Source organism: Methylobacterium sp. AC832 (assembly GCF_979256025.1).
On sequence record NZ_CEEDMV010000006.1, the window covers coordinates 1 to 55096 of the forward strand.

Annotated in this window: 56 protein-coding genes, 3 tRNA genes, 1 pseudogene and 1 riboswitch; of the genes and pseudogenes, 22 read left to right on the forward strand and 38 right to left on the reverse strand. The window is 65.6% G+C overall.

Translation table 11 applies throughout. The features are described from left to right. From AC0IXR_RS18980 to AC0IXR_RS18995, 4 genes are all read right to left on the reverse strand, one after another. A partial coding sequence (locus AC0IXR_RS18980; RefSeq protein WP_471761899.1) for an ArsB/NhaD family transporter occupies positions 1–89 on the reverse strand: 89 nt, incomplete at its 3' end. A gap of 36 nt (positions 90–125) precedes the next feature. Next, entirely contained in the window at positions 126–551 is a 426-nt protein-coding gene (gene arsC / locus AC0IXR_RS18985; RefSeq protein WP_018044313.1) for an arsenate reductase (glutaredoxin), read from the reverse strand. Then, complete coding sequence (locus tag AC0IXR_RS18990) at positions 551–1078, reverse strand: arsenate reductase ArsC (RefSeq protein ID WP_018044314.1); 528 nt, start codon at positions 1076–1078, stop codon at positions 551–553. Before AC0IXR_RS18990 ends, arsC begins: the two co-directional genes overlap by 1 nt. Beyond that, a complete protein-coding gene (locus AC0IXR_RS18995; RefSeq protein WP_026176011.1) occupies positions 1071–1430 on the reverse strand; it encodes an ArsR/SmtB family transcription factor in 360 nt (119 codons plus the stop codon). Before AC0IXR_RS18995 ends, AC0IXR_RS18990 begins: the two co-directional genes overlap by 8 nt. 50 nt (positions 1431–1480) lie before the next feature. On the opposite strand from AC0IXR_RS18995, the gene arsH reads away from it, so the two are divergent. Then, entirely contained in the window at positions 1481–2227 is a 747-nt protein-coding gene (gene arsH / locus AC0IXR_RS19000; RefSeq protein ID WP_018044316.1) for an arsenical resistance protein ArsH, read from the forward strand. A gap of 137 nt (positions 2228–2364) precedes the next feature. On the opposite strand, the pseudogene AC0IXR_RS19005 reads toward arsH, so the two are convergent. Beyond that, a pseudogene (locus tag AC0IXR_RS19005) lies at positions 2365–2721 on the reverse strand (hypothetical protein); the annotation flags it as partial. 354 nt (positions 2722–3075) lie between these two features. Here AC0IXR_RS19005 and AC0IXR_RS19010 point away from each other — a divergent pair. The 7 genes from AC0IXR_RS19010 to AC0IXR_RS19040 all read left to right on the forward strand — a co-directional run bounded on the left by AC0IXR_RS19010 (position 3076) and on the right by AC0IXR_RS19040 (position 10781). After that, on the forward strand, positions 3076–3654 hold the full coding sequence (locus tag AC0IXR_RS19010) for a toll/interleukin-1 receptor domain-containing protein (RefSeq protein ID WP_018044318.1): 579 nt from the start codon (positions 3076–3078) through the stop codon (positions 3652–3654). Positions 3655–3695: 41 nt separating this feature from the next. Then, positions 3696–5300 (forward strand): DUF2235 domain-containing protein, encoded by a 1605-nt coding sequence (locus AC0IXR_RS19015; RefSeq protein ID WP_026176012.1) that lies wholly within the window; start codon positions 3696–3698, stop codon positions 5298–5300. Between the two features lie 57 nt (positions 5301–5357). Then, on the forward strand, positions 5358–7361 hold the full coding sequence (locus AC0IXR_RS19020) for an AAA family ATPase (protein WP_018044320.1): 2004 nt from the start codon (positions 5358–5360) through the stop codon (positions 7359–7361). 193 nt (positions 7362–7554) lie between these two features. Further along, entirely contained in the window at positions 7555–7983 is a 429-nt protein-coding gene (locus tag AC0IXR_RS19025; RefSeq protein ID WP_018044321.1) for a LexA family protein, read from the forward strand. Then, complete coding sequence (locus tag AC0IXR_RS19030; protein WP_018044322.1) at positions 7980–9269, forward strand: Y-family DNA polymerase; 1290 nt, start codon at positions 7980–7982, stop codon at positions 9267–9269. The genes AC0IXR_RS19025 and AC0IXR_RS19030 overlap by 4 nt, the downstream gene beginning before the upstream one ends. A 154-nt stretch (positions 9270–9423) precedes the next feature. Then, complete coding sequence (locus AC0IXR_RS19035) at positions 9424–9966, forward strand: metallophosphoesterase (RefSeq protein WP_018044323.1); 543 nt, start codon at positions 9424–9426, stop codon at positions 9964–9966. Next, positions 9963–10781: a metallophosphoesterase gene (locus AC0IXR_RS19040; RefSeq protein WP_018044324.1), complete on the forward strand. Its 819-nt coding sequence runs from the start codon at positions 9963–9965 to the stop codon at positions 10779–10781. The genes AC0IXR_RS19035 and AC0IXR_RS19040 overlap by 4 nt, the downstream gene beginning before the upstream one ends. Positions 10782–11096: 315 nt before the next feature. Here AC0IXR_RS19040 and AC0IXR_RS19045 read toward each other — a convergent pair whose 3' ends face one another. From AC0IXR_RS19045 to AC0IXR_RS19080, 8 genes are all read right to left on the reverse strand, one after another. Beyond that, on the reverse strand, positions 11097–11387 hold the full coding sequence (locus AC0IXR_RS19045; RefSeq protein ID WP_018044325.1) for a hypothetical protein: 291 nt from the start codon (positions 11385–11387) through the stop codon (positions 11097–11099). Next, positions 11345–11704, reverse strand: a complete 360-nt coding sequence (locus AC0IXR_RS19050; RefSeq protein WP_051439878.1) for a hypothetical protein — start codon at positions 11702–11704, stop codon at positions 11345–11347. Before AC0IXR_RS19050 ends, AC0IXR_RS19045 begins: the two co-directional genes overlap by 43 nt. Next, positions 11701–11937, reverse strand: coding sequence for a hypothetical protein (locus tag AC0IXR_RS19055; RefSeq protein ID WP_238206018.1), 237 nt, complete (start codon positions 11935–11937; stop codon positions 11701–11703). Before AC0IXR_RS19055 ends, AC0IXR_RS19050 begins: the two co-directional genes overlap by 4 nt. Positions 11938–11948: 11 nt before the next feature. Further along, positions 11949–13511, reverse strand: coding sequence for an AAA family ATPase (locus tag AC0IXR_RS19060; protein WP_019904521.1), 1563 nt, complete (start codon positions 13509–13511; stop codon positions 11949–11951). Between the two features lie 66 nt (positions 13512–13577). Next, the gene (locus AC0IXR_RS19065; RefSeq protein WP_018044328.1) at positions 13578–14174 is read right to left on the reverse strand and encodes a hypothetical protein; all 597 of its coding nucleotides are present in this window, start codon (positions 14172–14174) and stop codon (positions 13578–13580) included. A 133-nt stretch (positions 14175–14307) separates the two neighbouring features. Further along, on the reverse strand, positions 14308–14706 hold the full coding sequence (locus AC0IXR_RS19070) for a hypothetical protein (protein ID WP_018044330.1): 399 nt from the start codon (positions 14704–14706) through the stop codon (positions 14308–14310). A gap of 98 nt (positions 14707–14804) precedes the next feature. After that, complete coding sequence (locus tag AC0IXR_RS19075) at positions 14805–15329, reverse strand: hypothetical protein (RefSeq protein ID WP_018044331.1); 525 nt, start codon at positions 15327–15329, stop codon at positions 14805–14807. After that, positions 15326–15865, reverse strand: a complete 540-nt coding sequence (locus AC0IXR_RS19080; protein WP_018044332.1) for a hypothetical protein — start codon at positions 15863–15865, stop codon at positions 15326–15328. The genes AC0IXR_RS19075 and AC0IXR_RS19080 overlap by 4 nt, the downstream gene beginning before the upstream one ends. A gap of 269 nt (positions 15866–16134) precedes the next feature. On the opposite strand from AC0IXR_RS19080, the gene AC0IXR_RS19085 reads away from it, so the two are divergent. The 5 genes from AC0IXR_RS19085 (at position 16135) to AC0IXR_RS19105 (ending at position 18037) form a co-directional block, all read left to right on the forward strand. After that, entirely contained in the window at positions 16135–16602 is a 468-nt protein-coding gene (locus AC0IXR_RS19085) for a hypothetical protein (protein WP_018044333.1), read from the forward strand. Between the two features lie 187 nt (positions 16603–16789). Beyond that, positions 16790–17044, forward strand: a complete 255-nt coding sequence (locus AC0IXR_RS19090) for a hypothetical protein (RefSeq protein WP_018044335.1) — start codon at positions 16790–16792, stop codon at positions 17042–17044. After that, complete coding sequence (locus AC0IXR_RS19095) at positions 17041–17559, forward strand: hypothetical protein (RefSeq protein ID WP_238206015.1); 519 nt, start codon at positions 17041–17043, stop codon at positions 17557–17559. The genes AC0IXR_RS19090 and AC0IXR_RS19095 overlap by 4 nt, the downstream gene beginning before the upstream one ends. Beyond that, positions 17556–17846 carry a hypothetical protein gene (locus tag AC0IXR_RS19100; protein ID WP_018044337.1) on the forward strand — a complete coding sequence of 97 codons (291 nt, stop codon included), beginning with the start codon at positions 17556–17558 and terminating at the stop codon, positions 17844–17846. The genes AC0IXR_RS19095 and AC0IXR_RS19100 overlap by 4 nt, the downstream gene beginning before the upstream one ends. Beyond that, complete coding sequence (locus AC0IXR_RS19105) at positions 17843–18037, forward strand: hypothetical protein (RefSeq protein ID WP_018044338.1); 195 nt, start codon at positions 17843–17845, stop codon at positions 18035–18037. The genes AC0IXR_RS19100 and AC0IXR_RS19105 overlap by 4 nt, the downstream gene beginning before the upstream one ends. A gap of 99 nt (positions 18038–18136) precedes the next feature. On the opposite strand, the gene AC0IXR_RS19110 is transcribed toward AC0IXR_RS19105, so the two are convergent. The 12 genes from AC0IXR_RS19110 to AC0IXR_RS19165 all read right to left on the reverse strand — a co-directional run bounded on the left by AC0IXR_RS19110 (position 18137) and on the right by AC0IXR_RS19165 (position 28530). Further along, positions 18137–18376 (reverse strand): hypothetical protein, encoded by a 240-nt coding sequence (locus AC0IXR_RS19110; protein ID WP_018044339.1) that lies wholly within the window; start codon positions 18374–18376, stop codon positions 18137–18139. 182 nt (positions 18377–18558) lie between these two features. Next, positions 18559–18632 (reverse strand) — tRNA-Gly (locus AC0IXR_RS19115). An 82-nt stretch (positions 18633–18714) separates the two neighbouring features. Beyond that, positions 18715–18798, reverse strand: a tRNA-Tyr gene (locus AC0IXR_RS19120). 88 nt (positions 18799–18886) lie between these two features. Continuing rightward, the gene (gene recJ, locus AC0IXR_RS19125; RefSeq protein ID WP_471761900.1) at positions 18887–20626 is read right to left on the reverse strand and encodes a single-stranded-DNA-specific exonuclease RecJ; all 1740 of its coding nucleotides are present in this window, start codon (positions 20624–20626) and stop codon (positions 18887–18889) included. Between the two features lie 229 nt (positions 20627–20855). Then, a complete protein-coding gene (locus AC0IXR_RS19130) occupies positions 20856–22256 on the reverse strand; it encodes an NAD(P)(+) transhydrogenase (Re/Si-specific) subunit beta (protein WP_056429217.1) in 1401 nt (466 codons plus the stop codon). 4 nt (positions 22257–22260) lie between these two features. Further along, the gene (locus AC0IXR_RS19135) at positions 22261–22701 is read right to left on the reverse strand and encodes a proton-translocating transhydrogenase family protein (protein WP_056429213.1); all 441 of its coding nucleotides are present in this window, start codon (positions 22699–22701) and stop codon (positions 22261–22263) included. Between the two features lie 17 nt (positions 22702–22718). Further along, positions 22719–23861 carry a Re/Si-specific NAD(P)(+) transhydrogenase subunit alpha gene (locus AC0IXR_RS19140; RefSeq protein WP_471761822.1) on the reverse strand — a complete coding sequence of 381 codons (1143 nt, stop codon included), beginning with the start codon at positions 23859–23861 and terminating at the stop codon, positions 22719–22721. Between the two features lie 94 nt (positions 23862–23955). After that, on the reverse strand, positions 23956–24249 hold the full coding sequence (locus AC0IXR_RS19145; protein WP_056429210.1) for an aa3-type cytochrome c oxidase subunit IV: 294 nt from the start codon (positions 24247–24249) through the stop codon (positions 23956–23958). Positions 24250–24549: 300 nt separating this feature from the next. After that, a complete protein-coding gene (locus AC0IXR_RS19150; RefSeq protein WP_471761823.1) occupies positions 24550–25914 on the reverse strand; it encodes an ABC1 kinase family protein in 1365 nt (454 codons plus the stop codon). 107 nt (positions 25915–26021) lie between these two features. Beyond that, entirely contained in the window at positions 26022–26408 is a 387-nt protein-coding gene (locus AC0IXR_RS19155; protein WP_471761824.1) for a type II toxin-antitoxin system death-on-curing family toxin, read from the reverse strand. Beyond that, the gene (locus AC0IXR_RS19160; protein WP_471761825.1) at positions 26405–26629 is read right to left on the reverse strand and encodes an AbrB/MazE/SpoVT family DNA-binding domain-containing protein; all 225 of its coding nucleotides are present in this window, start codon (positions 26627–26629) and stop codon (positions 26405–26407) included. The genes AC0IXR_RS19155 and AC0IXR_RS19160 overlap by 4 nt, the downstream gene beginning before the upstream one ends. A 59-nt stretch (positions 26630–26688) precedes the next feature. Next, complete coding sequence (locus AC0IXR_RS19165; protein ID WP_471761901.1) at positions 26689–28530, reverse strand: M3 family oligoendopeptidase; 1842 nt, start codon at positions 28528–28530, stop codon at positions 26689–26691. Between the two features lie 340 nt (positions 28531–28870). Between AC0IXR_RS19165 and AC0IXR_RS19170 the strand changes: the two genes are divergently transcribed. The 4 genes from AC0IXR_RS19170 (at position 28871) to AC0IXR_RS19185 (ending at position 35969) form a co-directional block, all read left to right on the forward strand. Next, on the forward strand, positions 28871–30364 hold the full coding sequence (locus AC0IXR_RS19170; RefSeq protein WP_056429202.1) for a sigma-54-dependent transcriptional regulator: 1494 nt from the start codon (positions 28871–28873) through the stop codon (positions 30362–30364). 181 nt (positions 30365–30545) lie between these two features. Beyond that, positions 30546–32654, forward strand: a complete 2109-nt coding sequence (locus tag AC0IXR_RS19175; protein WP_471761826.1) for a L,D-transpeptidase family protein — start codon at positions 30546–30548, stop codon at positions 32652–32654. Between the two features lie 188 nt (positions 32655–32842). Further along, positions 32843–34411, forward strand: coding sequence for a peptidoglycan L,D-endopeptidase MepK (locus AC0IXR_RS19180; RefSeq protein WP_419952746.1), 1569 nt, complete (start codon positions 32843–32845; stop codon positions 34409–34411). Between the two features lie 122 nt (positions 34412–34533). Continuing rightward, positions 34534–34604, forward strand: a riboswitch (Fluoride riboswitch). Positions 34605–34628: 24 nt separating this feature from the next. Continuing rightward, complete coding sequence (locus tag AC0IXR_RS19185; protein WP_471761827.1) at positions 34629–35969, forward strand: voltage-gated chloride channel family protein; 1341 nt, start codon at positions 34629–34631, stop codon at positions 35967–35969. A gap of 227 nt (positions 35970–36196) precedes the next feature. Here AC0IXR_RS19185 and AC0IXR_RS19190 read toward each other — a convergent pair whose 3' ends face one another. Both AC0IXR_RS19190 and AC0IXR_RS19195 read right to left on the reverse strand, forming a co-directional pair. Next, positions 36197–36463, reverse strand: coding sequence for a DUF2312 domain-containing protein (locus AC0IXR_RS19190; protein WP_018044356.1), 267 nt, complete (start codon positions 36461–36463; stop codon positions 36197–36199). Between the two features lie 82 nt (positions 36464–36545). Continuing rightward, on the reverse strand, positions 36546–36854 hold the full coding sequence (locus tag AC0IXR_RS19195; RefSeq protein ID WP_056429233.1) for a DUF1244 domain-containing protein: 309 nt from the start codon (positions 36852–36854) through the stop codon (positions 36546–36548). Between the two features lie 352 nt (positions 36855–37206). Here AC0IXR_RS19195 and AC0IXR_RS19200 point away from each other — a divergent pair, with 352 nt between their 5' ends. Next, complete coding sequence (locus AC0IXR_RS19200; RefSeq protein ID WP_471761828.1) at positions 37207–37479, forward strand: hypothetical protein; 273 nt, start codon at positions 37207–37209, stop codon at positions 37477–37479. Positions 37480–37563: 84 nt separating this feature from the next. On the opposite strand, the gene AC0IXR_RS19205 is transcribed toward AC0IXR_RS19200, so the two are convergent. Next, positions 37564–38310: an N-formylglutamate amidohydrolase gene (locus AC0IXR_RS19205; protein WP_471761829.1), complete on the reverse strand. Its 747-nt coding sequence runs from the start codon at positions 38308–38310 to the stop codon at positions 37564–37566. A 205-nt stretch (positions 38311–38515) separates the two neighbouring features. Here AC0IXR_RS19205 and AC0IXR_RS19210 point away from each other — a divergent pair, with 205 nt between their 5' ends. Continuing rightward, on the forward strand, positions 38516–39844 hold the full coding sequence (locus AC0IXR_RS19210; RefSeq protein WP_471761830.1) for a glycerate kinase type-2 family protein: 1329 nt from the start codon (positions 38516–38518) through the stop codon (positions 39842–39844). Beyond that, positions 39816–40310, forward strand: a complete 495-nt coding sequence (locus AC0IXR_RS19215; protein ID WP_471761831.1) for a DUF1036 domain-containing protein — start codon at positions 39816–39818, stop codon at positions 40308–40310. Before AC0IXR_RS19210 ends, AC0IXR_RS19215 begins: the two co-directional genes overlap by 29 nt. On the opposite strand, the gene AC0IXR_RS19220 is transcribed toward AC0IXR_RS19215, so the two are convergent. Together AC0IXR_RS19220 and AC0IXR_RS19225 are read right to left on the reverse strand one after the other, a co-directional pair. Beyond that, the gene (locus AC0IXR_RS19220; RefSeq protein ID WP_311274656.1) at positions 40273–41772 is read right to left on the reverse strand and encodes a glycosyltransferase family 61 protein; all 1500 of its coding nucleotides are present in this window, start codon (positions 41770–41772) and stop codon (positions 40273–40275) included. The genes AC0IXR_RS19215 and AC0IXR_RS19220 overlap by 38 nt on opposite strands. Positions 41773–42616: 844 nt before the next feature. Then, positions 42617–43621, reverse strand: a complete 1005-nt coding sequence (locus AC0IXR_RS19225; RefSeq protein WP_471761832.1) for a polysaccharide pyruvyl transferase family protein — start codon at positions 43619–43621, stop codon at positions 42617–42619. Between the two features lie 223 nt (positions 43622–43844). Between AC0IXR_RS19225 and pyk the strand changes: the two genes are divergently transcribed. Then, on the forward strand, positions 43845–45281 hold the full coding sequence (gene pyk / locus AC0IXR_RS19230) for a pyruvate kinase (protein WP_056429184.1): 1437 nt from the start codon (positions 43845–43847) through the stop codon (positions 45279–45281). 7 nt (positions 45282–45288) lie between these two features. On the opposite strand, the gene AC0IXR_RS19235 is transcribed toward pyk, so the two are convergent. The 5 genes from AC0IXR_RS19235 to AC0IXR_RS19255 all read right to left on the reverse strand — a co-directional run bounded on the left by AC0IXR_RS19235 (position 45289) and on the right by AC0IXR_RS19255 (position 50421). Next, entirely contained in the window at positions 45289–46302 is a 1014-nt protein-coding gene (locus AC0IXR_RS19235) for an alpha/beta fold hydrolase (protein ID WP_471761833.1), read from the reverse strand. Positions 46303–46308: 6 nt separating this feature from the next. Further along, positions 46309–46953: a tetratricopeptide repeat protein gene (locus AC0IXR_RS19240; RefSeq protein WP_311274659.1), complete on the reverse strand. Its 645-nt coding sequence runs from the start codon at positions 46951–46953 to the stop codon at positions 46309–46311. A gap of 84 nt (positions 46954–47037) precedes the next feature. Then, positions 47038–47163: a type B 50S ribosomal protein L36 gene (ykgO, locus tag AC0IXR_RS19245; RefSeq protein ID WP_003601867.1), complete on the reverse strand. Its 126-nt coding sequence runs from the start codon at positions 47161–47163 to the stop codon at positions 47038–47040. A gap of 232 nt (positions 47164–47395) precedes the next feature. Continuing rightward, entirely contained in the window at positions 47396–48739 is a 1344-nt protein-coding gene (locus AC0IXR_RS19250; RefSeq protein WP_471761834.1) for an HlyD family type I secretion periplasmic adaptor subunit, read from the reverse strand. Continuing rightward, the gene (locus AC0IXR_RS19255; protein WP_246747927.1) at positions 48739–50421 is read right to left on the reverse strand and encodes a type I secretion system permease/ATPase; all 1683 of its coding nucleotides are present in this window, start codon (positions 50419–50421) and stop codon (positions 48739–48741) included. Before AC0IXR_RS19255 ends, AC0IXR_RS19250 begins: the two co-directional genes overlap by 1 nt. Before the next feature lie 624 nt (positions 50422–51045). On the opposite strand from AC0IXR_RS19255, the gene AC0IXR_RS19260 reads away from it, so the two are divergent. Then, on the forward strand, positions 51046–51345 hold the full coding sequence (locus tag AC0IXR_RS19260; protein ID WP_471761835.1) for a hypothetical protein: 300 nt from the start codon (positions 51046–51048) through the stop codon (positions 51343–51345). 37 nt (positions 51346–51382) lie between these two features. Here AC0IXR_RS19260 and AC0IXR_RS19265 read toward each other — a convergent pair whose 3' ends face one another. From AC0IXR_RS19265 to AC0IXR_RS19275, 3 genes are all read right to left on the reverse strand, one after another. Then, positions 51383–52618 carry a DUF1501 domain-containing protein gene (locus AC0IXR_RS19265; RefSeq protein WP_311274662.1) on the reverse strand — a complete coding sequence of 412 codons (1236 nt, stop codon included), beginning with the start codon at positions 52616–52618 and terminating at the stop codon, positions 51383–51385. 22 nt (positions 52619–52640) lie between these two features. Continuing rightward, positions 52641–54077: a DUF1800 domain-containing protein gene (locus tag AC0IXR_RS19270; RefSeq protein ID WP_471761836.1), complete on the reverse strand. Its 1437-nt coding sequence runs from the start codon at positions 54075–54077 to the stop codon at positions 52641–52643. 295 nt (positions 54078–54372) lie between these two features. Beyond that, positions 54373–54447 (reverse strand) — tRNA-Val (locus AC0IXR_RS19275). Between the last annotated feature and the right edge of the window lie 649 nt (positions 54448–55096).

Here is a 55096-nt window from a genome sequence, read left to right on the forward strand (position 1 = left end):
CCGATGAGGGCGCTCCACCCGATGCCGAACCCCTTCGGCTGCCAGATGACGAAGACGAGGGTGACCACGAAGATGGCAAGGGCGAGCATCGGGACCGTTTCTTGTTCTTGTGTACGTGGAGCGGATCAGGCGGTGGCGACGCGGCGCCCGTGCTCGTCGACGACGCGCTCGCCGTCTTCCTTCACGAACTCGCCCTGCTGGGCCGGGAGGAGGTCGAGGACCGCCTCGGAGGGCCGGCACAGGGCAACGCCCTTCGGGCTCACCACCAGGGGGCGGTTCAGCAGGATCGGGTGCTCGGCGATGGCGTCGAGAAGCTGGTCGTCCGTCAGGCTCGGGTCCGAGAGCCCGAGTTCGGCGTAGGGCGTGACCTTCTCGCGGAGCAGAGCGCGGACGGTGACGCCAGCCCTGTCGGCGAGTTGGCGCACCAGGATCCGGTTCGGTGGCGTCTTGAGGTACTCGACCACATGCGGCTCGATGCCGGCGTTGCGGATCAGGGCCAGGGTGTTGCGGGACGTGCCGCAATCCGGGTTGTGGTAGATGACGACGTCCATCACGCGACCTCCGGGCGGGGCGAGGTGGCGCCGGCCCGCTGGCCGATCTCGCGCACCTTGGACGAGAGCGCCACGCCACTAAGGCTGTCGAGCGGCAGAGCGACGAAGGCTCCGATCCGGTTCTTCAGGTAGCGTTGGGCGGTGATGAACGCCGCCTTGCGCTGCATGTCGCTGCCTTCGACGGCTGCAGGGTCCTCGATGCCCCAGTGCGCCGTCACCGGCTGGCCGGGCCAGTAGGGGCAAGCCTCGCCGGCGGCGTTGTCACAGACCGTGAAGACGAAATCCATGACCGGCGCGTCGGGGCCGGCGAACGCGTCCCACGACTTCGAGCGCAGCCCCTCGGTCGGGTACTCCGTCTCGCGCAGAACCTGAACGGCGAGCGGGTTCACGTCCGCCTTCGGCTGGCTGCCGGCGGAAAAGGCCCGGAAACGACCCTGGCCCTCCTTGTTGAGCATGGCCTCCGCCAGGATCGAGCGAGCGGAGTTACCGGTGCAGAGGAACAGGACGTTGTAGACGCGGTCAGGCATGAGCGGTGTCTCCGGTGGGCAGGCAGCAGGCGGCGAGCGCGGCGACGGCGGGGGCGCAGACCTCGGGTCGCCCTTGGCAGCAATCGCGCATCAGAAATTGGATGAGCTCGGACAGGTCCGGGTAGGCGGCGCTGTAGATGATCGAGCGTCCCTCGCGCCGCGAGGTGACCAGCCCGGCATGGCTGAGCTCCTTCAGGTGAAATGACAGGTTGGTGCCCGAGACGCCGACCGCCTCGGCCAGCATGCCGGCCGCCATGCCTTCAGGGCCGGCGGTGACGAGCTGGCGCACGATGCGTAGGCGATGCTCCTGCCCAAGGGCCGCGAAGGCGGCGACGGCTTGCCGTTCGTCCATCATGATGTCAATATCTCAACCATCGTTGAAACGTAAAGGAACGAAGCGTCTTGGACAAGCCCCAACAGCCTTTCGCCGATGGATTGCCCAACCTCAGCGAGGAGCACTTCGTGGTCCCGGCGGCGACCGACCTTCAGGTGCAGGCACCGTTCACCCACGCCCCACGCTTCCTGATCCTGTACGGCTCGCTCCGGGAGCGTTCCTTCAGCCGCTTCCTGGCCTACGAGGCCGCGCGTCTCCTGGAGGCGATGGGAGGCGAGGTGCGGATCTACGACGCGCACGGCCTGCCGCTGCCCGACGACGCCACGGCCGATCACCCCAAGGTCGAGGAACTCCGGAACCTCTCGATCTGGTCCGAGGGCCACGTCTGGGTCAGCCCCGAGCGCCACGGCGCCATGACCGGGGTGATCAAGAGCCAGATCGACTGGCTCCCCCTGTCGGAAGGGTCGGTGCGCCCGACGCAGGGCCGGACCCTGGCCGTGATGCAGGTCTCGGGCGGCTCGCAGTCCTTCAACGCGGTCAACGGCCTGCGTGTGCTCGGGCGCTGGATGCGGATGATCACCATCCCGAACCAGTCTTCGGTCCCGATGGCCTATAAGGAATTTGACGAGGCCGGCCGGATGAGGCCTGGGCCGCTCTACGATCGGGTGGTCGACGTCTGCGAGGAATTGGTCAGGTTCACGCTCCTGACCCGCGAGCGCTCCTCCTATCTCGTTGACCGCTACTCCGAACGGAAAGAGCGAGAGCCTGAGCGCCTCAAGGCCGTCGCCGTCGACATCGGGTTCGTCAAGCGCTGAACCACTGCCCGTGGGGTGTTGGATCAAAGCCGAGTGGCCGCGAGTTGCGTTAGACAGCCCTTCGACGTCACAGCGATATTCGGTTCAGGATGGCATCCGAAGGCAAGATCGGCGGATGATCTCGCTGCCTCCGGCCGTCACATCCCCGGTTGGGGTGTGTCGTCCTCATCATCGGTCAGGTCGAGATCGACGGCCAGCCTGAGACGCGGCTCCATTCTGTCGGGCAGCACTCGGAGGATGACGACCTCAGCGTGCCCATGCCCGTCCCCCTGCACCCGATAGTACAGGACATGGGACGGCCCTCCCTTCCGTCCGGTCGCGAGTGCAACGTGGAGGGAACGCGTTTCGGGACCGAGGTTGGGCCTGGCTTTCGACGAAGGTGTATCTGATGCGTCGGCGACCATGCCAATCGCCCGGTCTATGTAGCCCACGTTAGCTTCGAGTTGGCGGGTACCGAACTCCTGGTGGGTTTCGACGAGTATGCGTTCGATATCGCTTTTCGCGGCGCTCCAGGGGTCAGAGTCGAGGGTGGCGGTCCCTGATTTTCATCGTGTGAGCGCTTCTTGAGGCGGCGGTGATCGCATCGCGGGCCCAAATCCCGCAAGCTCGGAGCGGGAGAGATCCACAGCGCAGGATGAGCGCAGGACGACTGGAACAAAACGTGTTCAGACGACATTATTCCTGAACTTGGCCGCCGCCTGGGGGGCTCATTGCGCACGAAATCCGGGCCAGGGGCCAGGAAGGCTACACCACCCAAGACGAAAGGGGCGGCGGTCGCGTGCGCCTCCAGTCCGCCAAAGCCGAGCGCACCAAAGGCGAAGACGAAGAAGCCAACGGTTCGGATCTTCGTGTCCTACAGCCACGCGAACTCAGCACAGCAGGCAAAGCTGCAGGTCCACCTGGCGCAACTGAAGCGCGACGAGGTCGAGACCTGGTTCGATGGCGACATGGAAGCCGGTGACGCACTGAACAGCAAGATCTCCCGTAAGCTTCGGGAGGCCCACGTCTTCGTGGCGTTGATGAGCCCCGAGTACATCCACAGCCACTGGTGCCAACTGGAGTACCGCCGTGCGATGGGCCGCCGGGCCAGGGGCGCAATGCGTGTGGTGGTCGTCGTGCTCCGCCATTGCGACTGGAAGGATACCGGCGCTTCGGCGCTAAAGGTGTTGCCGCGAGACGGCCGGGTGGTGAGCAACTGGCGAACCGCGGACGAGGCTTTTCACGACGTGACCCAGGGCATCCGCGGGGCGGTCAGGACGGTGCGCGCCTCGCTGGCCGAGGATGCCAAAGCGAGGCCTGCCAGGGCGGCCAGGAGCAAGGCATCCACAGGGAACGCCAAGACCGCCGGCGCTCGACGGATGAAGGGGGCCACGGGCCCGAAGCGGACCAAGGACGGTCCGCCGACGCGAAGTCGGGTTTCCGGTTGAACCATATAATTCGGGGGGCGGCCCGTGGGGTCGGAATGGGCATGCCGAAGAACATTGTCGTCTTTTCGGACGGGACCGGCCAGGAGGGCGGGCTGCGCGAGGAGCAGCGCCTCAGCAACGTCTACAAACTCTATCGCGTCTGCCGGGTTGGCCCGGACAGCGGCATCGACCCGAAGGATCAGGTGGCGTTCTACGACCCCGGGTTGGGGACCGACGGCTCAGCCACCGGGTTGCTGAGCGCCTACCGAAGGCTGCAGAAGCTCCTGTCCTCGGTGACGGGCCTCGGCATCACGAAGAACATCGCCGACTGCTACGCCTTCATCATCGACCACTACGAGCCGGGCGACCGTATCTTCCTCGTGGGCTTCAGCCGAGGAGCCTACACGGCCCGTTGCGTGGCAAACGTGCTCTTCCTGTGTGGCGTCCCGACGATTGCGCCCGGGGGCGAGTGCAAGGCCCCAAGCCTTTGGGCGGCGGTTGGCCAATGGATGAAGGAGAAGCTTCCAGGCCGGAAGCACGCGCTCCCGCCGCCGGCCGAGGCACTACCCCCCGGCAGTTACCTTCCACGGTTTCGGAAGACGACCCGCGACATCGCCAACGAGGCGGTGATGGGAGTCTACGAGTATGGCGCCGGGTCCCCTCGGGGCGACTACGACCGGGAGCGCCAGGAGCTGGCGCGTCGGTTCCGGCACCGATACGGGTCAGGCGACGACCTGAGGTCGAATGTGGCTCCTCATTTCGTAGGCGTGTTCGACACCGTCGCATCCCTCGGATCGGTCGGCGTACGGCGTTGGGGCCTCGCGGCAGGGCTGTTCGCGCTGGCCGCCGTGCTCGCCGCCGGGCCGTCGGTCGTGCTCGACCTTGCATTCCATACGGGGTTCTGGAAGCCGTTCGCGGTCGTCGCGATCCTCGGCGCGGCTTTCGTCCTGTGGCGCTGGCTTCCTACCACCATCAAGTTCATCGTGAACTCCCCCGTCAACGGCAAGACGCGCTTCAACCTCGCGCAATGGCGGTCCGGGAACTACGACAGGTTCCTCAGCGGCCACGTCGGCTACGGTCGGCACGCCCTGGCAATCGACGAGACCCGCGCCGACTTCCCCCGTGTCGAATGGGCGAAGAAGGACGCCATTCGCCAAAGGGTCGGCGACGAGCCCGATCCGCTGATCCAGATGTGGTTCGCAGGCAACCATTCCGACGTGGGCGGGAGTTATCCCGAGGTCGAAAGCCGGCTCTCCGACATCGCGCTGGACTGGATGGTCGAGGAGGCCACGACCATTCCGTATCCGCTCCTGGTCGACGGGATGGAACCGGGCAAGACGGGTACCGGGCGATTGCACCTGCACCCGGCCTTCGACGGCATGCAGCACTGCGAGGTCGCCGGGATGCGCGACACCATCGCGGGCATCGTCCCCGGCTGGCTCCTGCCATTGGCCGGCAGGCTGGGCTGGGCGGTGAAGCCACGCTACGTGCCGCCCGGGGCGCCTGTCCATGAGACCGTCTACCGGCGCTTCCGGTTGGCCGAGGTGACGCAATGCACCGGCAGGGGCCCCTACCGACCGGAGGCGCTGGCCACCCACGGGGATTTCAACGACGGATCTCCGGCCGCCCCTGCACCCGCGCAGGCTTCGGCTCCGGGCACGCCCTAACCATCATCCTTTCACATGCAGGCCTCCGCCGAGGCCGACCGGACAACGAGGTCTCGGATGAAGCTCGACAGTTTCAGGGTCACGAATTTTCGCAGCGTCGAGGATTCCGGCGAGATCACCCTCGGCGACATGGCCTGCCTCGTCGGCAAGAACGAGGCAGGCAAGACGGCACTGCTTCACGCGCTCGCCGGCCTGAAACCTCATGCGTCGACGCCTATCACGTTCGACCGTGAGCGGGACTACCCGCGGCGTTACCTGAACGAATACGAGAGGCGTCACGCGGACGACGACGCCATGGTCATCGCGACCCGGTGGACCTTGTCCGACGCCGAGATGAACGACCTCGCCGCATCTTTCGGGCCCGGCTGCCTCGCGTCGTCCCAGGTGACCCTCAGCCGGCGCTACGGTGGCGGGATCGGAGTGACCGTGCACCTCGACGAGGCCGCCTGCATGGCCTTCCTCACCGACAGGCATGGGCTAACCGAGGATGAGCGACGCGCCTTTGCGGCCTCCGGTTCGGCGGCAGCGGTCCGGAAGGCCCTGGAGGGCCTGGAGGAAATATCCGCAGCCCAACAGGCGCTACTGGATGCCCTGGAAGCCTTGCCAGGCAAATCGGTGCTCAACGCTATTGCGAGCCACGTTCGCTCGGCCTGCCCAAGCTTCATGTACTTCTCGCACTACGACCGCATGGCCGGCCAGATCCGCGTCGACGACATCGAGAGGGACGAGGATGGCGGCGTCCATCGATTTGGTCGCCGCCCGCATAGGTCGAGCGAGCCTCTCGAAGTCCCCGAGCTGGTTTTCCTCGATTTCCTGGAGTTCGCCGGGACCTCGGTCGAGGAGATCCGCGAGTCGAAGACCTACGAGTCGCTGAACGCGAAATGCGAATCCGCGTCGAACGCGATCACCGACCAACTGCGGGAATACTGGACCCAGAACCCGTTCCTGGAGATCGAGGTCAGGGTCACAAAGGCGGAGCCGAACGACCCCGCGCCGTTTGACGAGGGCGTGATCGCGCGCGCCCGCGTCAAAAACATCCTGCATCGCGTCTCGGTCCCCTTCTCGGAGCGGAGCGCCGGTTTCATCTGGTTCTTCTCGTTCCTGGTGAAGTTCGCCCAGGTCAGCAAGCAGGGCGGCAGCCTGGTGCTCCTGCTCGACGAGCCAGGGCTGACCCTTCACGGAAAGGCCCAGGCCGACCTGTTGAGGTACTTCGGCGACAAGCTGGTGCCCCACCACCAGGTGGTGTTCTCGACCCATTCGCCGTTCATGGTTCCACCCGACGACCTGACGCTCTCGCGCATCGTCGAGGACCAGATCGAACAGCGGCCGAACGGCTTCCCGACGACGAAGGGCACCAAGGTGCGCGATGACGTCCTGGCGACCGATCCGGACACGCTGTTCCCGCTCCAGGCGGCGCTGGGCTACGACGTGACCCAGGCCCTGTTTATCGGCAAGCACACCTTGCTGGTCGAGGGGCCCGGCGACCTCGTCTTCCTCAATGCGCTCTCGGCCCAGTTGAAGCGCCGCAAGCGTATCGCGCTCGATCCGCGCTGGACGATCTGCCCGGCCGGCGGCCTCGACAAGATCCAGTCGTTCGTCTCGCTGTTCAAGGGCGCGAAGCTGCACATCGCGGTGATGTCCGACAGGGCTCAGGGCGACAAGCGCAAGCTGGAGCAACTCCGGGCCGCAGGTGCGATCCCCGAGAACCGCATCATGAACTACCCCGACGTGCTCGGCCTGCCAGAGGGGGATGTCGAGGACATCTTCGACCCGGAAGTCTACCTCGCCATTGTCAACGGAGCCTACGGCCTGAAGGGCCGCGGTGTGCTGACGACCGCCAAGCTCGACAAGGAGGCGGGGGGTATTGTGCGACTGGTCAAGCGGGTGGAGGCGGCCTTCAAGCTGCTGCCTCCCGACACGCCAGAGTTCGATCACTTCACGCCGGCGGACTGGCTTATTCGCAATCCCGCCGTTCTGGACGAAAAGACCCCCGCCATCGAGGCCACCCTGGACAATGCGGAGAAGGTGATCCGGGCGATCAACGGCGCCCTGCCTACGTAGTCCACCCCTACCGTCCGTGGCATCCCTTCGCGGACGGCGGGTGCATGAACCGCCTCTATCGCGGGAGACGGGTTTTCCCCACTCCACCATCGGCGGGACCTCATCGAATTGTGGCTTCGCACCCAAGCGTAGCCGCTATACCGAACCGGCCAAACGTGTTCTGCTTTTGTTCCTGGACTCTTGGAGGAGCACCATGCAGATCACTGGCATAAACATCGGCTTTTCCATGCCGGTGTCCCTTCTCGCCAAGCCTGTCCAGGCCGGCTTCCCGAGTCCGGCCGACGACTTCATCGAGGAAGAGATCGACCTCCAGCGCCTACTGATCGTCAACCGCCCGGCCACCTTCCTGGTCCGGGTCGCCGGCGACAGCATGATCCTAGCCCGCCTGTTCGACGGCGACCTCGCCGTCGTCGACCGCTCGCTCACCCCGCGCAACGGCGACATCGTCGTTGTCGACATCGACGGCGAGCGATCCTTCAAGGTCTGGAAGCGCCAAGGGCCGCGCATCTCGCTGCACTTCGCCAACCCTCGCTTCCCCGAGTTCCAACTCTCCCCCGACGCTGTCATTGAGGTCTGGGGCGTCGTCTCCGGGTCCGTCTGTGCGAAGCGCCGCTGCGAATGAGCGCCCGGGCCTACGCGCTCTCCGACGGCAACTCGTTCTACTGCTCGTGCGAGCGGGTCTTCGATGCTCGGCTGGCGAAGGTGCCGGTGATCGTGCTGTCCAACAACGATGGCTGCGCGATTGCCCGGACCAACGAGGCCAAGGCGCTCGGCATCCGGATGGGCGAGCCCTGGTTCAAGATCCGGGACATGTGCCGGCAGCAGGGTGTCCAAGTCTACTCCTCGAACTACGCCCTTTATGGAGACATGTCGGCCCGGGTGAACGCGGTCTACCGGGACTTCTCGCCCCGCATCGAGATTTACTCCATCGACGAGAGTTTTCTCGACATCTCCGACGTGCGCAACCAGGACCGGGCGTCCTTATGCAGGGACATGCGGGCGACCGTACGGGCCTGGACGGGCATCCCCACCTGCGTCGGCATCGGGTCGACCAAGACGTTGGCCAAGCTCGCCAACCACATCGCCAAGAAGGTACCCGAGCTCGAAGGGGTCTGCGACCTGACCGACCCGGAGCAGTACGACCACTGGATCATCCGCATCCCGGTGGGCGACATCTGGGGTGTGGGGCCGGCAAACGCCCGGCGCCTGGAAGCCCTGGGATGCGACAGCGCCGCCGATGTCCGCGACTTCGACCCACGCGTCGCCCGCAAGGCCATGACAGTCGTGGGCGAGCGCCTCGTCCACGAGCTGCGGGGTATGGCCTGCCTAGACCTGGAGACGGTAGCCGCCACCCGTAAGGGATGCGCCGTCACCCGGTCGTTCTCCGAGCGCGTCGAGGATCGCGCCACCATGGAGCAGGCCGTCGCCACCCATGCCTCCAGACTCGGCGAGAAGCTCCGCCGCGAGGGGTTGGCGACCAACCACGTGACGGTCTTCTTCCACACCTCGGAGCATGACCGCGACCGGCCTCAACGCTCGGTCTCGACCGTCGTGACGCTCCCCGAGGCGACCAGCGACACTCTCGCCCTGGTGAAGGCCGCCACCCACGGCGTCCGGAAGACCAGGCGGGACGGGTTCCGCTATTCCAAGGCCGGGGTGGTCACCACCGACCTGATGCCGCTGGCCGCATCGCAGCGTGCGATGCCGGGCTTGGGCCAACTCGACCGCGAGATGGGAGCCGCCCTGATGGAGGCGCTCGACGCCTGCAATCGCCGCTTCGGACGAGGCGCCGTCGTCCCGGGCGCCGCCGGGTTCGCCCCGAACCGCGAATGGTCGACCAAGTTCAAGATGCGGTCGCCCCGTTACACGACCCGCCTCGACGAGATTCCGATAGTCGCCGCGGCCTGACAAGCTTCTCACGCCCCTTGCGTTCGGGGACCGGCCAGGCGATCACGCGGAAGCTTCAAGGATAGTAACGATGAAACGCATGGCGCCGCCCCCGACCGACTAATCCCGGAGAGCGATGCCGCGCGCGAAGCCTCCGCAATTGCGAGAGGCTAAAATGCCAAAGGTACATTTTACGGCCGACAGCCACGTTGGCCATCAAGCTCTCATCCTCAGCCCGAGGATGCAGACCCAGCGACCGTTCGCTTCGCTTCACGAGCACGACGAGACCCTGGTCGAACGTTGGAACGCCGTCGTCCACCCGGATGACACGGTCTGGCACCTGGGCGACTTCGCATACCGGTGCACCGAGACTTATGCGCTCGCGATTTTCCTACGCCTTAACGGTCGCAAGCTCCTGATCCGTGGCAACCACGAGCGGATCGGTGAACGCCTCCCCTGGGCCGAGCCCGTCCGGGACGTGGCGATGATCGCCCTGCCGGACCCGGCGGGCGTGATGCGCTCCATATGGCTGAGCCATTACCCTCATGTGAGCTACCCTCGCTCCCACCGGGGTGGCCTTCACCTGCATGGGCATTCCCATGGTTCGGTCCCGGGCACGGCGACGCGTGCCGATGTCGGCGTGGATTGCTGGGACTGGGCCCCGGTGACGTTGGACCGGATCCTGGCGCGCTTGGCGACGAACGGAGCGGGGTCATGACTGCCCCTGGCCTTCGCCTATGGGTGTTCTCGGACCTGCATCAGGACTGGAAGGAGAATGCTTGGGACCCTGCCGCGCATGCGCCGGCGGGTGGTTTCGACGTGGCCGTCGTGGCCGGTGACGTGCACATGCCCCTGGTTCGGGCGCTGGACTGGCTCGGCGACCACTTGTCCGGCGTGCCGGTGGTCTACGTGCCAGGCAATCACGATTTTTGGTGGGACCGGGGTGAGGAACGCTACACGATTCACGACCAGTTGACCCGGGGGCGTGAGCGGGCGGACGCGCTCGGCATCCATCTCCTGCTCGACGACGCGGTCATCATCGACGGCGTTCGGTTCGCCGGCGGTACCCTATGGACGGACTTCCGCCTGGGGTCGTTCAACCTGAACCACGGTATCCGGACCGCCCAGGGGCGTGGTGGGATGGTCGATTACCGCCGGATCCGCACGGGTCCGAGGTCGCGCAATCGCATCAAGCCCGAGGAGGTGCTTGCGATGCACCGGGTCACCCGTGGCTTTATCGAGAACACCCTGGCCGTCAGCCACCCCGGTCCCACGGTGGTGGTGACCCATCACGCCCCGCACCCGGCGAGCCTTCCACGGAGCGACGCGGACCTACGGTGGTGCGATGCTTCCGACCTGACTGACGTCATCCTGGACCAAGGACCGGACGTCTGGGTCCACGGTCATGTCCATTATGCCTCCGATTACCGGGTGGGCCGGACGCGGGTGGTCTGCAACGCAAGGGGGCATTCAGATGAGCGAACCAGGTTCAGACATGGGCTCGTTGTTGAGGTCGCCCATTACATTCCTTGACCAGCCCCCTCGACGGATCCCAGGACAGGCCACAGTAGCCTCTCAGTCGGCTCGGTCCAAAATAACGGTCAGGTCACGGCATTCCGGACCTAAAAAATTCCCGAACGGGATACGGGCCTTGCGTTAACCGGGAGGCGCGGGGGGGGCTGTATCAAGGTGACCCAAACGGCCTGTCGACCCGGGGGCGCCCAGGCATTTTGCCGCCAGCGACCCTCGGAATAGGTAATTTGCCGTCCGCCCAGGCGTTTTGCCGCCCGCCCGCCTCCCGACAGGCGTTTTGCCACCACCGCCCCGGCCGGGCCGTTAACGCTTGGGCTACATAAGGTCCACGTTCGCGCATCCCTCCGGGTCCTGGCACCGGCCGAGGCGGACCAGCCCAGTCGAGTAGCAGTACGCCCATCCCGCCGCCGCATCGAAAGCCTGGACGGTCGACGTCGTTAGGCCCGTCCCGTCGGGGAACTTGTCATGCCCGTAGACCGTCCCGGTGAGCACGGTGCCATCCGCGGACCGGTTGTCGGGCTGTATGATCCAGTCGTGAAACAGGGGACGGTCGCCGAGCTCAGTCAGGTCGAAGCGGCTGCCTGGGTACCGGTTTCGCTGTGCCATGCCCTGCCGTCCTCGTCGAAGAAAATTGAGGCGGCCGCCACGACGGGCCGACCGCATTCGTCAGTGAAATGACCGGCAAGGAACGGCCGGTAATAGAATCTGACGGCCCTCGCGGGGACGCCTGCATGCGGGACGAGGGTGCCCTTGATCCACGCGTGAACCTCGCGATTGCCGGTGGGGATAACCCGGGCCCGCGACCCTGGCCGGACGACCATCACGGCGTCGGCCAGGGTTACGGTTTGGGCGTGGGCGACGACGCGGCCGCGTTCACGGACGGACCAGCAGCCGCGGGTCAGATTCCGGTAGACGTCTGTCATCGCGCTTCAAGGCGATCCTCAGGGATCGGGATGAGGCGGCCGCATGCCACGACGGCCGCGTTGGCGGCGGCGAGGCCCTCAGACAAGGTGACCTGGCGTGTCGCGACACAGCGGGCCATATGTCCGACGTACTCATCAAGCACGACCCCGACGCGGTGATCGACCGTGCCGGCGAGGCGATGGGCTCGGATGGACGAGCGGAGGTAGTCCCAGACGGGGGCGTGCGTGGTCATCGTCACCCTCTTCAATGCCGGGCCGCGAGGGTCTCGCGACCGGCGAGGACGGTGTCGACGAGACGCTGGAGACGTCGGACGCTACCCCCACTCCAGTGCTCCGCGATGAGCCCGAGCTCGTCGCCGTCGAGGTCCGGGAGCCACGACGCATCCGTCCCCCTCTCGCGCCGGGCGTCCCCCACGATCCCCCGTGCGAGGGCAGGTAGGTCGGCAAGCGTGGGCTCGGGCATCTGGAAAACTCGGAAGCGGTCCAGCAGGGGCCGGGGCATGCCCCTAGTCCCGTTAGCCGTCGCCAGGAACGTGATGCCCGAGAGATCGGTCGCGCACTCCAGGTAGGGGTCCCTGTAGTCCTCGGCATGATCCAGCATGGGCAGGAGCCCGTCGAGGAGATTGCCGTTCGTCATGCTGGTGCCGGCCTTCTCGATCTCGTCGAGGACCACCGCCACCGTCGCGAGGCTCTCTTGCCGGATCGTCTGAAGCGGCACCGAGGCCCTGCCGGATGACCACTGCCGGGAGGTCCCGATGAACGAGGCGTCCGCCACACCCGAGCACGAGTAGACCGTGCTTGGGAGGCCCAGCGCGGTGGCCAGGCTGGTGGCCAGTCGCGTCTTGCCGGAGCCCGGGGGCCCGACGAGCAGGATGGGTGGAAGCCGGGCGAATGACCTACCGACGAGTTGGTTCAGGATGCGCTCGATGAGCGATGCCGCGTGCGGGTACTGATCGACGAGATCCCGACGCGCGGCCGCGAGATCGGGCACCGGCCGGCGCGGGAGAGTCACCCCCGCGATAGGCGCCCACTCCGCGCGGGGCGTGGTCCCGCCGCTGCTACGTGCGCCGTCCTTCGCGGACCCCGGCAGGTGCTCGACGCTGCGCACGACGAGGAGCCCGGCGCCCGCTGCCTCCGGCAGATCGTCCTCGTCTTGATCGCGGGGATCGAAGCCGGTGTCGTCCCGGACGGGGCCGCGCTTGACGTTGTTGGGCCACTCTACCTTCACGACCGACCGGGCAATGATCTGTAAGGCGGTCAAACCGTCCCCCTGGCGGCGGGCCGACCGGGGCTCGCGCCTGGGTGCCCACTGCTCTCCATCGCAGTACGCGGCGATGCTCATCATCTCGGCATGCGTTCGGAGGAGATTTCCCAGTCGTAGGTCGGTATGCCCGCCCGCCATGGCGATCTGCCAGACCCTGACGGCACACCGCAGGGCACAGACGTGGTCGCCCAAAAAAGCTTGGTAATAGACGCACCTCGTCGACCAATCGGCATACGTGTCGCGGTCGTTCTGCCCCAGCTTGAGGTCCTCCGAGGCATCGTCGCACACGCTCTCAGCATGCGAGAGCGACGAGAGCGACACGCGGCACGACGACAGCTTCTCAAGCGCGGCACGCACGGGGGGGGGCAGGTCCGGCAGGTCGAGCAGGATGCCGGTCGACCAGTGGATCGTATCCGCGAGCGGGTCGCAGTCGAGGAAATCCAGGCCCTGATCGAGCCAGTCTACGGACGGGGGATGATTGGGTGCGAACGGATCGCTGGCAGGCGCACGGGGGCGCGCACCCCGAGGGGGGGTCTTCGTCATGGCCGGGTTTCTCCAGACGCCCTGTCAGAGACAGGGCTTCAGGGTGCCAGCCATACACACGAATCGTTAACGGAGCGTTGCCTTGAGCGCGGCCGTCCGGGCCCGGGCCGCGGCCGTCTCCCCCTGCATCGTGGCGACCATCCCGAGCGCACGGTCGAGGATCTCCTCACAGCGCTGCCCGAGGGCCTCGCGACCCTGGGCGGAGAGCGGCCCTGGGCCGGTCTCGCCCATTCCATGGGAGATGACGTGCTCGTCCCAAAGGTACGCGACTGCTTGGAGCATATACCCGGTGGCCCTCGGGTGTGCGGTTGCGGCCGCCCGGCCGAGCATGTCCAGGAGGGGCGCCGGGAGACCATGGGAGATGAGGCGGCCGCGTGCCAGGGAGCGCACGTTTAGGCCCGAGGCCAGGCTCAGGGGCCCCACGAAATCAGGTCCGAAGACCCTTTTGGCCACTCGCTCGATCTCGGCGTGGAGGGCCTCCGAGATCTCCGCATGATCCACCGGCTGGCCATCGATCAGGGCCTGCCGGCCATCGTAGGACAGCAAAGGCCCCGCCGGGGGGGCGGCCCCCGCGAGGTTGGAGAGCGGCGAGCCCGAGACGTACCCGACGGCGTGCCCAACGGCGGGGGTCCCAGCCGGGACGGGGTAGAGCGTTATGCGCACGGGAGAAGGTCCTGGGTGGGGCCGGCCAGGTAGATCACGTCAACGCAGAACCGGCCGGGATGGTCATTCGCGACGGGCCACATGCCAAGGCGCTGCCCCCATGTGTACCCCCTGATGATGATGGTGGTGCCCCTCATGACGCCACCCGCTTCAGGCAACGCGGGCAGGTCGCAGGGACGCCTTCGACGTCGCCCCATCCGACGGAACGCCGGCCCGGCGTGGCACCGCACAGCGCGCTCCCGGCCCCGCCCATCGGGCCGCAGCCGTCCTCGGAGACGATATGGTACAGGCGGCCGCGGTCGCGCTCACCGCCGTTGCTCAGGCGTCCGAGCATCTGTGCCGAGCGCCACGCGGAGCCGTCGGGGAGGACATACCGGGGGGCGGCCGTGAGGAATGCCTGGCGCTCCTCGGCCTGGCGGACCTGCCTGGCTTTCTCCTCAGCCTGGTACTGGGCAGCGGCCGCAGCCCGTTCCTCCGGCGAGGGGCCGGGGCCGGCGCGCACCATCGCCACCATTCGGTCGATAATCAACATGTGGGGTTCCCTGCTGTACCGGGCAGCTTGTGGGCAAGCCGCTTCTGGTATTGTCCTATCTATACTGACAATCATTACTCTTCAAGGGTAGCGCGTCGTCAACGGCTAGTAGTGTCGGTGAGCGTCATGAGTCTGCGGATCATCCTGTCCTGGGCCGCGCCACGGCCGTCGCACCAGCCGTCGAAGGTAGACCGTGAGACCTGCAGGGCGTCGGCCGCGGCGTCGCGCCCGCCGCGTGTCTTGGCCCATGCCTTTAGACACTCCGACAGGGGGCGGGCGTCCTTTTCCCAGTCCGGTGCGGCCTTGGGCTTGGACGCCGGCGCGGGGGAGTACACTGCGCTTTTCGCATCGTATGCGTTAGCCCAAGGGTCAAGCCGGGGGTCGTCGGGACCGATGCGGCCCGCCCCGAGAGGCTTGTCGAACCGCGAGAACCACGTCGCGGCGTTCCCGTCGCCGGTCGCATCCCGGGGAGGCTTGAACACCGCGGCGACCGGTTGCCCGATGAGGTCCTCGCGCCCGAGCAGGAGGCGATAGGCGTCAATGGCTGCGTCGGGCGAGCCGTAGCTCGCCCTCTCCAGAAGCTCGCCGCCATCGTGTGCGCGTAGTCGGACCATCCAGGTCATGAGCGGATACTCTCCAGGATGTCTTTGACCATGTCGTTGGCGTTGCAGCGCTTGTTGCCGCTGTTGCAGAACCCGCCGTACGCCCAGAAGGCCTCGCCGGCATCCGTCTCGGTGTACGTGCCGTGTCCGGTTCCCTTGCGCAGGATGAAGAGTTTGATTGGACCCTTGCGGTCGTCAGACCACATGCCGCTCGTCTCCATCTTGATGTAGTCGCGGACCTGCGCGCCGTCGGGCGAGGTCCAGCGCTCGACGGAGACGATGGTGTAGAGGGCCTCACCACCCGCAAGCGCAAGGGAGGCGGTCTTGCCGACGAGGGCCTTGGCGAGGCCCTCGGTGGTGGTGAGGTCGGCCGGCGCGACGGCCTGGGCCTGCTGCTGCTGGACGGGCTGGGCGACCATGCGGGCCTCGGCCCAAGCCTGCCGGAACGCGGCGCCGAGCGCGGCACGGACGGCGGTGCCGGCGGAGGCCGCGGCTTCGCGGGCGATCCGCCAAGCATTCCTCAGGAGGGCGGAACGGTCGATTTTGGTGGTGGTCATCGGGTGGCTCCATCATCGGCCCGGATCGCCCCGGGAGGCCTCGGCTTGCGCCGGTGATCTAAATGTACCGCAATTTGCGGTAGTCGCAAGGCCTCCACGAGAGAATTCTTTACGCCCGATGAGGCCGTGTCGCGCGTCGTAAACCGCGATGGCGTTCTCGATGGGCCATCCGGACGGCCCGTCCGGTTTCCCTCTAGGCGAATCTGCGGGAGCTGCTTCGATCGTCTCTGAAGCGATCTCGCGAACGCGAGACAGGGACCCGGACCAGCATGCCCACAGAGATCGAGATCCGAGAGTTCGCCCGGCTGTATGCCGGCATGACACCCGAGCAAGTGGCGGCCCATGAAACGTGGGTCGCCAAGTACCGGCTGGAGATGGCCGAGGAGATTGCGCAGCGAGCGGTCGCGGCACAGGAGCGCCGTGACGCCCTCCGGGCAATGAGCGATGCCGACGTCGTCGAGCAGACCGTCAACGCTTACAGCGACGCCGACTTCGACCCGGCGCCCGCCCTGCAGGTCCTGCAGTATGCCGGGTTCATCCGCCGGCGAGATCTCCACGAGGCCGTCTCGCGTGTGAAGACCGTCATCAAGGAGTTCGATCTCGCGACCGCAGGGCATCATCTCTACGGCGTCCCCGGGATCCGCCATGACCTGTATCGGGTCCTCGATTTCCTGACCGGCGAGGACCACTCGGGCTGCACCCCGAACCCCGCTCCATTTCGGGGGGCCCAGTCATGAGGCGGTCCACAATCGACGAGATCGCCCTCGGGGCTGCTCGTGGGGTCGAGCGGATCATCGCAGAGGAGCACCCCGGCGGGGCCCCCCAGCGGCAGGCCAAGGTGCAGGTCATGTTCGCGGACTGGATCAGGCACGCCGTCCTCCGCGAGGTCAGGAATGACCGGCGCCGTGTTTCGAGGAGGTCCTCATGATCAGGACCTCCTCGCCTCGCGACGGGTTCGACCTCTGGTTCCTGTTCATCGGCATCGCCATCGCCGCGGCCGTCCTGCTCACGATCCTGCAGGCCCTCTCGCAGGCAGCGGATCCCGCGTGGTCCAACCAAGGCGGCGTCCGGGTCTGGACGGACCCGGCGACCGGGTGCCGGTACACCCAAGCCGAGACTGGCATGCAGCCGCTCGTGGGACCGGACGGGCGCCCCGATTGCCTGAGGAGGCCGCAGTGAACGGTCGGGGCATGCAGAGCTACCGGGTCAAGGCAACCGACTGGCGCCGCATGCCCGGACAGGGGACCGTCGTCCTGATCAGGGCACCTTTCGACCGCCACGCCGTCGGCGACGTCATCACGATCTATACCGAGGGCGTTGGGGAAGATGCCGGTCGGGAGACCGCCGGGCACTGGAAGGTCACGGGCAAGGAGGGATCGGTCGGGTTCGCCATGAGCGCCCTGATAGTCCGGCTGGCGAAGCTTGAGGAGGTCCACTCGCCCGAGCCGGACCCGACGACCATGTCCGAGGCCGACCGTCTGAAGGAGGCGGCGCGCCAGATCTACGCCATCACCGGCCACCTGGCCGGGTGCATCGGTCTGGAACGGAACGGCGTCAACGAACTCCGGGACAAACTCTACCGCCTCAAGGCCACCATCGTCGGTATCGAGTTCGAACCTGATTGCGAACATCGCTGGGACTGGCCGGACGGCACCACTCGGCACGGGCGGCCGCCGGAAGGAGACAGGGCATGATCGAGCGCATGATGAACCCGACCATCACCCTCACCCGCAAGCACTTCGCGACCGAGGAGGACTGGCAGCGCGCCATCCGCGAGGGAGGCACCTTCACGCTCGCCGGCGGCATCAGGGTTCACCTCACCCTGGGCGAGGAGATGGACCTCGATGACGACTGGGGCGTGAACCTTGGCGAGCCAGTCGCGAAAGTTTCCATCTCTGGCAGCCATGACGTGGAGGTGACCACCTACACCGAGGAGGTCACCTTCCATCCCGATGGCAGCTATTCGCGGAGGCTGGGATGACCGAGTCTGACGAAGTCATGCAGCAGACCTGGTGCTGCCTCACGTGCTCCGCGAAGTTCCGGTGGGGGGAGGTCCGGATGGCGGCGGGCGGCCTGCACTGCCCGCGATGCGATGCCGTCTCGCTCCACCCGGCCGGGGGCGAGGTCCGGGTGCTCGATGGGTACGACGGCGAGATCGGGACCCTGAACTGATGGCCCGCCCCGAACGTGTAAAACGATTCCCAAATCGCGTTTGTGGAATCGTTTTACACGTTCGGGGCGGCCCAAAGCGAAAGGGCCCGGGTTCTTCGATCAAGGCAGGAGCGCTGCACGAGCCTCGGCCACCAGGGCGTTCCACCGCTCGACCTCCGGGCGGACCGGATCACCGGCGCTACGGGGCGTCCATCCCACGCGGCCGCGCCGGACGATGCCCCTGGCACCACAATCCGTGCAGCGCACGAACCGGGAAAGGCTGCCAACGGCGATGAGGTCGTGAACCGGATCAGGGTGGCGGTCGTAGAGGCGGGCCGGGGTGTGGGTGCAGCGGGGCATGGCGATCTCTTTCGATCACCATCATTCGTGCGAGCGGGTCCGAGTTCGACAAGGAAACTTGCGCCCGATACCGATTCGTCTGCGGTATCCATGCGGTATCCACCGCCCAGGCAAACAGCCACTGGATACCGCGCCCCTGCCCTATCGGGCTGAGGTTGCTAGTCTTTTCGGGAAGGGGGGAGTGGAGCGGGTACCGGGAATCGAACCCGGGTATTCAGCTTGGAAGGCTGCTGCTCTACCATTGAGCTACACCCGCATATGGCGCCCGATAGCATGGCGACGCGGTCTTGAGAAGGTGATCCCTTCATCGGCCGTGCTGCCAGCGTGTCGGTATGGATTGGTGGGGGAAGTAGGACTCGAACCTACGAAGCTTACGCAGCGGATTTACAGTCCGCCCCCTTTGCCGCTCGGGACATTCCCCCAAACCACCGCCTTTCGGCAGCGCGCGGGCCCTTATGGTGAGGGCTTGCGCGGGTGTCAACACATCCTGCGCATGCGGGCGCGCAAAGTTCAGGGTGTGGCGAGATCACCGATGCGCAATTGCACCCGCTCGCCGCCGCGCCAGGTATCGATGGCGAGGGTGCCGGCCACGTGGAATTCCTGCCCGATCCCGCCGAGGAGCGCCTGCCCCAACGGCCCCTGCGCGGAACGAAAGGCAATGGCGCCGATGGCCTGGCCATCCCGGCTCCTGAAGCGCGCGCGCACATGGCCGTTGCCGACGATGCCCGCATCGACGAGCCGGTGATGCGACAGGGCGAAGACGGGCTCCGGCGCCCCGGCACCGAACGGCCCGGCGCGCTGGACGAGGCGAACCACCTCCGCCGTTGCACCGCCCGCGCTCACCGTACCGTCGATGAGGAGCGCTTCCACCGCCCTCGCCTCCGCCACCGCTGCTGCGAGGGCGGTGGCGAGAAACTCGCCGAAGAGCCTGGGATCGTGGCCCGGCAGCGTCGCGCCAGCCGCCATGGCGTGCCCGCCGCCCTTGACGAGAAGGCCCGCATTCACCGCCTCCCGCACCGCAAATCCGAGATCGACACCGGCTACGGAGCGGCCCGACCCCGTCGCCGTCCCGTCCGGCCGTAGGGCGAACGCGAAAGCCGGTCGGCCGAACCGTTCCTTCAGGCGGGCCGCTACGAGGCCGACCACGCCAGGATGCCAAGTGGCGGAGGCGGTCACCAGGACCGGCTTGTCCGGATCCAGGGTCAGGGCGCGATCCATCTCGGCCTCGGCTTCGAGAACGGCCTGCGCCTCGATGCCCTGGCGTTCGCGGTTGAGGAGGTCGAGTTCGGAGGCGATGCGGTTCGCCTCGACCGGATCTGTGCTGGTGAGAAGGGCTGCACCGAGCCCCGCATGGCCGATGCGCCCGCCGGCATTGATGCGCGGACCGAGGAGATAGCCGAGATGCCAGGATTCCGGCGGCTCGCTCAAGGATGCCGCATCGAACAGGGCGGCGAGGCCGATCCGGCCCCGGCCGCGCATCACTTTCAGTCCCTGGACGACGAAGGCGCGGTTGAGGCCGGTCAGTGGCACCACGTCGGCCACCGTCGCCAGCGCCACCAGATCCAGGGATTCGGCGAGATCGGGCAGATCTTCCCTCCCTCCCCGCCTCAGGCGGCGGTTGAGCGCTACGAGGGTGAGGAAGACGACACCTGCCGCGCAGAGGTGGCCGAAGCCCGAAATGTCGTCGAGCCGGTTCGGGTTCACCAAGGCGCGCACCGAGGGCAGGACCTCCGGTGCGCCGTGATGATCGAGGACGATCACATCGAGGCCGAGCTCGGCCGCGGCTGCGAGGGGCTCGTGGCCGCTCGTGCCGCAATCGACGCAGACGAGGAGCTTTGCCCCGCCCTCCGCCAGCGACGTGACCGCCGCCACGTTGGGGCCGTACCCTTCCGTGATCCGGTCCGGAATGTGGATGTCCACCGTCAGGCCGAGAGAACGTAGGTAGCCGGCGATCAGCGCCGCGCTCGCCGCGCCATCGACGTCGTAATCGCCGAACACCGCCACATGCTCGTGGCTCTCGACCGCACGGGCGAGCCGTTCGGCCGCGCCCTCCATGTCCACCAGGCGGGACGGGTCCGGCATCAGGTCGCGTAGTCGCGGCTGGAGATAGGCCTCCGCTTCGTCAGGCCGGACGCCACGGGAGGCGAGGACACGGGCGAGAAGGTCGGGCAGGCCATGGGCCTGAACCATCGTCGCGGCATAGGCCTGGGCGGCCGCCTCGCCGCAGCGGTCACGCCAGGGCCGCCCCATGATGGAGCGGGTGACGCCGAGGAAGGCGCGGGTTGGGGCGAGGGCTGAGGCGGCTGACACGCAATCAGTCTACCCGGCCGGGGCTACCCGGCGCTACTGCGCTGCCGGCTTCGCGGTGACGCGTGGGGCAAGACCGGAACTCGCTCTTACCCAGACGAGAAAAGGGCCGGCGCATGGCGCCGACCCTTCGCAGTCGAGACTGACGGGGCGGAAGGCCGCCCCGCGTCGCTCAGAGGTTCTTGACGATCGAGTCCACGACCTTCTTGGCATCGCCGAAGAGCATCATGGTGTTGTCGCGGAAGAAGACCTCGTTCTCCACGCCGGCATAGCCAGAGCCCATTCCGCGCTTGATGAAGAGGACCGTCTTGGCCTTCTCCACGTCGAGGATCGGCATGCCGTAGATCGGCGAGGTCTTGTCGGTCTTGGCGGCCGGGTTGGTGACGTCGTTGGCGCCGATGACGAAGGCCACGTCCGCCTGCGGGAAGTCGCCGTTGATGTCCTCGAGCTCGTGGACCTCGTCGTAGGGCACATTGGCTTCCGCCAGCAGCACGTTCATGTGCCCGGGCATGCGGCCGGCGACGGGGTGGATGGCGTATTTCACGTCGACGCCTTCCTTCTTAAGCAGGTCCACCATCTCGCGGAGCGAGTGTTGGGCCTGCGCCACCGCCATGCCGTAGCCGGGGACGATGATGACGCGCTCGGCATTCTTCATGATGTAGGCTGCATCGTCGGCCGATCCCTGCTTCACGGGGCGCGTCTCGACAGCCCCACCCGCACCGGCCGCAGCGGCGTCGCCGCCGAAGCCACCGAGGATCACGGAGATGAACGAGCGGTTCATCGCCTTGCACATGATGTAGGACAGGATCGCACCGGAGGAGCCGACGAGGGCGCCGGTGATGATGAGCGCGAGGTTGCCCAGGGTGAAGCCGATGCCGGCCGCCGCCCAACCCGAATAGGAATTGAGCATCGACACGACGACGGGCATGTCCGCGCCGCCGATCGGGATGATCAGCAGTCCGCCGAGCACGAAGGACAGCACCACGATCAGCCAGAAGATCGCCTTGCTCTCGGTGCCGATGAACACGGCGATCAGGCCGACCAGGGCGATGCCCAGGGCGATGTTGATCGCGTGCCGCTGCGGCAGCATGATCGGCTTGCCGGACATGCGTCCGTCGAGCTTGGCGAAGGCGATGACCGAACCGGTGAAGGTAATCGCGCCGATGGCGACGCCGAGCGCCATCTCGAACAGCGATTCCTTATGGATATGGCCGTTCTCGAGGATGCCGACTGCCTGCGGGGCATAGAGCGTGCCGGCCGCACCCGCCACGGCGGCGAGACCCACGAGGGAGTGGAAGGCGGCCACGAGCTGAGGCATGGCGGTCATCGGCACCCGCTTGGCGATCACCGCGCCTGCGCCGCCGCCGATGGCGAGGCCGAGGAGGACGATGATCCAGGCGCCGAATCCGGCTGGCGGATGGCCGACCAGGGTGGTCAGGACCGCAAGGCCCATGCCGACCATGCCGTACAGGTTACCCTGCCGCGACGTGGTCGGGTGCGAGAGCCCCCGCAGCGCCATGATGAACAGGACGCCGGAGACGATGTAGAGAAGGGCGGAGACGTTCTGGGACATCGTCTCAAGCCTTCTTCTTGTACATGGCGAGCATGCGCTGTGTGACGAGGAACCCGCCGAAGATGTTGACGCTGGCGAGCACAATGCCCACGAAGCCGAAGAAGCGAGCCCAGCCGGTTCCCTTCTCGATCAACGGTACGCCCGCCGCCAGCAGCGCGCCGACGATGATGACCGAGGAGATCGCGTTGGTGACCGACATCAGGGGGGTGTGGAGCGCCGGGGTCACCGACCACACCACGTAGTAGCCGACGAAGATCGCGAGCACGAAGATCGCGAGCTGGAAGACGGTGGGATCGACCGCGCCATGGGTGACAACGGAGATGCCATGGCTGAGGCCTTGGCTGAGGCTGTCGGCGATGCTCTGCGCCTGGTCGGCGGAGGCGCGGGCGGCGGCAGCGGCGGCGCGTGCCTGCTCGGCGGCCTGTTCGGGGGGAAGGGTGGCCATCTGTCTCTCCGCCGGGATCAGGCTGCTTTGGGCTGGAAGGCGGGGTGGACTACCTGTCCGTCCCGGGTGAGGTTCGTCGCCTTCACGAGCTCGTCATCCCATTTGATGGCGAGGGCCTTGGCTTCCTTGTCGATCAGTGTCTCGACGAACGCGAACAGGTTTCTGGCGTAGAGGCTGGACGCCGTGGCCGCGAGGCGGCCGGCGACGTTCACGTGGCCCACGATCTTGACGCCGTTCTCGGTGGTGACGATCTCGCCCGCCTCGGCACCGGCGACGTTGCCGCCGCGCTCGACGGCGAGGTCGATGAGCACCGAACCCGGCTTCATGGACGCGACCATGGATTCCGACACGAGCTTCGGGGCCGGCCGACCGGGGATCAGCGCCGTCGTGATGACGATGTCCTGCTTGGCGATATGCGTCGCCACGAGCTCGGCCTGCTTCTTCTGGTATTCGGCAGACATTTCCTTGGCATAGCCACCGGACGTCTCAGCCTGCTTGAACTCGTCGTCCTCCACGGCCACGAACTTGGCCCCGAGGGATTCGACCTGTTCCTTGGTGGCGGGCCGCACATCCGTGGCCGTCACTACCGCTCCCATGCGCCTCGCGGTGGCGATGGCCTGGAGACCGGCGACACCGACACCCATGACGAAGACGCGGGCGGCCGGCACGGTGCCGGCGGCGGTCATCATCATCGGCATGGCGCGCCCGTATTCGGCGGCGCCATCGACCACGGCGCGGTAGCCCGCGAGATTGGCTTGGGAGGACAGGACGTCCATCACCTGGGCGCGGGTGATGCGGGGCATCAGCTCCATTGAGAAAGCGCTGATGCCGGCATCCGCCATGGCCTGCAGCGCGGTCTCGTTCCCGTAGGGATCCATGATGGCGACGACGGTGGCGCCGCTCTTCAGAAGCTTCAGCTCGTCCTCGTTGGGGCGCCTGACCTTGAGGACGAGATCGGCGTCCTTCGCCGTCTCCTCGGCCGTGGCGGCGATGCTGGCGCCCACCGCTTCGTATTCCGCGTCCGGAACACCGGCCTTCAGGCCCGCGCCGGACTGGACCGTGACGTCGACGCCGAGTCCTCTGAATTTCTTGATCGTATCGGGCACCGCCGCCACCCGCGGCTCAGCGGGATCCGACTCTGTCAGGACAGCGATGAGCATTCAAAGACCTCCTTCGGCAATCATGCTCGATTGCCGCGGCTTAGCAGGAATATAGAGCCGCGGATCGCTGGTATACCAGCGATCCTGGGCTACGTCACGCGAAGAAGAGGTACAGCGCCAGCAGGAGCGCCACCGCGAACGGTGCCTTCCAGCCGATGCTGGGTACGAATGCACCCACGGCGCCGGCGGCTCCCGACAGGAGAACACCGAAGATGGCGGTGAGCCAGGCCTCGTGAATACCGCCCACGGCCAGGGCGAGCACCCAGCAGATCACCACGCCCGTGCCGATTTCCACAAACCGGACAAAGCCGCGATAGGTCTGTTCGTGGGTCTTCTCGTCCATCGCCGGGCTGTAATGCACGCCGGTCACGCTCTTCGCATCAGCCATCTTGCGCTCGTCCCCTTGGTCATCATCTTGATTGGTTCCAAGCGGATTTAGCGCAAGCCTCGATCGCTCGCAATCGAGATACCGACTGGCGAAAATATGGGAAGCGGGATTTATCCAATGGAATGACAGTTCATCCCCGCCTGTCATGCGCGAGCTTACCCGCAGGCGGTCGTGCCCGCCCTACGGTGCTTCCTGGCGGCGAACAAGACTCGTGGGAACGGGCCGAAGCGGACCCGCCCGGTCTTCGACGGATCGCCGGTGTTCGAAGGCGGGTTCGCTGAAAGCCGCTTCGCGATCTACCTAGACCGGAAGCGGAAGGCCTGCCGCCATCAGGGCTGTGCCCTGCCGCTCGGTCAGGGTCTCGAGAGAGAAGCGCTCGATCTCGGCCTCGAACAGCCGATGGTAATTCAGCTCCGAACGCAGGTGCAGGAACACGGCGCCGAGCCCCACCGCTGCCCGGTCCATGAAGACGAATTCCTGTGGCACCGTCACGGGGCCGCGCTGCTTCAGGGCTTGGTGCACCTCGAAGGCCTGCCGCCGCCCGTACTCTCCGGGCTTGACCCCATCGGCCACGGTCCTCGTGCGGTCCTCCAGGATTGGGCCGTAGATGAACCGCGCCCAGATGTTGAGGATCTCGATCAGCTCCTTGGTGAGGCTCTTGAACCCCCAGACCTCGTAGGCGTGGACGATCCGGGCATGGTCGTTGTCGAGGAGGCCGCGATAGAGATCGACCACCCCGCCGACGAAGCGGGGGTGGAAGATGCGAACGCAGCCGTAATCCAGAAGATTGATGCCGCGCGCCTCACCGTCCTCCGAGAACACGGTATAATTGCCGAGATGCGGGTCGCCATGGATGACGGCGGCTCGGCTGAAAGGGTGCCACCACGCCTTGAACATCGCCTGCGCGAGGCGGTTGCGGATCTCGATCGGCTCCTCGGTGAAGTCGAGGATCCTGTCCCCCTCGAGCCAGCCCAGGGTGAGGAGGCGCTTCGTCGAGAGACCCGTGTGGATCGCCGGCACCCTCACATCCGCGATGTCCTGCAATACCGCCCCGTAGAGGGCGGCATGTTTCGCCTCGCGCTCGTAATCGAGTTCCTCCCTAACTCGGGCGCCGATCTCCTTAGCAATCTCGCGGGTATCGAGCCACGAGCTGAGGCGGCGATGGAGGGCAAAGGCGATTTCCAACTGCTTCAGATCGGCCTCCACGGCCGATTGCATGTCGGGATACTGAAGCTTGCAGGCGAAGGGTGTCCCATCCAGGCCGGTCGCGCGATGGACCTGGCCGAGGGAGGCGGCGGCGGCGGGCCTGAGATCGAAGGAGCCGAACCTTTTCTGCCAATCGGGTCCGAGCTCGGCCATCATCCGGCGCTTGACGAAGGCCGCTCCCATGGGCGGCGCGTCGGATTGCAGTTTCTGTAGCTCGGTCGCGTATTCCGGTGGCAGCAGATCCGGCACGGTGGCGAGCAGCTGCGCCACCTTCATGATCGGACCCTTCAGCCCGCCGAGGGCCTGCGCCAACGCCGCCGCGTTGGTCGGGGTCTCGCCCTTACCGAAGAACTTGGCGCCGGCCATGCGCGCGGCGACGCCGCCCACATTCGCACCCACCCGGGCATAGCGGCTGGCGCGCGCCGAGAAGCGGTTGGCTTCGTTGTCGTGATCGGCCATCGAATCCATTCTGCGCGACGAAAGAGTGTCACCACGAGATAGGCTCCTTCCCGAAGGGTACCAGGGCCATGGGCCCATGGGTCGCGGAACTTGCGTCGCGGAAGGGGCTACGCCGTTGGCCAGTTGTCGCGGATCCAGCGCATGAGGCCGTCCTCGTCGATCTCGCTCGCGGCGAGACCGAAAATCATTCGAGTCGCCTCGGCCTGATCCGGGCGGAAAGCAACGTGGTTGAGCCGTAGGAACAATGTCATCGCCACGAAGGCGATGCGCTTGTTGCCATCGATGAAGGCATGATTGCGCGCGAGACCGAATGCATAGGCCGCAGCCAGTAACGCTAAATCGCCGTCTTCGTACCGCCAGCGATTCACAGGCCGCGCCAAAGCGGATTCGAGTGCGTTCTCGTCTCTGAGACCAGGAGGACCACCAAACCGGACGAGCTGGCGCTCGTGGGCGACTTTGACCTCTTCAAAGGTCAACCAACGGGGCTCGGTCACTGCGCCAGCGCCCGCAAGGTATCCTTATACTCCTCCATGATGTCGTCGACGATCGCCATCGCCTTGTCGAAATCAGGATCGTAAGGGGTCAGCCGCACTCCACCATCGGGCATCTCGGTGATGTGGAGCCACTGGCCCTGCCGCAGATTGAGCTTGTTGATCAATTCCCGTGGCAGGATGAGCCCAGTGGAATTTCCGATCTTTTTTACTTCGAGCTTCATGGCAATTCATCTTTCCGTTGTACATTCTGTACAACGGAAAGACCGCAGCGCAAAGGCCCCTATCCCTCCATCGCTTCCAACTCCACGATCATCCCCTCGATCATGTTGAGGCCGATCTGCCAGAAGGCGGGGTCGCTGGCGTTGAGGCCGAAGGGGGCCAGGAGCTCACCGTAGGGCTTCGACCCACCGGCAGAGAGCAGCGCGAAGTAGCGGTCGACGAAGCCTTCCTCCGCCTTGGCGTAGACGCCATAGAGCGAGTTCACGAGGCAATCGCCGAATGCGTAGGCGTAGACGTAGAACGGCGAGTGGATGAAGTGTGGAATATACGCCCAGAACGGCTCGTAGCCCGCATCGAGTGAGATCGCCGGGCCGAAGCTCTCGGCCTGCACCGACATCCAGAGGCCGTTGATCTGCTCGGCCGTGAGTTCTCCCTCGGCGCGGGCGAGATGGACCTTCCGCTCGAAGAGATAGAACGCGATCTGGCGCACGACCGTGTTGATCATGTCCTCGACCTTGGCCGCCAGCATCGCCCTGCGCTGGACCGTGTCGGTCGTGGAGGCGAGCAGGCGCCGGAACGTCAGCATCTCGCCGAACACGCTCGCGGTCTCGGCCAGCGTCAGCGGCGTCGGCGCCATCAGCGCACCGTTGCGCGAGGCCAGAACCTGATGCACCCCGTGGCCGAGTTCGTGCGCGAGGGTCATCACGTCCCGCGGCTTGCCCTGGTAATTCACCAGCACATAGGGATGCGCCGAGGGCACGGTGGGATGGGCGAACGCGCCCGGTGCCTTGCCCGGACGTGTCGGCGCATCGATCCAGCGGCGGTCGAAGAAGGTCTTGGCGATGTCCGCCATGCGCGGTGAGAAGGCCCCGTAGGCGTCGAGCACCATGTCGCGCGCTTCGGCCCAGGGAATCGTGCGCTGCTCCACTCGCGGCAGCGGTGCGTTGCGGTCCCAATAGGGCAGGACGTCGACGCCGAACCACTTCGCCTTCAGTTTGTAATAGCGGTGCGAGAGGCGTGGATAGGCCGCCTGCACGGCGTCTACCATGGCCGCCACCACCTCGGGTTCGACCCGGTTCGACAAGTGGCGGTCGTCGGCCACATCCTTGAACCCGCGCCAGCGGTCGGAAATCTCCTTGTCCTTGGCCAGGGTGTTGGTGATGAGGGCGAAGGTCCGCAGATTGGCGCGGAACACGTCGCCCAGGGCCCCGGCCGCCTCCTTCCGCACCGCCCCGTCCGGGTCCTGCAGCTTGTTGAGCGTCGGCTCCAGGGTGAGCATCTCGCCCTGGAGGGGGAAGCGCAGGGAGGCGATCGTGCCATCGAACAGCCGGTTCCAGGCAGAACGTCCGGTCACCGACTTCTCGAGAAACAGCTTCTCGGTGCGGTCGTCGAGTTGAAACGGCTTCTCGCGGCGCAGATCCTCGACCCAGGGGCGGTAATGCGCCAGGGGGCCTTCCGCCATGGCGGCGTCCATCAGGGTGTCGTCGACCCGGTTGATCTCCAGGGCGAAGAACAGGAGGTGGCCCGAGGCCGTGGTCAGGCGTTCCTGAGTGTCACCGTAGAACTTCTGGCGCCGCTCGTCCGTGGTGTCGCCCGAATAGACCAGGCCGGCGAATGACATCAGGCGGCCGAGGCGGTCCTCGATCGCCTCATAGGCGGCTACCGCCTCGGCGAGTCGCGAGGACGCATCGGGCCCCTCAGCGATCTCGGCGATGACGCCGCTCCAGCGCTCCGAGAAGTCGCTGCATTCGCGCTCCGCCCGCGCGATGTCGCTACGGAAGTCCGGCGAATCGATTCCGGAATAGAGGTCGCTCAGATCCCATTCGGGAAGCGAGCCGAGATCGAGAGCAAGAGCGGCAGCCCTCGCGACGTTGGTCCCTTCCGATCGTTGGCCGGCCGGCATCCGGGCGGCGCTGGGCAGGCTGGCATGAACGACGGCTCGGCTCGACATGGTGACTTTGATCCTGAAGCGGCGTTCCCGCGCCGTCGGGGTTGATATCGAGCGCCAGGGCCGCGTGATCAACCGAGTCGGTGCATTCCGCCGCAACGAATCTCCGGCAGAGCCTCCGCCGGCCCAACCCGCCCGGGGAGTGGACCATCAGGAAAGAAAGTGGGATCGTCGTTAAGCACAGCTTTACGCTCTTCGCTCACCCTACGGATCGAAACGAAACACCGGTGGCTGGTTCGCAGGGCGATATCCTGGGGGCGATCACCTTTCACAGCACACGGTCGAGGCTTTCCGCATGTCGACAACGGTCCTCATCGTCGACGACGATCCCGTCCAGCGCCGGCTCGCCGAAGCGATGGTGCGTCGCCTCGGTTTCGAAGTGAAGGTCGCCGAGAGCGGTGAGGACGGGCTGTCCGTGTTGCGGTCCGGCGAGCCTATCGACGTCGTGCTCCTCGATCTGGTGATGCCAGGCGGGCTCGACGGTCTCGCCGTCATGGCCCAGATGCGCCAATCGGGCCTCGACACGCCCGTCATCGTCCAGACGTCCAACGGCTCCATCGACGCCGTCGTCAACGCCATGCGGGCCGGCGCCACCGATTTCGTGGTGAAGCCGGCCGGTGCCGAGCGGCTTCAGGTGTCGATCAAGAACGCGCTCAAGGTCGATCAGCTGGAAGAAGAGGTGCGTCGCATGCGGCGGCGCGCCTCCGGCTCGCTCACCTTTAAGGACCTGTCCTCGCGCAGTCCCGACATGGAGCGTGTGATCCGGCTGGCCGAGCGTTCGGCTAAGTCCAACATCCCGGTCCTCATCGAGGGCGAGTCCGGCGTCGGCAAGGAAGTTCTGGCCCGTGCGATCCAGGGGTCGGGCGATCGGCGCGGCAAGGCTTTCGTCACGGTCAATTGCGGGGCGATCCCCGACAATCTCGTGGAATCGACCTTGTTCGGGCATGAGAAGGGCGCGTTCACGGGCGCAACCGAGCGTCATATGGGCAAGTTCGTCGAAGCCTCGGGCGGAACGCTGTTCCTCGACGAGATCGGCGAGTTGCCGCTCGATGCCCAGGTGAAGCTCCTGCGCGCGCTGCAGGAGGGCGAAGTCGATCCGGTGGGCGCCAAGCGCAGCGTTCGGATCGACATCCGGCTGATCTCGGCCACGAACCGTTCGCTCCTCGACCTCGTCAAGCAGGGGCGCTTCCGCGAGGACCTGTATTACCGCCTCAACGTTTTCCCGATGACCCTGCCCCCGCTCCGGGCGCGCCGCGAGGACATCCCGGACTTGGTGCGCTCGTTCTGTGCGCGCTTCGCGGCCGAGGAAGGAAAGCGCGTCCGTGCGATCACGCCGGAGGCCATGTCGCTGCTCTGCCGCTACGGGTGGCCCGGCAATGTCCGCCAGCTCGAGAACGCCCTGTTCCGCGCCGTGGTGCTCGCCGATAGCGACGAGCTCACCGTGTCCGAGTTCCCGCAGATCGCCGCGCAGGTGGAAGGGTTCGACGTGCGCATTCCGGCCGCCCCGGTCCAGCCCATGGTTCAGGCCGGCATGCCCGAGCCGGTGCGCGAAATCGTCCGCGTCGAAGTCCGCGACCCCCATGCGATGACCCTCGTCACCGAGGAGACCGGCGAGATGAAGCCGATGGACGAGCTGGAGGCGGAGATCATCCGCTACGCCCTGCAATATTACCGGGGCCGCATGTCGGAAGTGTCGAGGCGCCTCGGCATCGGCCGGTCGACGCTCTATCGCAAGCTGAAGGATCTCGGTCTCGACGACGACGAGAAGAGCGACGAAGCCGCCGCCTGAGACTGGGGCAGCGTTTCCGTCGCGGCCCGTCTGGCCGGGATGTGCGTCAAGGCACTGCGTTTCGGGCCGGGAGATCCCGGCAAGCCTCCACTGTTGCCCGCGCGCCGTTGCAAGCGGTTGCGCAAGCAGCGATTGTTTGACCGCAAACACGGCTGATACGGCCGGTCCCGGGAGTTTCATCATGGGCGCTTCGCGCTCCGCCTCCGTCGCACTGGCCGCCCTCATGGTCGGTTGTGTCGGCTACGCGGCAAAGGCCGAGCCTCGGCTCGACCAGACTCCGTCCGTGGTGCAGAGCGCCGCCACGCCCTCGGTCTCATCCGATCAGGGACAGGGCGATACGGCGGCGACCGGGGCGATCTCCTCGCCCGTATCCCCCTCTCCCAACCCGGCAGAGCCCGCCGTGGCGGGAGATTCCGCGCAGGTCCCATCCGATGCCCCCCGGGAAGGCGCGTCGGAGACCAGAAGCGCCGAGGATTCACCCTCGAAGGCTGAAACGGGCTCCGAGCCCGCCGCCGCGGTGGCCGCCGCTCCGGTGCCGACCGATCCGATGGGGGCGGCCCTGGCCGCTCGTCTCGCCGATCCGGCCCCGCTTCTCGCCCGCCTGAGCACGAAGGATCGGGAGGCGATGCAGGCCTTCTACGGGCTCGGCGCCTTCAAGCCGGTCTGGGTGGTCGATGGAGCCTTCACGGCTGCCGCCAAGGCCGCCGCGTCGCGGCTCGCCCTCGCGGCCGAGGATGGTCTCAACGTTCAGGCCTATCCGGTACCGGTCATCGGCACGCAGGGATTGACCGAGGCCCAGACCGCCGAGATCGAGCTGAAACTCTCGGCCGCCATCGTGCTCTACGCCAAGGATGCGCGCGGCGCGCGCGTCAACCTGGCCGCCGTCTCGCGCCTGATCACGCCCACCCTCGACATTCCCGGTGCGGATGCGGTTCTGGCGCGCGTCGCCAGCGCTGGTCCGCAGGCCGGCGCCGCGCTGCAGGGCTACAACCCGGCGCAGGCCGGCTACCTCGCCTTGAAAGCCCGGCTCGCCAGCCTGCGCAATCTTCACGGCGCGCCCATGGCGACGTCGCCCGTGTCGATTCCCGCTGGACCGGTCCTGAAGGTTGGGATGCACGATCCCCGTGTCCCTGCCCTGCGCAAACATTTCGGTCTGCCGACCCGCACCGCCGGTACCCTCGACGCCGCGTCGGGCGAGCCGGATGCGTTCGACGGGGCCGTGTCCGCCGCGGTGGCGAAGTTTCAGCGGGGCCGTGGCCTGCCGGCCACCGGTACGCTCACGCCACAGACCGTCGCCGCCCTCGGCCGGTCCGAGCCGTCTGCACGCGCGAGCGACGAGGAATCGACGGTCCTCGTCAACATGGAGCGCTGGCGCTGGCTGCCGAGCGATCTCGGACGCGACTACGTTCTGGTCAACATTCCCGAATTTCGCCTGCGCGTGATCCGCAATGGGTCGGTGCGCGACGAGACCCGCGTCATCGTCGGTAAGACCGAGACGCCGACGCCGGTCTTTTCGGGGATGATGGAATACGCCGTCGTCAACCCGTCCTGGAACGTGCCGCCCTCGATCCTGAAGAACGAGTTCCTGCCCGCCCTGGCCCGCGACCCGAATTACGCGGCTCGTCGCGGCTACGAGGTCGTCTATCGCAACGGCAACATCTCGGTGCGCCAGCCGCCGGGCGAGCGGAATGCGCTCGGCTTCATCAAGTTCCTGTTTCCCAACAACCATGCCGTCTACCTGCACGACACCCCCAACCGCTCGCTGTTCTCCGCCTCTCAGCGGGCGATGAGCCATGGCTGCGTGCGCGTGGACGATCCCTTCCGTTTCGCCGATTCGGTGCTTCCCGAAGCTTGGTCGAGCGAGCGCTTGAAGAAGCTCATTGGCAAGGGCGAGCGCACCATCCGCCTGCCGGAGAAGCTGCCGGTCCATCTCGCGTATTTCACCCTAGCGGCGGACGATCACGGGGCTTTGCGCACCTATTCCGATCTCTACGGCCACGACGCGCGTATGAAGATCGCGCTCGGCCTCGCGCCGGGAAGCCTGCTCGTCGCCAAAGCTCCGACCAAGGCACCCGCAAAGCCTCCGGCCAAGGTCGCGGTGCGACCGGCGCCATCGGCACCGGGTGCGAGTGCTCCGTCGACAGAGGCTCGTCGTACGGTGTCGCGCCCTGCCGTGTCAGCCGGAGCCGCTCCCGTCCGCGCCTCCCGGTCCGCCGAAGCCGCAGGCGTCGATCCATGGGGAGCCCCCCCAGCCCCTGCCCCGGCCCCGGTCTCCCGCGGCTGGTGGTAGCGCGCCTCCTCTTGTTGCGTGAATGTCACGCGAGCCAGAATGTGTGATGCCGCTCTTGCGGCGTCTTGATCGTGCCGGCGCGGCGGCACGATTTCGCCACGGTTCAAACCTAGCCGTTTTGTAGACCGGCGAATGGCTGAGGACCCGATAACCGTCCATTTACGGTTTTCGGCAACCTTGCGTTCACCATGATCCGCGCGACAACGCGCGGTCTGGCAGAGGTGAGGACGATCGTGGGCAGTTCGCTACGAGAAGAGGCCCAGCCGGCCGATCGATCCACCCAGCCTGCCTCGCGCCTGCTCGTCTATCTCCGCAACGCCTGTTCCCATCCTCGCCTACGCCGCTCGATCATCGTGGCGTCGGGCATCGCCCTGGCGCTCGGCGCGGGCACGCGGGGGACGCAGGATGCGGTCGCCAATGGCGATACCCGCACCCTCTCGATCTACCATACCCATACGAAAGAGAGCGCCACGATCACGTTCAAACGTGACGGTCGCTACGACCGGGCCGCGCTGGAACAGCTCAACTGGATGCTGCGCGACTGGCGCATGGACGAGCCAACCAAGATGGACCCGCGCCTGTTCGACACGGTGTGGGAGGCCTACCGGTCGGTGGGCTCGCAGGAGCCGATCACCGTGGTCTCGGCCTATCGGTCACCGGGCACCAACGCCATGCTGCGCCGCCGGTCGCGCGCCGTGGCCGAGTTCAGCCAACACATGCTCGGCAAGGCGATGGATTTCTACCTGCCGGATGTTTCCATCGACCAGCTTCGTGCGGTGGGCATGCGGATGCAGCGCGGCGGTGTCGGCTGGTATCCCCATGCCGGCTCTCCCTTCGTCCATCTCGATGTCGGGTCGGTCCGTTCCTGGCCGCGCATGAGCCATGATCAGCTGGCGCGCCTGTTCCCCGACGGCAAGACCGTGCACCTGCCCGCCGACAACCGGCCCCTGCCGGGCTACGAGCTTGCCCGTGCCGAAGTGCTCGCCCGTGGCGGCACCGTGCTCGGCGTGACCCAGGTCGCGACGGTGGAGGAGGATGACGGCCCGAGCATCAAGGGCTTCTTCGCCAGCCTCTTCGGTGGCGGCTCCAAGACCCCTGCGCCGCCGCCCGAAGCTCCGGCCCGGGCTCGCGCAAAGCCCACCGTTCTCGTGGCCAGTGCCGATCCGGACGACCAGTCCGGCACCCGCGAGGCCCTGGCTTACGCCGCCCCGGCCGCGTCCGATGCCCTCAAAGGTGCTCTCCTGCGCCGTGACGAACGCGATGCGCAGAGCCTCCTCACCCAGGAGGTCGCCAAACCGACCGCTGCCGCCGATGCAGAATCGAGCCTGATCGACGTGCCGCTGCCGCCACGCCGGCCCTCGGAACTCGCCGCCGTCACCGCTGCGCTCACCATGCCTCTGCCGCCGCCGCGGCCTTCCATCCAGGTGGCGAGCCTCGGCCCCACCGGGATGGCCGCGACGCCGACCGTTCCTGCCGCACCCACCCGCCTGGCCCGGCCCGTGCCGGCCGATGCCGACGCGAAGACGCAATTGCGCGCCCTGTTCGAGGTGGCCGCAGCTTCGACCGCGCCGGCTAGCCGCGCCTCGCCCGTTCATGTCGCACCGTCGCGTGCTCGCACCGATGCCGCGCCGGCCGGCCTCGTCGCTCAGGCGGAAAGCGGCGTGCGCAGCCGTTTCTCGGGACGTAGCCCCGGCGACGACCTCACCGCCGCGCGCTTCACCGGATCGTCCACCCGCGCTGTGGCTGCCGGTCGCTGAACGTCGCGACGGCGAGGGTCGCCCACCAGCGTCGATGCCGAAACCGGGGCGGCGGTGATGGGCTGCGCATCGTTGGGTACGGGGAGCCGCCCCGGCTTGACGCGCTGCCGGCCACGGGACACGAAGGCCCTGGCAATGGATTCTGCCGGGCGTAAGCCGAACCGCCACAAGGGCTGATGATTCCTACCCTTTTGCCATTCAGCAAGACGGTGGAGCCATGCTCGCCTTCCTCAAAGATCGGTTTACCGGGCTCAAGCGCGCCACGAGGCGATGCGCGGCTTGGGTCGTGGCGTTCGCGCGCTGGGCGGTGATCCTCATGCCGCTGGCGGCCGTCGTCGGTACGCTTTGCGCAGCGTTTCTCTGGAGTCTCGACGTCGCGACGAAAGCCCGGTTCTCGCATCCGTGGCTGCTGTTCCTGCTGCCTGTCGGGGGCTTCGCCATCGGCCTGCTCTACCACCGTGTCGGGCGCAGCGTGGAGGGCGGCAACAACCTCATCGTCGATCAGATTCATGAGCCCGGGGGCGGCGTTCCCCTGCGCATGGCACCGCTGATCTTTCTCGGCACCGTGGTCACACATCTCTTCGGCGGCTCGGCCGGGCGGGAAGGTACGGCGGTGCAACTCGGCGGCAGCCTCGCCAGCGGCATCGGGCGGCTGGCGAAGCTCGATCCGGCGGCCACCCGCATCGTGCTGATGGCAGGCGTGGCCGCAGGGTTCGGGGCGGTGTTCGGCACCCCTATCGCCGGAGCCGTCTTCGCTCTCGAAGTCCTGGCGATCGGCCGGGTGGAATATGGCGCGCTCATTCCCTGCCTACTGGCGTCTGTCATCGGCGATTGGGCCTGCCAGGCCTGGGGCATCCATCATTCGCTCTTTCGCATCGCCTATCTGGCGGACGTGACCGGCCCGATCGCCCTCGATCCAAGCCTATTGGCCAAAACGGCGGTCGCCGGCATCGCCTTCGGGCTCGTGGCGCTCGTCTTCGCGGAAGCCAACCACCTCCTCGGCGGCTGGCTGAAGCGCTTGATTCCCTACGGACCCCTGCGCCCCGTCCTGGGTGGAATGGCCGTGATCGGCCTCGTCTATGCGCTGGGCACCCGTGACTATCTCGGCCTCGGCGTCACGGCGCCGGATCCGGGAGGCCTGAGCATCGCGAGCTTCTTCGGGCCGGAGGTCCATCCCTGGTCCTGGGCCTGGAAGATCCTCTTCACCGTCGTCACTCTGGCCTCGGGCTTCAAGGGTGGGGAAGTCACACCACTCTTCTTCATCGGCGCCGCCCTCGGCAATGCGCTGGGTGGCCTGATGGGGGCACCCCTCGACCTGATGGCGGCTCTCGGTTTCGTGGCGGTTTTCGCGGGAGCGGCTAACACCCCCCTTGCCTGTACGCTGATGGGGATCGAACTGTTCGGGGCGACACACGGCGTCGCCATCGCGGTCGCGTGTTTCACCGCCTATGCCTGTTCGGGCCATCGCGGCATCTACCTGTCGCAGCGCATCGCCGTCTCCAAGGGTGGGGCCGTCGAGGCCGGGGCCACCCTGCGCGGCGAACGGACCCGGCTCTGAAGCGGCGGGAGGCACCGAGCACCTCCCGCCCGGTCCTCATTTCTTGTCGTGAGGAAGGAGGTCTGCCGTGTCGCATGCCTGTCCGTGCCGCCGCGCGGAGGCGAGCCCGCCGGGCTCAGTGCGACGTGGCGTGAGCACGGTCAGCATCAGCTCGACCCGTCTTCCGCCCAGTCGGTCAGGGGAAGACGGCCGCCTTCGGCCTCGATGGAGCGCCGCGCGATGTCGGGCTACACCATGCCGAGGGCCTGCATGTAGAGCTCCAGGATGGCTTCTTCCTCCTGCCGCTCGGCATGGTCCTTCTTGCGCAGGGAGATGATCTTGCGCAGGGCCTTCACGTCGAAGCCGGTGCCCTTGGCCTCGGCATAGACGTCCTTGATGTCGCCGGCGAGGCCGGCCTTTTCCTCCTCCAGGCGCTCGATGCGCTCGATGAAGCTCTTGAGCTGGTCGGCGGCAACCGAGGAGGCATCGACGGCGGGTGCGGCGGAAGCGGCCATGAGCGTCTCAATTCCTGATCTGAGGCGCATCGGGTGGGATGCGCCGGAGGAGGCTGGTTAAGCGATCACGCTTACCGGAAGCTTAGTGCGGCTCGGCTTGCGCCTTCGAGAAGGCCGACTGTTGCTCGGGCGTGGCCTCGGCCTGGTTCAGCCGCTTCCATTCCTCGTAGGGCATTCCGTAGACGCGCTCGCGAGTCTCGTCCTTGCTGAGGCCCAGGCCGCGCTCGTCGGCGGCGTCCTTCATCCAGTTCGACAGGCAGTTGCGGCAGAAGCCGGCCATGTTCATGAGGTCGATATTCTGGACGTCGCTGCGCGTCTGCAGATGCGCAACGAGGCGGCGGAACACCGCGGCTTCCAATTCGGTCTGCGTGGCGGTGTCGATTTCGGTCATGGCAGTTTCCTCATCCTTCGGCTCGCGGGCAGTTACCGCTTTCGCGCGAGGATATACCATCGCTGACGCGCGGTCCCGTTTTCGGGCGCATGGCTTTCGGACGCATGGCTTTCCCGGCGTTCCTGCGCGCGCATGACCTCCCGCGAGAATGCGGGAGGCGCCGGACATTTCTCTTCGCTCCCTTGCGCCTGACGCATCGCAAGGCCTCAAATCAGCGCTCGCCCGGCGTCTCGCGCATGCAGGTGCCAAACCGCACGACGTTGCGGCAGGGTTCGTCCTACATCGGGTCTACACAAGAACTCACGGCCCACCGCCCTCTGACGGAGACCGCGACATTCAATAGGACGTAGTCATGAACACTCGTCTCGCTTCCGCTGTCGCTGCTGTTGCTTTGAGCCTCGGCGTCGTTGCTTCGCCTGCTCTCGCTCAGAGCTATAATGCGCCCGCCGGTATCTCGGCCTATGCAGCTCCCGGCAGTGCAGGCCGTCAGGTCGTCGCCGGTGACGACTTGACCACCGGGTCGGTCGTCAGCCGCCGCAGCGTCGATTCCGCCCAGGAAGGCAACGCCGAGCAGAACAGCTTCCCGGTCTGGCAGTACGGCCGCACCTCGGGCGGCCCCCGCTAAACAGAGGCCGACGGAATGACGAAAACGGCGGGGCCTGAGCCCCGCCGTTTTCGTATGAGCTCTCTGCTCATCGCGGAATGAAAGTCAGCCGGCTTTCGGCATCAGCGGTCGGAGGAGCTTGGCGAAACGCGCCGCCCATTCGATCTGGCCCGGCTCCAGGGCGATGAGATCCTGCCGGATCTCCACGAGGGCGTTGGGAAGGCCGCGTGCGATGGCGTGGCGATCGATCGTGTCGCCCGGCAGGCCGCCGCCATAAGGCTCGTTATCGCCCACCGTCAGCCCGGCCGGGTCGGTGCGGAGCCCGGCGATGAGGGGCGCGCTCATACGGTCGTCCCTGTCCCACAGGATGCCCACATGCCAGGGCCGCATATAGCCGCGCCACGAGGCCGTGAAACTGTGCATCGTGACGATGGAGGGCGGCACGCCTGCCTCCGTGGCCTGCGCGACGGCCGTATCCACTGCTTCGTCGAAGGGCACATAGAAGCGCCGGATGCGCTCCTCCTTTCCGGCTTCGTCGATCCTGGCATTGCCCGGCACCACGGCGCCGTCCGACAGACGCATGACCAGCGTCGGGTCCTCGCGCCCCCGGTTGGGATCGATGACCAGGCGTGAGAACCGCGTGAGGATGGCCGGCACGCCGAGATGGGCCGCAAGCCGCCGGGTGACCTCGGCCGCGCCGATATCGTAGGCGATGTGGCGCGCGAATTCCCGCTCGGGCACCCCGAGCTGCGCCAGATCCTCCGGAACGTGATTCGAGGCATGCTCGCAGATAAGGAGGAGTCCCGAGGCGGGATCGCCGGGAATCGTCTCGACGGGATGCGGCGGAAACATGAGGCGGGCACGGTCCTTCGGGGCCGATCGGGAGGAAATCCCCCTCTTCAGGCATGAAACACGCCGCCGGTCGGGTCATCGCACGCTTGCCGAGGCGGCAGGGCTCGGGCACAGCACGTATAGGCGATCGCGCCGCCACGGCAATAATCCGGCGGACAAGCAATCCGGCCCGCGCGATCGGACCTTGATGAGACACGGACACGCCATGACCGCGCCTTCACACGCTTCGCCCGCTCTCTCCCCTTCGTCCCACGACGCCGCTCGCGGCCTGCTTCTCGGCTTCCTCGACGAGGCGATCGCCGCCGCGCATCCCTCCCGCTGCCTGGTGCCGCATCTGCCCGCCCCCGGCACGGGTCGGCTGATCATCCTCGGTGCCGGCAAGGCCGGCGGAAGCATGGCCGCGGTCGCGAGCCGGTTCTACCGGGAGCAGCACGGCGTCGACGAGAGCCGCATCGTCGGTCTGGCGGTGGCCCGCCACGGCTACGGCGAAGAAGCCCCGATGATCCGCATGGTCGAGGCCGGACACCCGGTACCGGACCAGGCCGGCATCGACGCCACTATCGACGCCCTGAAGATCGCCGCCGATGCCGGTCCGGAGGACGATGTGCTGGTGCTGCTTTCGGGTGGCGGATCGGCGAATTGGATCGCGCCCGCCGGCGATCTCACCCTCGGCGAGAAACAGGCGATCACCAAGGCGTTGCTGCGCTCCGGCGCGCCGATCAACGAGATCAACGCGGTGCGCAAGCACCTGTCCCGGATCAAGGGCGGCCGGCTGGCCATGATGGCCCGCAACGCGCGCTCGATCCTGACGCTGGCGATTTCCGACGTGCCGCATGACGATCCGGCGGTGATCGCCTCGGGTCCGACCGTGCCCGACCCCTCGACGCTCGCCGACGCGCGCGAGATCTGCGAGCGCCGCAATATTCCCTTGCCGGAGACCGCCAAGGCGCTCCTCAACGACCCGGCCAACGAGACGCCGAAGGCGGGCGACCCCTCCTTCGCCCGCGCTGAATACCGCATCATCGCCCGTCCCATCGACGCCCTGGATGCGGCGGCGGAGGCCGCGAAGCGCGCCGGCTACGAGGTCGTGATGCTCGGCCCAGATGTCGAGGGTGAGGCCCGTGAGGTCGCGGCGGAACACGCCGCCCTCGCCAAGGAGATGAAGGCGGCCGGCCGCAAGGTGGCGATCATCTCCGGTGGCGAACTCACCGTGACCATCGTCGGCGAAGGCCATGGCGGCCCGAACCAGGAATACGCCCTCGCCCTCGCGATCGGCCTCGATGGCGAATCCGGCATCCTCGGCATCGCCGCCGATACCGACGGGACCGATGGCGGACGTGGCGCGGCCACCGATCCAGCCGGCGGGCTTGTCGACCCGACCACGCTGGAGCGCGCCCGCGCCGCCGGCCTCGACCCGGCTGCCATGCTGGCGGACAATGATTCGACGAAGTTCTTCGCCACGATCGGCGACCTCGTCCAACCGGGTCCCACACGCACCAATGTCAATGATTGCCGTATTATTCTCGTCGGTTGACGACGTGAGCTGTCGCCGCCCCTCCCCCATTGGCGGGCGGGGGGCGGTCTTGGCCGGCCTCGTTCTTGCCTGCCTCGTCGCTCGGCCCTTACCGGCCCAGGCGGACCTCCGTATGTGCAACCAAACCGGGAGCAAGGTCGGCATCGCACTTGGATATCGCGACGGCCAGGGGTGGGTGACGGAAGGCTGGTGGGACGTGGCCCCCAAGGGCTGCGAAACCCTGCTGCGTGGGGCGCTCGCATCGAGATTCTATTACGTGTTCGCCGTGGACTATACCCGCGGCGGAGAATGGAACGGTCGCTCGTTGATGTGCACCAAGGACGCCGAGTTCACGATCCACGGCGTCGAGGATTGCCTCGCCCGCGGGTTCGATCGCAACGGCTTCTATGAGGTCGATACCGGCGAGCAGAAAAGCTGGACGATCCAGCTCACGGATCCGAGCCAGCCGGCGGCGCCGACTCCCTGAGGGCCTTCTTCAAAAAGATCGTGAAGGCCGGTAGATCGACCGTCCATGCATCGAAGCCGGGATACTGCGGCTCGAGCCATGCGGAGTATTGATGACCTTTAACAATTGAAAGGCGAGCATAGTTGAAACGTAGCTGATACGTTCCATCCATGATCGGAAGGATTTCGATTACGCGAAGTCCAGGCTTCGAGACGACAATGTGAGATAGTCCAGCGCCGTGAGGAGACATAATGACGGAAGCTTTTCGGGCGATCGCAAATTGATGCCAGAGGGGGATCTTGGAAAACTCCATAACGGTGAATCCAAGCTTCCTCGCTACGGCTTCTACATCAGCCTCGTTCTTCATCACACGCCGGACAGCATCACGTCGCGTGACATAGACACGGTCTGGCAATTCTACGTTGTTGTTTGCTGCTAAGGCGCTCGCACGTTCTCCGAGCTCTTCGTAGATGCCGTCTAGATGACGCCATCCCAACATACCGCGGAAACCTACCCGCGCGACAAGTAGGCGTTCAACGAAGACCGTGCTGTTCAGCTTCTGAACAGCATTTCCAAGATCAAGCATATTCAGTGTTTCTTGCTCGAAACTGGACCGTGCAGCGTTAAGAAGGATCCGGCATCCTTTATTCTCAATCAGGCCGCTGCTATGGATCCAGGCAAGTCTTGGAAGATAATCGATGAGCCAGTGATAGATTCCGCTGCTTCCGCGATTGGCTCCAAACGCAAGCGAAATATTTTGCACTTGCGTTCTATCTGTGACATCGAGGGGGAACCCCTTCGATACAACGATTTCCTTATTTTCGGTCCAAATTTGCCCAGACGGATGAGTGAAAACGTTCTCGTACTCGGAGATGACAGGTTTCAGCGGGCGTGCCATAAGCCGATTGAAGACCGCGACCTCGCGCTTTAGGCCCTTGAGATGATGCTTGTCCGTTTTAGATGAAGCAACGATCTTCACACTACCGAAGGAATCTTGTGCGGGCTGATCGGCAAAGGTTAGTGAAGTAGCGGTAGGTTTGATCAATGATCCACCGCGGCTCACTTTCGCGACCAGATCGAGAAGCGCGCGTTTGAGATTAGCGTCACGAAGGTGTTTGAAAACGAGGCCGGTCGATTTAAGGAAGCGCGTCGTCTCATGAAGAGATGGCGTGTCTAGAAGCAGTTGAGCTGCCAAATGTGCGCGCTTGTTCATCGAAAGTTGCCGTACAGTTGCAAATTTGATTTCATGCGGAAGCGCGGCTTCGGGAAGATCCTTTAAAATACAGTTGATAATATTGTCATCGGACAGGATGAAAGCACCCTGCAACCGTTGAAGCAGCAACTGTGGTTGTTGCGTAATCAGATTGGAATTGTCGGTAATCGCGATTACTCGATCCCAGCGATTGGCTGCCGCTTCGTCGCGGCAAAGCCTTACTGCTTCTTGTGCATGACTAGCGATTGTTGAAGATTCGCTGGGTTGCACTGGACAATGACCTGCTATTAGTTGTGTTTTAAGCAGTAAATCAAGATTTCGTAGAATCTGATGCGCGAATAGCAGCGCGCTTTTGCTTCCGCTCTGCTTTCCGCGTCTCAATATTTGCGTCTTTGCGCGCCTTAATGCGAGCCTGGCGCTTCATTTCGGCTTTTTCGGAGCGAGGAGGGGTATGCTGTTCGTTCACTAAATTCACTCCTGTCGAATTCTGGCGCAAACTTGCCGGACGTGAGATCTCTCCCGTGTGAGGTACCGCATGTCGGGTGATGCTGTAAACCCGAAGGCCTTTTCCTAGTAGGTAAATTTGGCTTTGTAAGGTCTGATTGATGGGCCAATCGTTCGAGTGCGTGGTCGCGGAGATTGGCGGGCTTAGGGAGTCGTCTTCCGTGCACGCTGGCTCCAAATTTGGTCAACAACTCTCGTGTGGTGCCGTGGAGAACGAGGATTTGTAGCTTGGCGCGTCTTTCGTTGCGGTGCTCGGGAGGGGCGCCCCAATTGGCAGTTTGAATTCGAAGTGCATCGTCTAAACAAATGTAAACCGTATTGAAATGCTCGCGCCGCCCGAAGATTGGCGCCGGCCTCGATCCAGATTCAGATACGCAGGAATTGATTGGGAAACGGTTCCGTGCCGATGCGAACATGTTCCGGCTCAATGTACTCCAGTTCCAACGCACTCAACCTCGGGGCACCTATAGGATGTCCCGCCAGCTCGCTTGTGCTCGAATAGGAGTGTTCTTACCAAGGGCACGGTGGAGGGGATGCTTGATTAAGCTGTTCGCTTGCGTCGAGCTGCATCTGACGCGGAGATGATAAACGAAGGTTCGTTGCGTGTAGCTCACGTCCTCGGAGAGCGTGCCTCGCTCGAGTTCCGCACTGGGAAGGGGAAGGCGGCGCGGAGCGCCACCGTATCAATCTGCGACGGGGGCAGTACGCAGCTGCGAGCTTCGAGCCAATCCACGTTGGTAAACTCGCGCCGTCCCTGGAGGGCAGGATCCGTAAGTCCCACCGAAAGCTTGTAATCTTCGACTTTGAAGGAGTTGGTGTTTCCATTGAGGTTCATGTATTGGGCAGGCACACCATAAGCATGAGACACGATAAGGCCATGCAATGAGGTCGTGACTATCTCTTCGCAACTGAGAATATCTCTGATGACACGTTCGATATCCTCAAAAGACACAGAGTGGAGGGAGATCACTTTGATGTGATCGAGCCCAACCTTGCGGACCGCCTCCCGGATCTCTGCATCCTGCAGGACGTGCGAAATGACGCCGATTTTGTGAGTCTTGGCAACGTCGGGAGCGTAGAGTTCAGGCAGAAGCACCGCGGCGTCGCCATAAATTTCAGGGCATTCCGCGCCCGCCGCCAGGACGGCACTGCGGGAGAGCGGGCCGCGAACCGCGGCATAAATTGCCGTGGGGCAAAGCGGATCGGTGGCGCGTGGCATACCTGTCCCCCACAGGCGCATACCCGGTCTGGCAAATTTCGCAATGCTGCCGATGCAGAGGCCCTCGGCCTCCTTGCTGGAAACCCAGCGCGGCATCACGCCGAAAGCGTGCCACAACACGTAAGGGGTGAGGATATCGCCGAAATTGCCCGGATAGGGGCTGCGCATCCACCAGATTTTCGGACGATACTGCTCTGCGAGGCCGGCTTGCGCCGCCATGTCCTCGAACGCGAGAAGTGCGCGGTTGGAATCGAGCAGCGGCCCCCATTCCTGAGCCGACTCGGCGCTCAGATCCACTGCAAGCTTTTCAAATCCCTCCCTGTCGCCGTTCCTGATCAGCGTTGTAAACAACCGGGAGACCAGCTTATCCTTGTCGGCCTTTTCCTTGTCCGTCACGCTTCGTCTCCCCAGGCGGCTCGTCGACTTGATGGCGCGAGCTTATCGTGCCTGCGAAGTCCGGCGTCTAGGGTGGCCACTCCGGGCGATGGGCTGGGGCCAATCACTCCTGGCTGGCGCCCCTCACCTTGACGCCTGACCCGCCCCGGTGCTTCTGACCGCTCGCCCTCCATTCGTCCGGTCGGTCACGACAGGCGGAATCATAAGAAAACGGGAGACCGGAGTGAAACGCTCGCGCCGCACGAAGATCATCGCCACCCTCGGTCCGGCTTCCGATACGCCGGAGATGATCGAGAAACTGTTCCGCGCCGGTGCGGATGTGTTCCGGCTCAACATGAGCCACCTTCCGCGCGAGAAATTGCCCGAGAAGATCGAGGTGATCCGCACCATTGAGCGCGAGTTGCGCCGGCCCATCGCCGTCCTGGTGGATCTCCAGGGCCCGAAGCTGCGGGTCGCCGCCTTCGCCGAGGGCAGCGCGATCCTCGAGAACGGGGCCTCCTTCGTGCTCGATTCGGATCCGACGCCGGGCGACATCCATCGCGTCTACCTTCCTCACCCCGAGATTCTGTCCGCGCTCGAGCCCGGCCACGTCGTCATCATCGATGACGGAAAGCTGCGCCTCGTCGTGACCGAAGTCTCCGAGGGACGCGCGGTGACCGAGGTCGTCATCGGCGGCAGGATTTCCAACCGCAAGGGCGTGTCTCTGCCCGACACGGTGATCCCGGTTGCGGCGATGACCGAAAAGGATCGCGGTGATCTCGAAGCCGGCCTCAATGCCGGTGCGGACTGGATCGCGGTCTCCTTCGTCCAGCGCCCCGAGGACGTGGCCGAGGTGAAGAAGGTCGCCGCCGGCCGCGCGCTGGTCATGGCCAAGATCGAGAAGCCGCAGGCGCTGACCCGTCTCGACGAGATCATCGAGATCTCCGACGGCATCATGGTGGCGCGCGGCGATCTCGGCGTGGAGATGCCGCTCGAGCAGGTGCCCGGCGTGCAGAAGCGGATCACGCGTGGTGCGCGGCGTCTGGGCAAGCCCGTCGTGGTCGCGACCCAGATGCTGGAATCGATGATCACCGCGCCGGTCCCCACCCGCGCCGAGGTCTCGGACGTGGCGACGGCAGTCTACGAGGGCGCGGATGCGGTGATGCTGTCGGCGGAGAGCGCCTCCGGCGCTTTCCCGATCGAGGCGATCTCGATGATGAGCCGTATCGCCGAGCAGGTGGAGCGCGACGCGCTCTACTGGACGATCCTGACGGCGCAGCGCTCCGAGCCCGATGCCACCGCGTCGGACGCCATCGCGGCGGCCGCGCATCAGATGGTCGGTGCTCTCGGCCTCACCGCCATCATGGCCTGGACGCATTCGGGCTCGACGGCCCTGCGTCTCGCCCGCTCGCGGCCCAACGCCACGATCATCGCCCTCACGCCGAAGCGCGAGACCGCCCGGCGGCTGGCCATGTGTTGGGGCACGCACCCGATCGTCACCAACGATGCGAGCGACGTGGACGACATGGCCTTCCGCGCGGCGAAATTCGCCGTTCGCGAACGCTTCGCCGAAATCGGTGACCGGGTCATCGTCGTGGCGGGCGTGCCGTTCGGGACGCCGGGCGCTACCAACCTGGTGCGGATCGCCTTCGTCACCCGCGATCACGCCGCGAGAGCCTGATCGACTGTCAGGGCGCGACGGGTTCAGTTTCCGTCGCGCCGATCTCGGTGGCGAGGCGCTCAATGGCATCCACGAGCGCATCCGTCGCCATATAGGGCACCATGTGGCCGATGCCCGGCAGCAGAACGAGGCGTGCGCCGGGGATAGTCCTGGCCAAAGGCTCCGCATGGCGCGTCGCCGGAACGGCGGCATCCGCATCGCCGGAGACGATCACCGTCGGCACGGCGATCTTACCGTATCGCGGAGCCTGGGCCGCCAAGGCTGCGGGTAGGCCGATCAGGTCTTCGAGATTCGCCAACATCGTCGCGGGGCGCAGCACCAGGGCTGAGCGGCTACGGTCGAGATAATCTCCGGGAAGTTCCTGCGGCCGGAAGGCCGCACGCCCCGCGCGTTCGAGATAATAGAGGCCGAGCGGTGTCGTGACGGTGCGGCTGAGCAGCCAAGCGACCGGGGGCTTCAACGCGAGGCGGTAATACCATGGCAGAGGCGCCATGGCGGGAAACGGCATCGCCACCGGCGCCACCAGCACGAGGCCGGACACGACCTCCGGATGGTCGAGGGCAATGGCGGTGGCCAGCGCACCGGCCCAGGAATGCCCCATCAGGATCACGCGGCCGGTCCCGATACCTTCGATAGCCTGCGCGATGGCGTGTCCCTGTGCCGCCGGACTCGCCATATCGCGGTCGCCGAGGCGGTCGCTCCAGCCGTATCCCGGCCTGTCGAAAGCGATGACGCGAAAACCGCTCTCCGCGAGCCTGCGGCCGACACCTTCCATCGGATCGGCCGCATTGGCCGAAGCCCCGTGCAGGAGCATGATGGTTCCCCTGGAGGAAGGATTCGGACCGGCCTGGATCGTCGCGAGCCGTCCGCCCGCCACTTCCACGGAGGGGCCGAGCGGCGGGAACTTGGTGCCGACCCGCAGGGTGACGATCAAGGTCACGAGAGCGCCGGCCGCGAGCACGCTGACGATCAATCCGAGCATCACGCCCGCGATCAGGCCGAGCCAGTGCAGAAGAACCATGTCCGGTTACAGGTCCCGTCCGTCGATCTCGGGGACAAGCCGGTCGATGGCGCTCTGGAGCTTCTCCATGCGCGGATAGATGGCGGAGGCGCGCCTGAAAGCGTCGAGGGCGCGGCGCTTGTCATCCATGGACAGATAGATCCGCCCCAGTGCCGCCCAGGCCTCGTAATGTCGTGGTTCCAGCACGAGCGTCCGCTGCAGGTCGGCCACGGCATTGGTCTGGTCGGTGAGCAGCCAGAACACCGTGGCCCGCCGGTTCCAGCCCTCCGCCCATTGCGGCTCGAGGGTGGTGGCGCGGTCCATCAACTCGACGGCGAGGGCATAGTCGCGGCCCGACATCGCTTGGCGGGCACGTTCGGTGAGGAGATCCGCAGTGGCGCTGCCGGAGCGCCCGAGACGCTGCTCGATCAGGCGGGAGATACCCTTGGCCTCGGCATCGTCCTCGGACGCCTTCAGCCTCGCATAGAGATCTTCGAGGCTCGGCGCCTGCACCTTCCTGGGTGCATCCTTCTCGGTTTCCTTGACCTGTCCGGTCTCCCGGCCCTGACTCGCTTGAGGCAGAGCGTCGGCGGACGATGCCCCGAACGAAAAAAACGCGGCGCTCAGGAGCGCAGCGTTGAAAAGAATGCCGAGGTGCCGGGACAGCGTCATGAGAGCGAGCTTCCTCGCCCTTCACGCCGCCGTCAACAGGCAGGCTTGACGCGGCTACCCCGAATTGCCGGGCAGCCCGCAGCCTCAGCCCTGTCGGGCCTTGAAGCGCTTCTGCGTCTTGTTGATGACGTAGACGCGGCCCTTACGGCGCACGAGTTGGTTGTCGCGGTGACGGCCACGGAGGGACTTGAGGGAGTTGCGAATCTTCATCGGTCTCACGTCGGCCGGGTTTGAGCCCGCCGCCTGTCCATAGGGTCTCGGGAACGAGGCACCTCGGTAAGGCGTCCTCGGCGATGGCAGTTCACGCATCGCGGAAAGGCGGTTGCCATATCAGGCTTGAGCGCCTGAAGGCAAGATGCAACCGACCTGCCCATGATGCGGATTCTTCAAACTCTCGCCCCGACGCATGGTCGGGGTCTCCATGCTTCGCCTCTCGGAGCCGTCAACGTTCGCGCCAAGCCTTGGCGATCTGGTCCGTCAGAGGCTTCGTCAGGTAGGAGATGACCGAGCGGTCCCCGAGTTGCATGAACGCTTCCACAGGCATGCCGGGCACGAGCTGGACCTTGCCGAGGCGCTCCACCTGATCCTCCGTCATGCGGATGCGCGCTGTGTAGTAGGTCATGCCGCTCTTCGGGTCCTGCGAGACGTCGGCCGAAACCCGGCTCACGATCCCGTCGATCTCGGGCGTCACCCGCTGGTTGAAGGCCGGGAAGCGCAGGACCGCGCGCTGATCCAAACGCACGTTGTCGATGTCCTGCGGCTGAATCTTTACTTCGACGATGAGCTTGTCGGCGTCGGGCACGATCAGCATCGCCGGCTCGCTGGGAACCACGAGACCGCCGATCGTGTGCACGGTCAGCTGGTGGACCGTGCCGTTTTGAGGCGAGCGCATGTCGATGCGCTTGAGCTGATCCTCCGCGGCGATGCGCTTCTCGACATATTCCGACCAGCGGCCGCGAATCTCCGCGAGTTCCTTTCCGGTCTCGGTGCGCATGTCCTGATCGATCTGGAAGATCTGCAGTTCGATCTCGGTGATCTTTCCCTTGGCCGATGCGGTGGAGGCGATGAGCTGCCCGCGCTCGCCCTGCAGCCGGGCGCCGTCTCGTTCGAGCGCCGTGACGCGCGAGAGCGGCACGAGGTTCTTGCCATAGAGCTCGCGCACACCCTTCAGCTCGGTCCCGATCAGCGCCGTTTCCCGCTCTTTGGCGGCGGCCTGTTCAGTGAGGCCCTTGATCTCCTCGCCGAGCTGGGAGACGCGCTCGCGCAACTGCGCCTTCTGGCCCTCACGGCCGGCGACGCGGGCGTGGAACAGGCGGGTTTCACTGTCCACCAGATGCGCGACGGACGGATCCTTGGCCTTGCGGGCCAGGAGATCCGCCGGGAAGGTGATCTCGGATGCGCCGTCACGCTCCGCCTCGTCGCGGGCGCGGCGGGCCGCGAATTCGTCGAGCGCCTTCAGGATGATGTCGAGATTGGCGCGGGTCTGGGTCTCGTCGAGGCGGATCAGGATGTCGCCGGCCTTGACCCGTGCGCCCTCCTTCACCCGCAACTCGCCGACGACGCCGCCGGTGGGATGCTGGACCTTTTTCACATCCGATTCGACCATGAGTTGGCCCGGAGCGATCACCGCTCCCGAAATCATCGTGAAGGTGGCCCAGCCGCCGATGCCGACGACGAGGACGGCGCCGACACCGATGGCGACGGCAAGGTGGCGGCGGATGGACCCGTTGGCCGTGGGGCGGACCTGGGCGGCGGGAAGTCCGACGGGCGACAGTGCGATGGCCATCACGCGCTCTCCTGCAGGGTGGCGACGTTCGCGCCGGTTCGTTGTGCGGCGACGGGCTCGGCAGCGGGAGCCGGGGTCGACCGAAGGACGCGCTTGAGCACCTCGTCCTTAGGGCCGAAGGCCTGGGCCCGCCCGTCGGCCATCATCAGGATCATGTCGACGGCCGCCAGGGCGCTGGGGCGGTGCGCCACGACGATGCAGATGCCGCCGCGCTGCCGCACACCGACGATGGCCTGGGTCAGGGCGTTCTCGCCCTCCCCGTCGAGATTTGAGTTGGGTTCATCCAGCACTACGAGGAAGGGGTCGCCATAAAGCGCCCTCGCCAGGCCGACACGCTGGCGCTGACCCGCCGACAGGCCGGCGCCGCCCTCCCCGATCCGGGTGTCGTAGCCTTCCGTGAGGCGCAGGATCATCTCGTGGATGCCCGCCGATTTGGCCGCCGCGATGACGGCGCCCGATTGGGCGTTGGGATCGAACCGGGCGATGTTCTCGGCGATGGTGCCCGCGAACAGCTCCACTTCCTGCGGCAGGAAGCCGATATGCGGTCCGAGATCGGCGCTGGACCATTGGTCGATGGCCGCGCCGTCGATCCTGACCTTGCCGCGAACGGGAGGCCAGACGCCGACGATGGCGCGGACGAGGCTGGACTTGCCCGACGCGCTCGGGCCGATGATTCCGAGCCCCTGTCCGCGCTGTAGCGAAAGGCTGACATCCTGGACGACGATGCGCTGAGTGCCGGGCGGTGCGAGGGTGACGTTCTCGGCGACGAGACTCTGCGACGGAGCGGGCAGCGCGTGGGGCTGTTCGGCGGCGGGCAGGCGCGCGAACAGCTCCGAGAGCCGCGCCCAGCTCTGGCGTGCCTGAACGAATCCCTTCCAATTGGCAATGGCGAGTTCCGCGGGAGCCAGGGCACGGGCGACGAGGATCGACGAGGCGATGATGACGCCGGCCGAAGCCAGATTGTTGATGACGAGCCATGCGCCGAGGGCGAGCACACCCGATTGCAGCGCCATGCGGAACACTTTCGAGCCCGCACCGAAACCGCTGGCGACGTCCGAGACGTTCATCTGCGACTGCATGTAGTCGCGGTTGGCACCACCCCAGCGATCGGCGAAACGTCCCTGCATTCCCATGGCGGCGAGCACCTCGGCATTGCGGCGGCCGGCTTCTGCCAATCCGTTGCGGCGCATGCCGTGGGCGGTGGCGGTCTGCGAGGGCCCGCGCGTCGAGCGATCCGTGGTCAGGGCGAGGACGGCCAGGACCGCGGCGCCCACGAGCGCGGCGACGCCGATGAGCGGGTGGAATAGGAAGCAGATGAAGACGTAGATCGGCATCCACGGCAGATCGAAGAAGGCCGAGGGGCCCGTGCCGCCGAGGAAGGCACGCAACTGGTCGAGATCGCGCAGGGGCAGCAGCCCGTCGCCCGGGGTGGCACCCTTCAGGGGAGCCCGCACGACGATGTCGAACACCCGCGCGCTGAGGGCTTCGTCCAGAGACGCGCCGACGCGTGCAAGGATACGCGAGCGGATCGTCTCCAGAATGCCCTGAAATCCATAGAGGACGAGGGCGAGGATCACCAGGCCGACCAGTGTCGGCACGCTGCGGCTCGGAATGACGCGGTCGTAGACTTCGAGCATGAAGAACGATCCGGTCAGATATAAAATGTTGACCAAACCGCTCATCACCGCGACGCCGATGAACGCTGTCCGGCAACTTGCCAACGCCGAAATGATCTCGGCCGATTCCCGCCCCTTAGCCACTGCCGCCCCCGCCGTCACGTTCGATTGTCAAGCTTAGTTCGTAGGAAAGTCTGCGATACCGTTTGCGAACGGCGGTCGGACACTCTCTTCCTCTTAGAAGAAAAGTGTGAATTCGAGAACTCGAAAACATGCCCGTGCGGTTGGATTATGACCGCCTGCTTCCGGCGGGCGCTTCTCCAGCAGCGCCTCTGATGGTCCAATCCAGCCTTTGTGGGGGTGATCAGGTGCAACTTTTTAATTGGCGAAGTCCCCTCGCATCTGGGCCGATCCGGCGACGATGAAGTCCGCGATGCCTTATGCTTCGGATCGCGCGACCTCGTGTATCGGCCGCCAAGCACCGCGAGAAATTCCGATTGCCAGTAGATGTCCGTAAACGTTCTCGGCTTATGCCGATGTGAGTAATGGCGAAACGCCGGAGCGTCTTCAGTGCGGTCGGACAAAGAGACGGGCGAGTCGCAGGATCCGGTGCCGCGGCGCGAGGACCGGAACTCAACCAACTGGATCGCGAATATCCGCCTTCCGGACGGTAGCGAAATCCCTTGCACCGTGAAGGACGTCTCCAAATCCGGTGCCAAGCTCGGCATCCCGTCCTACCAAGCTTTGCCGCCTTCCTTTCTGCTCCGCATCATCGGCCGTGACTTCGTCTGCATGGTGAAGCTTGCCTGGAGGCGGGGCGACTATGTCGGCGTCCGGATCGAGCGCGTCGGGAAGGTGGCGCCGTCTCGCGCCAAACAGGTCGCGCAGCTGCCCCCGGCCGTGGAGATCGCCGTAGAGGCGCCCCCAAACACCGACGAACCGGGCGGCGTCGGCATCCCTTCGCGCAGACGGACCCCCTCCATCTTTTGACGAGGGTTGATGGCGTAGCCTCTGCGCCTCGCGCAGGTCAGGCCCGAAGCAGATCCCTCATACCGGGGGCCTTCTCGCTGCCGGGGAAGATCTTTTCCGACAGGACCTTCTCCTCGAACCCGAACTGATCGATCAGCAGGCCCTTCATCACGGCGCGCAGATCCGTCGTCGGCGCGAGGTCGCGACCTTCGAACAGGGCGCTTTCCTTCAGGCTCGGCCAATCGGCGATTACCCGTCCCCCTGCCACCGCGCCTCCGACGAGGAAGGCCACCGTCGCCGTTCCGTGATCGGTGCCGGAGGAGCCGTTCACATGCACGGTGCGGCCGAATTCCGTGACGATCAGAACGGAGGTCTGTGCCCATGAGGCGCCGAGTCCCTCCTTGATCGCCGCTATGCCGGCATCGAGGGAGGCCAGGTTCCTGGCGAGACGCCCCTCATAGGGACCCTGGGACGAGTGTGTGTCCCAACCGTCGAAGTTCATCACGGCGATGCGGGGGCCGGTGACGGGCGCCATGAGCGAGGCCGCAGCGCGGGCGGCCGAGGCGAAGCTGTTGGGGCCCCTCAACGGCTGCTTGCCCATCGCCGCCATGCTCGGATCCGAGGCGATGAAATCGTCGACCTGCACACCCTCGCGCAGGGCATTTGCCAGGGCCTGGTCCTTGTCGTCGTAGAGCGCTTGAAGCCGCATCAGCGTATCGGCCGAGGCGTAGGGAAGAGTCTGCGGCTGCCATGTCTCGACCTGGGCCGGACCACGCAGGATCAGCGGTGTCGTCGCGCTGACGGAGAGAGCCTTGGCCGGCCGCAACTCGATGCCCTTGGCCTTCGGAATGAGGGACAGCGCGCGATTGAGCCAGCCGGTATCGACGCCGGAACTGGAGCGCGTCATCCCGTTCTCGAGGACCTCCTGCGCGTCGAAATGCGAGCGGGCGCGGTAGGGGGTAGCGACGGCATGGAACAGCGTGGCCTCGCGCTTGGCATAGAGATCGGCCAGGTTCGGCATGGCCGGATTGAGCGAGAACAGCGGATCGAGCCGGAAGGGCGTGTGCGTCGGGGACAGCTTGAAGCCGGAGCGGATCGAAGCGAATTGCGGATCGCCCACCGGCATCACCGCCGACAGGCCGTCGAGCCCACCGCGCAGCACCACCACGAGGAAGCGCGGGTCACGGCCGGACGCGGCCCAGACCTTCGGCACATAGGGCCAGGCGAAGAGGGCGCCGGCGCCGAGCAGCAGGTTGCGGCGCGTCGGCAGGTGGGCGTGTTCCTGAGGATTCATGGGGTCATCGCCTCTCGACCGGCTAGCGCCGCTGGAATTCCGGACTGAGCATCAGCAGGGCCAATGCCTGTTCGGGGCTTTCGCCCTGCCTGATCACGCGCCGGGTCTCGTCCGAGAAATAGCCGCCGATCCGGTCGTCCACGAGTTTGCGGATATCGACATGGTTCGCGTTGAACGTCGCGCATTGCTGCGCCCAGTCGATCCGGCTCTTGATGCCATCCGAGGTCGCCCAGGCATCGTCTTCCTCGGCCCATCCCTTGGGTGACGGGGCGGCCAGGAACGGCTGGCCCATCGCGAGAAGCGAGGCTTTCGGCGATGGCCTAACCGGCGCTTGTCCGAGGAGGCGACCGGTTGCGGCGAGGAACTCGATCGGCGAGCGGAGCTTCACGGGAGCGGCGGTCCAGGCCTCGTCGTTTTGGATCAGCGCGGCGGTCACGGCCTTCAGGTCGCCGTCGCTGTCCTGAAAGACCTTGGCGAGATCCTTCTGAAGAGAGTCCGACGCCTTTTCCGATACGAACGCACGCGCCATCCGTCGCGTCACGTAGCGTGCCGTGGATGGGTGGCGGACGAGGTCAGCTAGGACCGCGGGAAACTCCTCTGCTCCCGCTTCCGCGTAACGCTTACCGAGGATGGTCTTCGGCCCTGGTTGATGCAGCCGTTCACGGAACACCACCTCGCCGAAAGTCTCGGATTTTGGATTGAGATCCACGGTCCAGCCCGTGAGGACGGAGGCCAATGCCGTGACGTCGGCCTGACTGTAGCCCCCGTCGACGCCGAGTGTGTGGAGTTCGAGCACCTCGCGTCCGAGATTCTCGTTGAGGCCGGATTTCTTGATGCGACCAACCTTGGAATCGGGGCCGATCGAGGATGCGTTGTCGAGATAATAGAGCATGGATGCGTGCAGGATCGCCGCCTTGGCCATGTCGTGAAAGCGGCCGAGAATGAATGGCCGAATGGCTTCGCGCTGGAACGAACCCGCCGTAAGGCTGGATTTCCCCTTCCCAGCCCCGATGGTGAAGTGATTGGTCCAGTGTAGAAACAGCCGCTCGTGCAGTGGTGCGTCGGTCGCCGCCGCCAGTCTGAGCCATGTGATCAGCTCATCGGCGCTCTTCGTGATCGACCCCTGAGTGGCCCTGGCCTCGGAGTCGTTCTCCATCATGCCGCCACCCATTGATGGCTCTGCGCCGGGTGCCATCGCCATGGCACCATCTTGCATATTGCTGCCTAGCTTGACCTTGGCACCGTCCGCATCCGCCATCGCTTCGCGGCGCTGCTTCGCGAGCTGACGACGATGCATCATTGCCTGCAGCTGATCTGTCGTTGACATCAGTTTGGCTTCGGGCGCCGTCACCGACATGTCGAGCTGAGCGCGAACGTAGCCGCGCGGATCGTCGAGGGCGCGCAGATCGATGGCGCTGCATCCGAGGCCGAACCGTCCGACCGCATTCGAGAATGCCAAGTTTCGGCTCATCATTATCTCCGGCATCCGGCACGGTGGCCGAGATGCCCGGCACCGAATGAAAGCGCTCGCCTTACACTCCTTGTCTGAGGCGGTTCTGTGACCGGGACGGCGGCTCACGCAAGCGTGACAGTGGCTGGCATGAGGCAGCTTCCATTCACTGCCTGGGGCGCGATGGACGCGGAAGCCTCGACGTACGAGCAAGTCGTGCGTTCACGACGGAGGGGCTGCCAGAACGAGAAAAAGCCCCGTTTCCGGGGCTTTTGTTCTCTCGTCCATCTCGCCCGAAGGGAAATGGTGGGCGCGACAGGGATCGAACCTGTGACCCCTACCATGTCAAGGTAGTGCTCTCCCGCTGAGCTACGCGCCCCGGCTGAAGCGTTTCCGCTGCAGCGAGGAGCGGCGTATAGCTTTCGGCTGGAACGGGCGTCAAGGGCCTTTTCGCGGAAAGCAGGCGTTCCTTCGATCCGGGCCGCGTTTTCTTCGATGGGACTACCCTATCCCATCGAACTCTAGGTGAGGCATTTATGCTGCAGCGCAGCATAGAGATGCTTGAAGGAATATCGTGACGGAGCGTAAGTGGATTTTTATTCCAGGCATTATCAATAAGAGGAATGGAAAAATCGACACCTTCATGACAATCGAAGAATATGCTATAATTAATCTTTTACTATACTATCACAAATATGACGTGCACATTAGCATTGGGGATTTCCTGATGCATAGATTGTTGAGTTATTTAAATTAAGTCACGTTTTTTACTAAATGTCGATTTTTTAGTGTAGTAATACAATAATAATTTTGGAAACCGATGGCGCGGTGCGTTAATAATGTTTGATATTATGCCGATGCGGGATAGGTTTGTACAGTTTCAGACGTGCCGTTGAAGTAGCGGCCTATATTGAATGCTGCCGTAATCATGACTGTGTGATTTTTATCATCCCGTGAAACTATCCGTATCTCGAAATCCCTCCGGCCTCTCTGCTGCAGCAAAGCTGCCATGGGTTGGACACGGTTCC

Coding starts and splice junctions, on each gene's coding strand:
- AC0IXR_RS19265 (WP_311274662.1), bottom strand. CDS start 52,618: ATGAATCCTCAGGAACACGCCCACCTGCCGACGCGCCGCAACCTGCTG.
- AC0IXR_RS19015 (WP_026176012.1), top strand. CDS start 3,696: ATGCCGAAGAACATTGTCGTCTTTTCGGACGGGACCGGCCAGGAGGGC.
- AC0IXR_RS19080 (WP_018044332.1), bottom strand. CDS start 15,865: ATGACCACCACCAAAATCGACCGTTCCGCCCTCCTGAGGAATGCTTGG.
- AC0IXR_RS19140 (WP_471761822.1), bottom strand. CDS start 23,861: ATGCTCATCGCTGTCCTGACAGAGTCGGATCCCGCTGAGCCGCGGGTG.
- AC0IXR_RS19020 (WP_018044320.1), top strand. CDS start 5,358: ATGAAGCTCGACAGTTTCAGGGTCACGAATTTTCGCAGCGTCGAGGAT.
- AC0IXR_RS19040 (WP_018044324.1), top strand. CDS start 9,963: ATGACTGCCCCTGGCCTTCGCCTATGGGTGTTCTCGGACCTGCATCAG.
- AC0IXR_RS19205 (WP_471761829.1), bottom strand. CDS start 38,310: ATGTTTCCGCCGCATCCCGTCGAGACGATTCCCGGCGATCCCGCCTCG.
- AC0IXR_RS19085 (WP_018044333.1), top strand. CDS start 16,135: ATGCCCACAGAGATCGAGATCCGAGAGTTCGCCCGGCTGTATGCCGGC.
- AC0IXR_RS19210 (WP_471761830.1), top strand. CDS start 38,516: ATGACCGCGCCTTCACACGCTTCGCCCGCTCTCTCCCCTTCGTCCCAC.
- AC0IXR_RS19215 (WP_471761831.1), top strand. CDS start 39,816: ATGATTGCCGTATTATTCTCGTCGGTTGACGACGTGAGCTGTCGCCGC.
- AC0IXR_RS19060 (WP_019904521.1), bottom strand. CDS start 13,511: ATGACGAAGACCCCCCCTCGGGGTGCGCGCCCCCGTGCGCCTGCCAGC.
- arsC (WP_018044313.1), bottom strand. CDS start 551: ATGGACGTCGTCATCTACCACAACCCGGATTGCGGCACGTCCCGCAAC.
- AC0IXR_RS19045 (WP_018044325.1), bottom strand. CDS start 11,387: ATGGCACAGCGAAACCGGTACCCAGGCAGCCGCTTCGACCTGACTGAG.
- AC0IXR_RS19190 (WP_018044356.1), bottom strand. CDS start 36,463: ATGGCCGCTTCCGCCGCACCCGCCGTCGATGCCTCCTCGGTTGCCGCC.
- ykgO (WP_003601867.1), bottom strand. CDS start 47,163: ATGAAGATTCGCAACTCCCTCAAGTCCCTCCGTGGCCGTCACCGCGAC.
- AC0IXR_RS19240 (WP_311274659.1), bottom strand. CDS start 46,953: ATGACGCTGTCCCGGCACCTCGGCATTCTTTTCAACGCTGCGCTCCTG.
- AC0IXR_RS19235 (WP_471761833.1), bottom strand. CDS start 46,302: ATGGTTCTTCTGCACTGGCTCGGCCTGATCGCGGGCGTGATGCTCGGA.
- AC0IXR_RS19130 (WP_056429217.1), bottom strand. CDS start 22,256: ATGTCCCAGAACGTCTCCGCCCTTCTCTACATCGTCTCCGGCGTCCTG.
- AC0IXR_RS19055 (WP_238206018.1), bottom strand. CDS start 11,937: ATGACCACGCACGCCCCCGTCTGGGACTACCTCCGCTCGTCCATCCGA.
- AC0IXR_RS19135 (WP_056429213.1), bottom strand. CDS start 22,701: ATGGCCACCCTTCCCCCCGAACAGGCCGCCGAGCAGGCACGCGCCGCC.
- AC0IXR_RS19175 (WP_471761826.1), top strand. CDS start 30,546: ATGGGCGCTTCGCGCTCCGCCTCCGTCGCACTGGCCGCCCTCATGGTC.
- AC0IXR_RS18990 (WP_018044314.1), bottom strand. CDS start 1,078: ATGCCTGACCGCGTCTACAACGTCCTGTTCCTCTGCACCGGTAACTCC.
- AC0IXR_RS19025 (WP_018044321.1), top strand. CDS start 7,555: ATGCAGATCACTGGCATAAACATCGGCTTTTCCATGCCGGTGTCCCTT.
- AC0IXR_RS19105 (WP_018044338.1), top strand. CDS start 17,843: ATGACCGAGTCTGACGAAGTCATGCAGCAGACCTGGTGCTGCCTCACG.
- AC0IXR_RS19165 (WP_471761901.1), bottom strand. CDS start 28,530: ATGCCGGCCGGCCAACGATCGGAAGGGACCAACGTCGCGAGGGCTGCC.
- AC0IXR_RS18995 (WP_026176011.1), bottom strand. CDS start 1,430: ATGGACGAACGGCAAGCCGTCGCCGCCTTCGCGGCCCTTGGGCAGGAG.
- AC0IXR_RS19070 (WP_018044330.1), bottom strand. CDS start 14,706: ATGTTGATTATCGACCGAATGGTGGCGATGGTGCGCGCCGGCCCCGGC.
- AC0IXR_RS19185 (WP_471761827.1), top strand. CDS start 34,629: ATGCTCGCCTTCCTCAAAGATCGGTTTACCGGGCTCAAGCGCGCCACG.
- AC0IXR_RS19160 (WP_471761825.1), bottom strand. CDS start 26,629: ATGAAGCTCGAAGTAAAAAAGATCGGAAATTCCACTGGGCTCATCCTG.
- AC0IXR_RS19050 (WP_051439878.1), bottom strand. CDS start 11,704: ATGACAGACGTCTACCGGAATCTGACCCGCGGCTGCTGGTCCGTCCGT.
- AC0IXR_RS19200 (WP_471761828.1), top strand. CDS start 37,207: ATGAACACTCGTCTCGCTTCCGCTGTCGCTGCTGTTGCTTTGAGCCTC.
- AC0IXR_RS19100 (WP_018044337.1), top strand. CDS start 17,556: ATGATCGAGCGCATGATGAACCCGACCATCACCCTCACCCGCAAGCAC.
- recJ (WP_471761900.1), bottom strand. CDS start 20,626: ATGGGGCGGCCCTGGCGTGACCGCTGCGGCGAGGCGGCCGCCCAGGCC.
- AC0IXR_RS19090 (WP_018044335.1), top strand. CDS start 16,790: ATGATCAGGACCTCCTCGCCTCGCGACGGGTTCGACCTCTGGTTCCTG.
- AC0IXR_RS19075 (WP_018044331.1), bottom strand. CDS start 15,329: ATGACCTGGATGGTCCGACTACGCGCACACGATGGCGGCGAGCTTCTG.
- AC0IXR_RS19170 (WP_056429202.1), top strand. CDS start 28,871: ATGTCGACAACGGTCCTCATCGTCGACGACGATCCCGTCCAGCGCCGG.
- AC0IXR_RS19195 (WP_056429233.1), bottom strand. CDS start 36,854: ATGACCGAAATCGACACCGCCACGCAGACCGAATTGGAAGCCGCGGTG.
- AC0IXR_RS19150 (WP_471761823.1), bottom strand. CDS start 25,914: ATGGCCGATCACGACAACGAAGCCAACCGCTTCTCGGCGCGCGCCAGC.
- AC0IXR_RS19035 (WP_018044323.1), top strand. CDS start 9,424: ATGCCAAAGGTACATTTTACGGCCGACAGCCACGTTGGCCATCAAGCT.
- AC0IXR_RS19180 (WP_419952746.1), top strand. CDS start 32,843: ATGATCCGCGCGACAACGCGCGGTCTGGCAGAGGTGAGGACGATCGTG.
- AC0IXR_RS19250 (WP_471761834.1), bottom strand. CDS start 48,739: ATGGCCATCGCACTGTCGCCCGTCGGACTTCCCGCCGCCCAGGTCCGC.
- AC0IXR_RS19110 (WP_018044339.1), bottom strand. CDS start 18,376: ATGCCCCGCTGCACCCACACCCCGGCCCGCCTCTACGACCGCCACCCT.
- AC0IXR_RS19145 (WP_056429210.1), bottom strand. CDS start 24,249: ATGGCTGATGCGAAGAGCGTGACCGGCGTGCATTACAGCCCGGCGATG.
- AC0IXR_RS19030 (WP_018044322.1), top strand. CDS start 7,980: ATGAGCGCCCGGGCCTACGCGCTCTCCGACGGCAACTCGTTCTACTGC.
- AC0IXR_RS19255 (WP_246747927.1), bottom strand. CDS start 50,421: ATGAGCGGTTTGGTCAACATTTTATATCTGACCGGATCGTTCTTCATG.